Raw genomic sequence first — 57191 nt, forward strand, 5'->3', positions numbered from 1 at the left:
CGGCCGGTTTCATTTCGGAATCGTGGCCGGCTTCAAATCGGAACGGTGGCCGGCTTCAAGTCGGAATACCCGGCCGGAATAAATCGGAATCCGCACGCTCGCTGCGCAGGCGGTCACCGGCGCGCCGATCGGGCCCTTGAAGCCATGTCGAATCGTGATGTGCCCGGCCGCGAGATTTGCAAGGAAGGAGGGAACGGTGAACGGCGACAGCCGACGCAGACCGCTCTTCTCCGCGGTGCGCACGGCGTCCGCGATCGCGGGAAACCCGCCGATCCCGGATGCGATCACGGTGGCGGTGCGCTCCTGCGCAAGCGCCTCGGTCGGCATCCAGCCGGCCTGCGCCACGGCTTCCGCGGCGGCCAGCAGCGCGAACAGGATGAACCGGTCCATCTTCTTCTGGTCCTTGCGCGAGGCCGCCAGGTCGGGATCGAAGCCGCCCTCGGAATCCGCGGCCTTGCCCGGAACCTGTCCTGCGACGCGGGCCGGCAGTGCGGCTGCCCACTCAGGCAGCGCGCTGAGTCCCGAACGCCCCGCGAGGAGCCTCGACCACACCAGTTCGGTGCCACAGCCCAGCGGAGACACTGTCCCCAGGCCCGTCACAACAATTCGACGCATGGTTCTCCTGTCGCGCCCTTCCTGCGAGCCGGCATGGCCGGGACTCGAGACTGCCGGGCGTCGGGGTCTGTTTTATATATGATAAGCATCATCTATTCTTGACCGGTCGCGCGTCAAGGTGGCCGCTCCGTGCTTTTGCGACGGTGAACGCGTCGCACTGTCACCGTAACAAGCCGCAGCCTCACGCCTGGACGCCCGTGATCCGGAAACGCGATGCCGGCCTGCTCCAGATTGATTGCGCGGCTGTGACCGTTCGATCGGCTGCCTCACTCGCACGTCACACTCGGCATGAATTTCGCGCTGTGATTGTGGGATTTCTCACATCGGCCTGGACTGGGTGCCGCTTATCCTCAAGGCGTTGCCGCTTTTCTCCGAAACAGAATATTTGAGGACGATAGATATGAAAAATCCCGTGTTGCACCCCACCTTCAGCTATGACGACAAGCACGGCATCAGGCCTTTTGATCAGGCCAATGGGTCTGTGGATCCATGGACGGGCGTGGGTGGCCTTGCCGGCTTCGCCGGCTTCAGTTTCTTTTTCTTCAATGAGGGTGGAACGGGGAATTTGGCCCCGGGACGTCCGACCACGCAGACCGCCCAGTTTACGTCTCCTCCGGGAAGCGGAGCTCTCATCACCTTGAGATCGGTATCGGGAGCGTTTGTGACCGACGGCGGCGCCCATCTGACGGAACGGCCTCTGGGTCAGTTCGTGACCAACGTCTTTTTCTCAGGCCCGAATACGCTTGCCTGTCAAATCAGGCTGTCGGATTCGAACAGCGACGATCCCATCCAGGTGTGGGTGAACGGGACTCTGCTCTTTTTCAATTGAGCGAGAGCCAGTCGATGTCCCCGCCGTCGCGAATTACGGAATTACGGTGACAGTGCACTCAATTGATGCCTGATACCATTACTTGCATCATACTCATCTCGCCTCACCGGTGTCGTCCTCCCCGACTAGCCCTGCCGCGCGTTCGGCGGTGTCGTCTGGTAAATCCGCCACTTCGTTCCATTCATCAAACCTGCGGAGCATCTGCGTAAAGACCCGATCTTTATTGAGGGTTGTGTGGCTGTAGTGCCCCCTTAAAACGTGCTCGACACGCTTAGTGATCATGTCCGATCCGTCTTGCGGAAGATCGCCGACCTTGATTGCGATGCCAAAGGCAGCATTGACGCACTCGAGATAGAACTCGTCGGGAAATATGTCCTCAATCCCCGCGTCGGTCTTTTTGATGCCTGCGGCTTTGCCCAGCATAAGAACGCGAAAGCGGTTCTGCTGATCTTGGGCGAGCTTATCAAGGTATAGAGTCTTAATCTTTTCCCTTGCCGCGTTGCCTTCTGCATCGGTATCGAGGAGTACCGCGGCGTCCCATTTCTGCCCGATTGCGAAAGCCGCATACATAGGTGTTTTTGATGCGGTTTGTGCCGGCCACGGGAACACTTGATCGGATAGCCCTTTTCCGTCTTTAGAAAGCAGTCCGGATAGCTTTTGCAAAATTAGCGCGTCCGTCCCGCCCTCAACAATGAGGACCTTGCGATTGCCCAACATGCCGCTCAGATCGCCCGTTAAGCCGAGCGAACGCTCAATCACGGCCATAGGCCCGCGCGACGAACTAACAACGCCTTGGGTAATACCAAGATGGTGTTCGCGGTTCTCAACGATCCGCACGCGCTCGGGATTGGCGAGGTCAACCATTGATGCGAGATGGGTGGTGTAAGTACAAATTTTGGCAGTTTTTCTGCCATCCATTTTGTGAGCTTGGTGGGGTCAAGCCATTGGGCGCCATCAGCGCGCATCTCGAAACTAGGTTCGCCGCCATACACGCCCAATCCTAAGGTAATGGCAGTGCGAAAGCCGGGAACGATAAGTGGCCGCGCACATGACTATGAATTGGTAGCGACTGATCAAGCGTCCGCACCGAGCATTTCGGAGTTGCGAGATCAAGCGTATACGCTAGCCGATATGACGCCGCCGCAAACGCGGCGCGAAGCGTGGCAAAGGACTCGAAGCGCGGTGATTGTTCAATATGCACTCTGTCGGTCTCGCGGGATATGTGAGGGCTGCAAGCATCCCGCGCCCTTCATGCGCCGCAACGGCGAACCTTACCTCGAAGTTCACCACATCTGCGCGCTCGGAGCAGGAGGTGCCGATCATCCACTAAACGTGGCGGCTGTTTGCCCGAACTGCCATCAGCGTGTCACCCACGGCAAAGACGCGAACGAGCATAATGCCGCGATTGCGCAGAATGTAAGAGCGGCGGAGGCAGCTCTTGAAAGTCAACTGTAGCGAAAGCGGACTTTTAGGAAGCTGGAAACTTGGGAGTGCGTTCGTGGAGTTACGGTGACAGTGCACTAATATATGCGAGCAAGTGAGAGCTCATACGAGCGTGATCTGTTAATCACTTCATCCCTTCCAGCAGCCTCCGCGCGTCCCCCAACAACGCCCTTATCTGCCTTCGCTCCGCGATCGCATCCCTGGTGAACAGGCCGTGCTTGCGCGCGTTCCGGTTTGCCCTTGGCGCGCCGGATCCCGGTGCGCCGCCGTGCATGCGGCAGCGCGTCTTGCCGTGCACCGCCGGCGCGCGGCACGCGCCACTGGTGCGGGTTTTGGCGCCACAGCGCGGGCTCGCCAGCATCGGGCCGGTCGTGCTGACGTGACCGCTCATGCCGGGGCGTCCTGCTGGGCATCGGCGGCATCATGCCGTCGCCTGGAGCCCGCGGGCCTCAGTGCCCGCGCCGCGGATGCCGGCTTGTTGTCGGAAACGATCACGCTCGCATGCTGGGTGACGTTGCCGACAATGGCGTTGCCGCCGTCCTCCACCTTCACGTTCTGCACGGTGATGGCGGGCTCGCGCTGGCTCCGGTAGCGGTTCAGCGCTTCGATCTGGGCGGGAAACGTGCGGGCGAGCCGGCCCAACGCGTGCGCGGCGCTGTCGTGCTGGGCGAGGTCGTCCGCATGCGCGAGGTGATGGGCGCATCGCATCGCCATCACATGAACCGAAACCATCTGCGCCACGAGCATGGCCTCGACGGAATCCCGTGGGCGAATGCTCTTCACCATCGAGATCATGAAGGCGAGGTTGACCTCGTCGGGGCTGCCGCCGTTCACGCTGGCCTTGACCAATTGCCGCAGGATGCCGTCCATCGCGTCGCGATCGGCGGCCCCCAGCGCGTTCGCCATCAGCTGTTCGCCGAGCTTCGGGTCAGGGTGGTCGATCGCGAATCCGCGCGGCGAGAGCTTTATCCGCGGCGTTGCGGGAGTCTGGGTCTGGCCGGTTGCGGCGGCCGTCGTCGGCACGGTGATTTCAGGTGCTGTCGTCATGTCGATATTTCTCGATATTTCCTGGAACGCGCGCGGCAAGCGCGCAGGCGATCGCTCGCTGCGGGAGCCGGTGCAATTTCAATTGTGGGGGAGGATTTTCGGCCGCAATCGCGACCGGCACGCCCGCTGTTGCGGGCGAGTGGTGCTTACACGATTTCGGAATATTGGAAAAGTATCCCTGATTTGCCCGACGTGTCAAGTTGCCCTGTCGAACGCCGGCCGCCGCCGGCTGCTTTGCATGGGGTTGTTTTCGATATTTTGGCGGCGCGCCCCTGCGGCCAGGGCTATCGCATATGGCAGCGAAGGGCTCGGCGCTTCCACATCGTCATGGCCGGGCTTGTCCCGGCCATGACGCCTTTTTCAGGTGGAAACCAAGACGTGGATGCCCGGCACAAGGCCGGGCATGACGAGTCTATGGAGGGATTGAGCGCATATGCGGCGCGCAGCTGCGGCGGGCAGTTCCGCCACCGTCACCCGCAGTCATGCCGGCAGGGCACGGTGCGATATCCGTGCTAGCGGGTATCGTGTGCCGATTGGATCATTATACTGGCCGGCGCGTTGCGACCGGCGCGGCCTTACAGCCGGCCTGCGGATGAAGGAAACTCGATGAGCGAAACCGAAACCATTGGCTACCCCGATCCCGGCCTCGATCTGTCCGATGGTTTCAAGCCGCACACCTCGCATTGGGGCGTGTTCTCGGCGCGTCTGGGCAAGGCGGGTCTCGAAGTCCGGCCCTATGGCGGCGATCCCGATCCGAACCGCATCATCAACAATTTCCCCGGCGCGCTGCGCCACCAGGCGCGCATCGCGCAGCCTGCGATCCGCCGCGGCTGGCTCGAGCGTGGCCCCGGTCCCGATGATCGTCGCGGCCGTGATGAATTCGTCTCGGTCAGCTGGGAGCAGGCGCTCGATCTGCTCGGCGGCGAGCTCGCGCGGGTCCGCGACACACTCGGCCCGGGCGCGGTGTTCGGCGGTTCCTATGGTTGGTCGAGCGCGGGCCGCTTCCACCACGCGCAGAGCCAGGTGCACCGCTTCCTCAACATCGCACTCGGCGGCTATGTCCGCTCGGTGAACTCCTATTCCTCGGGCGCGTCCTCGGTGCTGCTGCCGCAGATTATCGCGGGCTACGAGGACATCACCAAGCGCAATGTCACCTGGGAGCAGATCGCCTCCGAAACCGACATCGTGCTGGCATTCGGCGGCATGGCGCTGAAGAACTCGATGGTGGCGGGCGGCTCGATCAGCAAGCATGTCGAGCGCGGCGCGATGGAGGCGGCGCAGCGGCGCGGCTGCCAGTTCGTCCTGGTCAGCCCGCTGCGTGACGATCTGCCTGCCGAAGCCGGCGCCGAATGGCTGACGGCGGTGCCCGGCACCGACACCGCGCTGATGCTCGGCATCGTCCACACCCTGGTCGGCGAGGGCCTGCACGATCAGGCCTTCCTCGATCGCTACACCGAGGGCTGGCCGGTGTTCCTGCGCTATCTGACCGGCGAGACCGATGGCCAGGCCAAGAGCGCCGAGTGGGCCGCCGCGATCTGCGGCATCGACGCTGACACGATCAGGACACTCGCGCGCAGGCTTGCCGGGCGGCGCGCGCTGATCACCGTTTCCCACTCATTGCAGCGCGCCGAGCATGGCGAGCAGCCGGTGTGGATGGGCATGGTGCTGGCGGCAGTGCTTGGCCAGATCGGTCTGCCCGGCGGCGGCTACGCCTATTCGCTCGGCGCGATCGGCTATTACGGGCGTCGCGTCAACGCTGTGCCGGGACCGACGCTCGGTCAGGGGCGCAACGGCGTCGCCGACTTCATTCCGGTGGCGCGCATCGCCGACATGCTGCTCAATCCCGGCACCACCTATCGCTACAATGGCGAGACGCGCGTCTATCCGGATATCCGCCTGGTCTATTGGGCGGGCGGCAATCCGTTCCACCATCACCAGGATCTCAACCGCCTGCGCAAGGCATTTGCGCGGCTCGACACGCTGGTGGTGCACGAGCTCGCCTGGACCGCCACCGCGCGCCACGCCGACATCGTGCTGCCCTCGACGATGACGCTCGAGCGCGAGGACATCGGCTATTCCAGCAACGATCCGCTGATGGTCGCGATGCACCGGATCGCCGAGCCGTTCGGCCTCGCCCGCGACGACTATGAGATCTTCGCCGATCTCGCCGAGCGGCTCGGCGCCCGCGAGCCCTTCACCGAGGGACGCACGTCGCGGCAATGGCTGGCGCATCTCTACGAGCCGACCCGCAAGGCGCTCGCCGCGCGCGGGCTTGAAGCGCCGGGCTTCGAGGAATTCTGGGAGCGCGGCAGCCTGGTCGTGCCGCAACATCTCGACGACGGCGGCTCGCTGCGCCGCTTCCGCGAGGACCCGGTCGCGCGGCCGTTGCCGACCCCGAGCGGCCGCATCGAGATTTTCTCGCAGAAGATCGCCGATCATGGCGACGCGGACTGTCCCGGCCATCCGGTCTGGCTCGAGAAGACCGACGCGCCGACGCCTGGCGCACCGTGCTTCCTCGTCGCCAACCAGCCGGTGACGCGCCTGCACAGCCAGCTCGACTTCGGCGGTCACTCGCTAGAGGCCAAGCATCGCGGCCGCGAGGTCGCGCGCATGAACCCGCGCGACGCGAAGGCGCGCGGCATCGCCGACGGCGACATTATCCGCATCTTCAACGCGCGCGGCGCCTGCCTTGCCGCGGCGCATGTCACCGACGGCATCGCGCCAGGCGTGGTCCAGCTGCCGACCGGCGCCTGGTACGACCCGATGGACCCCGAGGAGGAGGCGCCGCTCTGCGTGCACGGCAATCCGAACGTGCTGACGCGTGACATCGGCACGTCGTCTTTCGCGCAGGGCTGCACCGGCCAGCTGACGACCGTCGAGGTCGAGCGTTTTAACGGCAATCTGCCGCCGATCCGCGCCTTCGATCCGGCGTAACGGAGCCTCGCCAGCCGGATCACGAACAAATCATCGCTGGGCGCTGGATGCCGCCCGAGCGTTCGGCTACGGCATCACGGGATCGCCCCCGATTTTGGACCTCCTGAGATGCACCTGAAACCACTGCTTCATCTTGCTGTCACTGCGATCGTCGCGCTCGCTGCATCCGATGCGTTGGCGCAATCGGCCGCCGAACCGGCTTACGGACCGGAGTTGCAGGACTTCGACTATCCCTATCCCGTCGAGCATTATCGCTTCAGCTCGCAGGGGCAGGAGCTCGACATGGCCTATCTCGACGTCAAGCCGGCGACGCCGAACGGCCAGACCGCGGTGCTGCTGCACGGCAAGAATTTCTGTGCCGCGACCTGGGACGGCACCATCAAGGCGCTCAGCGGCGCCGGCTATCGCGTGATCGCGATGGATCAGATCGGCTTCTGCAAATCCTCTAAACCCGAACGTTACCAGTTCACCTTCCAGCAGCTCGCCGGCAACAGCCGCGCGCTGCTCGCCTCACTCGGGATCGCGCATGCGATCATGGTCGGCCACTCGACCGGCGGCATGCTGGCGATGCGCTACGCGCTGATGTATCCGGAGGCCACCGACCAGCTGGTGCTGGTCGATCCGATCGGGCTGGAGGACTGGAAGGCCAAGGGCGTGCCGTGGCTCAGCCTCGACGGCTGGATGCAGCGGGAGACGCGCGTCACCGCAGACAGCATCCGCGCCTATGAGCGCGCCACCTATTATGCCGACACCTGGGATCCGTCCTACGAGACGTGGGTGCAGATGCTGGCCGGCATGTATCGCGGCGCGGGCCGCGCCGCCGTGGCATCGAGCTCGGCGCGGCTCTACGACATGATCGTGACCCAGCCGGTGTTCTACGAGTTCGAGCAGATCAAGCCGCCGACGCTGCTGTTTGTCGGCGACAAGGATACCACCGCGATCGGCAAGGACACCGCGCCGCCCGAGATCCGCAAGACGCTCGGCAATTATCCGGTGCTGGGCAAGCAGGCCGCGAAGCGGATCCCGCATGCGCAGCTGATCGAATTCCCCGACCTCGGCCATTCGCCGCAAATCCAGGCGCCGGGCCGCTTCCACGAGGCGCTGCTCGGCTGGCTGCAACATCCGGAAACCGGCGCGACGCTGGTCAAATAAGGACCGCGAGACAGCTCGATCGGCTGCGCGCCAAAAGATATCTAGCTCGACGCAGCGGCTCGCTTGGCGCGCTGCTGCGCCCGCGCATGCACGGGTGACGACTTCCGTGCGCCGGGGCCCGGATGCACGTGGACGGATTTGGCGGTCAACGGCTCACCGCATTCCGAGCAGACCATCACGGGGTCGAACATCTTGTTGCAGGTCTTGTGTTCGTGCAGCATCGGCCGGCCGCGCGCGTCGACCATGTGGATGTTGCCCCAGTGCACGATCGACATGATGATCGGATAGAGGTCGAGGCCCTTCTGGGTCAGGATGTATTCGTAGCGCTTCGGCGCCTCCTGATAAGGGATCTTTCGCAGCACGCCGAAGCGCACCAGCTTCTTCAACCGGTCGGCGAGCAGATGCCGGGTGATCCCGAGCGACGCCTGGAAGTCATCGAACCTGCGGATGCGCAGGAAGCATTCGCGCAGGATCAACAGACTCCAGCGGTCGCCGATCACGGCCACGGTGCGGGCCAGTGAGCACGGCTCCTCCTCGAGGGTATCCCATTTCATAAGTGTCTCCAGCGGTCTGCAACAGCGCGCGAATAAATTCTAAATCAGAACTGACGTCATTTCAACAGGATGCGAGAAAACAAGCCATTGGATGACAAATATCATATTGACAGTTCTAAAACAGAACTTAAGGTCTCGATCAACCCGGCCGAGCAGACGGCCGCTGCCAATCGAAGGGAAGGACGTTCCATGGCTGCTCCGCTCAAGGTCGAATTCCACTTCGATTTCGGAAGTCCGAACGCCTATCTCGCCGAACTCGCGTTGCCTGGGATCGAAAAGCGTACCGGCGTGAAGTTCGACTACATCCCGGTGCTGCTCGGCGGCGTCTACAAGGCCACCGGCAACATGTCGCCCGGCGAGTCCCTGCGCGGCATCAAGAACAAGCCGGAATACAACGCGCTCGAGACCGAGCGCTTCCTGCGCCGCCACAACATCGCGACGTTCAAGTCGAACCCGTTCTTTCCGGTCAACACGCTGATGCTGATGCGCGGCGTCGTCGCCGCCGATTTCGAGAGGTTGTTCGAACCGTATTTCCGCGCCGCCTATCACCACATGTGGTCCGAGCCCAAGAAGATGGACGATCCGCAGGTATTCCGCGAGGCATTCCTGTCCTCCGGGCTTGATATCGACCGCATCATCGCCCGTGCCCAGCAGGACGAGGTGAAGAAGAAGCTGATCGAGAACACCAGCAATGCGGTGGCGCGCGGCTCGTTCGGCTCGCCGACCTTCTTTGTCGGCGACGAGATTTTCTTCGGCAAGGATCGTTTGCGCGAGGTTGAGGAAGAGATCGTCGCGCAGCTGACCGCGGAGCAGCGCAAGACCGCCTGAGCGGAAAATTCCTCAACACAACAAGCCAAGAAAGATAGGACAGGGAGATTTCAATGCAGGCGCCGACCCAGATTGCTGAAGGAAGTGTGGAAGGGTTGCCGAACCGCATCCATGAGGTGCTGGATCCGCACGTCGCGGCGACGCCGGATCATCTGGCACTGATCGACGACAAGACGCGGCTGACCTATCGCGAGCTTAATGGAGCGGTCGGTCGCGTCGCCGAGGCATTGCGGGCGCTGGGTATCCGCGCCGGCGACCGCATGATGATCGTGAGCGAGAATTCCATTCCGCTGGCCTGCCTGCTGCTGGCAGCGAGCCGGCTCGATGTCTGGTCAATCGTGGTCAATCCGCGGCTGTCGCCGCGTGAGCTGGATCAGATCAGGGATCACAGCGGCGCCCGCCGCGTGTTGCTGACTGCTGACGTGTCGCAGGAAGCCGCCACCCATGCCGTGCGCTATGAGGCCAATGTGCAGGATGTCGGCCCGCTCCGCGTCGCCGTCACCGGCTTGAATATGGCAACGGTGGCCGAGCCGGTCGAGGCCGACGGCGCAAACCAGGTCGCGGTCCTCATCTACACGTCCGGCACCACCGGCACGCCCAAGGGCGTGATGTTGACCCATCGCAACCTCCTCTTCAGCGCCCGCGGCACAGCTAGCTTCCGCAAGATGGCGGCCGATGACATGCAGTATTGCGTGCTGCCGATCTCGCATATCGTCGGCATCTCGCTGCTGACGATGACCTTGATGGTCGGCGCCACCGTGCGCCTGGTGGCGAAGTACGACCCGGCCGCGCTGGTCAAGGCCATGGCCGAGGAAGGCATCACGATCCTCAACGGTGTGCCCGCCACCTATCAACGCCTGCTCGAATATCGCCGCAATGCCGGCCTGCCGAAGCTTGGTCGCGGCCGGTTGCGTGTGATCTCGGTGGCCGGCGCACCGCTCGACCTCGATCTCAAATCCCGGGTCGAGCAGGAACTCGGGCTGCCGCTGCTCAATGGCTACGGCATCACCGAGTGCTCGCCGGGCATCTCCGGCGTCCGGCCCGATAATCCGCGGGCCGACCACGCGGTCGGCGCCGTCATGCCGGGCCTCGAGGCGAAGCTGGTCGGCCGTGATCTGAAGCCGGTTGCATTAGGCGAAGTCGGCGAACTCCATGTTCGCGGCCCTAACGTGATGCGCGGCTATTACCGCGCGCCCGATCTGACCGCCAAGGCGATCGACCCCGACGGCTGGTTCAACACCGGCGACCTGGCCCGCTTCGAGAATGACGTCCTCTACATCGTCGGGCGGACCAAGGAGATGATCATTCGCTCCGGGTTCAACGTCTATCCGGCCGAGATCGAGGCTGTGCTGAGCACGCACGACGCCGTGGTCCAGTGCGCCGTGGTCGGCCGGGCGGTCGAGGGCAATGAGGAGGTCGTCGCCTTTGTGCAACTGATCAAGGGCTCGACCGCCACCGTGCAGGACCTGATGGCCCATGTTGCCCCGCAACTCACCTCGTACAAACGGCCGTCGGAGATTATCCTGATGGATGCGCTGCCCGCGACTTCGACGGGCAAGCTGTTGAAGCACAAGCTGGCGGAGTCGCTGCGCAGCTGAGGCTGAGCCGCCGCCGCAAGCCAGTCCACTCAAACAAGACCGGAGTACACCATGCAGAAGAGAAACAGGACGGTGGCCGTCATTGGTGCCGGTGATTTCATCGGCGGCGAGATCGCCAAGAAGTTCGCCTCCGAAGGCTTCACGGTCTTCGCCGGCCGCCGCAACGGCGAAAAGCTCGCGCCGCTGGTCAAGGAGATCGAGGCCGCCGGCGGCGAAATCCACGCGCGCTCGCTTGATGCACGCAAGGAGGAGGAGATCATCGCCTTCCTCAACGACGCCGACAAGCATGCGCCGCTGGAGGTCTGCATCTTCAACATCGGTGCCAACGTGAACTTTCCGATTCTTGAGACCACCGAGCGCGTATTCCGCAAGGTCTGGGAGATGGCCTGCTACTCCGGCTTCCTCGCGGGGCGCGAGGCGGCGCGGCTGATGACGGCGCGTGGAGAGGGCAACATCTTCTTTACCGGCGCCACCGCTTCGCTGCGCGGGGGTTCCGGCTATGCTGCCTTCGCCAGTGCAAAGTTCGGCCTGCGCGCCGTGGCGCAGGCGATGGCGCGCGAATTGGGCCCGAAGAACATTCATGTCGCGCATCTGATCATCGACTCCGGCGTCGACACCGAATGGGTGCGGCAGCGCCGCATCGAGGCGCTCGGCCCGAACGCGCTGGACGATCCCGATCTCCTGATGCCGCCGGCTTCGGTCGCCACGTCCTATTGGCAGCTCTACCAGCAGCCGAAGAGCGCCTGGACCTTCGAGCTGGAAATCCGGCCCTTCGGCGAGAAGTGGTAGGGAGAACAGCAGATGGAGCTCGCGCTATCCCCTGAAGATGCGGCGTTTCGCGACGAGGTTCGCGCGTTCATCAAGGACAATTATCCGGCGGAGATGCGCGTCGCCAATCCGGAGACGGATCTATCCAAGGAGCAGATGCTGTTGTGGCATCGTATCCTTCACAACAAGGGCTGGATCGCGCCGCTCTGGCCAAAGGAATATGGCGGGCCCGGCTGGTCGATCACCCGCCGCTTCATCTTCGAACAGGAGACGACGCGCGCCGGCACGATGCCGCCGCTGGCGTTCAGCGTCACCATGGTCGGCCCGGTGATCTACACCTTCGGAAACGACGCGCAGAAAAAGAAGTTCTTGCCGCGCATCCTGTCCGGCGAGGACTGGTGGTGCCAGGGCTATTCGGAGCCGGGCTCCGGCTCCGATCTCGCCACCGTCCGCACCAAGGCGGTACGTGACGGGGACCACTACATCGTCAATGGCCACAAGACCTGGACTACGCTGGCGCAGCACGCCGACTGGATCTTCTGCCTGGTCCGTACCGATCCGACCGCCAAGCCGCAATCCGGCATTTCGTTCCTGCTGATCGACATGAAATCGCCGGGCGTGACGGTTCGCCCGATCATCACCATCGACGGCTCCCACGAGGTCAACGACGTCTTCCTAGAAGACGTCCGCGTCCCGGTCGAGAACTTGATCGGCGAGCAGAACAAGGGCTGGACCTACGCCAAGTTCCTGCTCGGCAATGAGCGCACCAGCATGGCTGGCATCGGCCGCTCGACCCGCTACATCGATCGGCTGAAGAAGATCGTAAAGGCCGAAATCCCGGAAGACGATCCGGCGCATCTGGAATTCATCAGGGACATCGCCCGCGTCGAGCTCGATGTGCTGGCGCTGGAGGCGACCGAGCTTCGCGTCGTCGCCCAGATGGCGCGCGGCATTGATCCGGGACCTGCGGCCTCGCTGTTCAAGATCCGCGGTACCGAGATCTTCCAGGATATCACCGAGCTGACCCATCGGGCGATCGGCAACTATGGGCTTGCGATCCGCGAGCATCCGGTCAGCGCCAACCATTTCATGCCGGGCCCGGACTACGGCCACACGGCGTCGGAGAAATATCTCAACTCACGGAAGCTTTCGATCTACGGCGGATCGAACGAGATCCAGCGCAACATCATCGCCAAAGCGGTGCTTGGTCTCTAGCAACGACGCAACGAGAGGATCGGATGGATATCCAGTTCACGGAAGAGCAGGAATTGTTGCGGTCCAGCGTACAGCGGCTGCTGCGCGACCAGTATGATTTCGACGCGCGCCGCAAGATCGTCGCGAGCGAGGACGGTTTTGGCCGCAGGCAATGGGCCGAATTCGCCGAGCTCGGCCTGCTCGCCGCGCCGTTCTCGGAAGCCGCCGGCGGGCTCGGCGGCGGGCCGCTGTCGACCATGATCATCATGCAGGAGTTCGGCCGCCATCTCGTCGTGGAGCCGTTCGTCGAGACGGTCGTGGTGGCCGGCGGCCTGATCGAGCAAGTGGGTTCAGACGCGCAGAAGCAGGCCTACATCGCCGACATCATCGCCGGGACGAAGTTGTGGGCGCTGGCGTGGACCGAAAAAGGCTCGCGCTTCGATCTCGCCACCGTCACCACCACAGCTCGCCGCGAGGGCGACAACTATGTTCTCACCGGCGAGAAGACGGCGGTGATGGCCGCGCCCTGGGCGGATTATCTCATCGTCTCCGCGCGGACCTCGGGCCATCGCCACGATCGCGGCGGCGTCAGCCTGTTCGTGGTCGATCGCCGCGCCGCCAATCTTGACCTGCAAAGCTTCAGGACCATCGATGGCCGCCGGGCGGCCGAGATCAGCCTGCGCGGCGTACGCGGCGAATTGCTCGGCAGGGTAGGCGAGGGCGTTGCCGCGCTGGAGGCCTGCCGCAACCGCGCGATCGGCGCGCTCTGTGCCGAGGCGGTTGGCGCCATCGGCGAGTTGAATGCGGCGACGCTGGAGTATTCCAAGACGCGCAAGCAGTTCGGCGTCACGATCGGGAGCTTCCAGGTGCTGCAGCACCGGATGGTTGACATGTTCATTGCGCATCAGGAGGCGCTGTCCCTGATGCAGCACCTCAGCCTCAGTCTCAACGAGGGTGAAGCCGGCATCTCCCGGCTTGCCTCGGGCGCCAAGTCCAAGATCGGCTATGCCGGCAAGTTCGTTGCCGACCAGGCGGTGCAGCTGCACGGCGGCATGGGCATGACCGACGAGCTCAATGTCGGCCACTACTTCAAGCGGATTTCCTCCATCAACATCCAGTTCGGCGATCCCGCCTATCACGTGCTGCGCTATGCGCAGCTCGACGCGGCCGCATAAAACCAGAGAGGCAAGCATGTCACAGGATGCAGTCATCGTTTCCACCGCGCGCACCGGGGTCGGCAAGGCCTATCGCGGCGCGCTCAACAACACCGACGGGCCGACCCTGGCCGGCCACGTGATGGCCGAAGCCGTGAAGCGCGCCGGCATCGCGCCCGGCGAGGTCGAGGACGTGGTGATGGGCTGCGCCATGCAGCAGGGCACCATGGTGATGAATGTCGCACGCAAGGGCGCGATCCGCGCCGGACTCCCCGTTACCGTTGCCGGCACCACTATCGACCGGCAATGCGCCTCCGGGCTTCAAGCCATCGCGGTCGCGGCGCGGTCGGTGATATCAGACGGCGTCGAGATCGCGATCGGCGGCGGCATCGAGTCGATCAGCCTAGTCCAGAATGAGCACATGAATAGGTTCCACGCTGTCGACGACGAGCTGATGGCGATGAAGCCCGAGATGTACATGTCGATGCTGGAGACGGCGGAAGTCGTCGCCGAGCGCTACGGGATCGGCCGCGACAAGCAGGATGAGTACAGCCTGGAATGCCAGCGCCGCGTCGGCGCGGCGTTGCAGGGCGGCCGCTTCAACGACGAGATCGTACCGATCACGACCAAGATGGCCGTGGTCAACAAGGACACCAAGGAGGTCAGCTTCCAGCAGGTGACTCTGGCCAGGGATGAAGGCCCGCGGCCGGATACCACGGCGGACGGACTTGCCAAGATCAAGCCGGTGTTCGAGGGCAAGACCATCAGCGCCGGCAATGCCAGCCAGCTCTCCGACGGCGCATCGGCCTGCGTGATCATGAGCGATCGGATCGCCGCGCAGAAGGGGTTGAAGCCGCTCGGCATCTTCCGCGGCTTCGTCGCCGCCGGGGTCGAGCCCGACGAGATGGGCGTTGGCCCGGTCGCCGCGATCCCGCGGCTGTTGAAGCGACATAATCTGAAGATCGACGACATCGATCTCTGGGAGCTCAACGAGGCCTACGCGGTGCAGGTGATTTATTGCCGCGACAAGCTCGGCATCGATCCGGACAGACTGAACGTCAATGGCGGCTCGATTGCGATCGGTCATCCCTATGGCATGACCGGGGCGCGCCTTACCGGCCACCTCCTGATCGAAGGGCGGCGACGCAAGGCGAAGTACGGCGTGGTGACCATGTGCATCGGCGGCGGCATGGGCGCGGCGGGCCTGTTTGAAATCATTCACTGATCGGAAACGCGGGAGAGACTTGTGAAGACAGCAATCACTGAACTGTTCGGCATTCGGCATCCGATCATCCAGGGCGGCATGCATTATGTCGGCTTCGCCGAGATGGCGGCTGCGGTGTCCAACGCCGGCGGCCTCGGCATCATCACCGGCCTGACCCAGAGGACGCCGGAACTGCTGGCGAAGGAGATCGCGCGCTGCCGCGACATGACCGACAAGCCGATCGGCGTGAACCTCACCTTCCTGCCGAGCTTCACCGCGCCGCCTTATCCAGAATACATCGCGGCGATCCGCGAGGGCGGCGTCAAGGCGGTGGAGACCGCCGGCCGCAGCCCGGAACAGTATATGCCGGCGCTGAAGGGAGCAGGCATCAAGGTGATCCACAAATGCACCTCGGTGCGCCATTCGCTGAAGGCCGAGAAGATCGGTTGCGACGCGGTCAGCGTCGACGGCTTCGAGTGCGGTGGCCATCCAGGCGAGGATGACATCCCGAACATGATCCTGTTGCCGCGCGCGGCGGACGAGCTGACGATCCCGTTCGTGGCGTCGGGCGGCATGGCGGATGCGCGCAGCCTCGTCGCCGCGCTGTCGATGGGCGCGGCCGGCATGAACATGGGTACGCGTTTCATCGCCACCCAAGAAGCGCCGGTCCATGCCAATGTGAAGCAGGCGCTGCTCGATGCCGACGAGCTCGACACGCGTCTGGTGATGCGGGCGCTGCGCAACACCGAGCGCGTACTGAAGAACAAGGGCGTCGATGAGCTGCTCGGGATCGAGCGCGAGAAGGGCGCCAGGCTGAAGATCGAGGACATCCACGAGCAGGTCGCCGGCGTCTACCCGAAGGTGATGATCGACGGCGAGATGGATGCCGGCGCCTGGAGCTGCGGCATGGTGGTCGGCCTGATCAACGACATTCCGACAGTCAAGGAGCTGATCGACCGCATCATGACCGAGGCCGAGCAGATTATCCGGCAGCGGTTGACCGGCTTCCTCGACGGCAAGTTTGAAACCACAGCGGCCCGTGCGGTCGCCTGACGGGAGAGTGCCATGACCGAGCATGTCAAAGTCGAAACCGCCGCCGACGTCATGACGCTGACCTTGCAACGGCCCGAGAAGAAGAACGCCCTGACCGGCGCCATGTATGACGCTATGTCGAACGCGCTGAAACAGGCCGAGGCGGATCCATCCGTCCGTGTCATCCTGTTCCAGGGCGATGGCGACAGTTTTACCGCGGGCAACGACCTGGCCGACTTCGCGAGCCAGGCGCGCGGCGAGAGCGCGGTCGATAGCCCCGCGCATCGCTTCATCGAGACCATCAGCAAGGTCGGCAAGCCGCTGGTCGCGGCTGTGCAGGGCAATGCGGTCGGCGTCGGCACCACCATGCTGCTGCATTGCGACCTGGTTTATCTGGCCGAGAACGCCCGGCTGATCACGCCCTTCGTCAATCTGGCTTTGGTGCCGGAGGCGGCGTCGAGCTGGCTGCTCCCCTTAAGGATCGGGCATGCGCGCGCCTATGCGATGTTCGCACTCGGCGAGCCGATGGATGCGCAGGGCGCGCTGGCGTCGGGCCTCGCCAATGCCGTGGTGCCGCAGGCCGATCTCCGCAAGCGGGCACACGACGCAGCGACAGCGTTGACCAAGCGGCCGGCGGGTTCGCTCAGCATGACCAAGAAGCTGATGCGCGAGCAGCAGCGGATCGCGGCGCAGATCGCCGAGGAAGGCGTGTTGTTCAGGGAGCGGCTGACGACGCCCGAGGCGCGCGAGGCCTTTGCGGCGTTTGCCGAACGGCGCCAGCCTGATTTCACCAAGCTGTCGGCTTGACGCCGCCGGCGGAATTCACGGACACATCGAGGGAGTGAACAGCATGCGGGTCGTCGGTAGCCATCAATATCCCAGCATGGAATCCGTGATCTACGGCAAGCCGGCGGCCGAGGCGCTGCGCGAGGAGGCCGAGCGGCTAGACGCCAGGCGTGTCTATCTGATCGCCAGCCGGACGCTGAACACCACGACCGACGAGATCGAGAAAATCCGCAATGGGCTCGGCGATCGCCATGCGGCGACCTTCGATGGCGTGCCGCAGCATACGACGCGGGACGTGGTGACGGAGATCGCGCGGCAAGCCAGGGAGGCCAAGGCGGACCTGGTGGTTGCCATCGGCGGCGGCTCAGTGGTCGATGCGGCGAAGATCGTTCTGATGTGCATCGAGCATGAGATCTTCGAGCCGGCGGGGCTCGACGGCTTCGAGACGACACCCGACCGCCGGTTCGGACCGTTCCGCACGCCGAAGGTCCGCATGATCGCGATCCCCAGCACGCTGTCGGGCGGCGAGTACAATTCCGGCGCGCTGGTCACCGACACCAGCCGCAAGCTGAAGCAGATCTTCAACCACCCGATGATGATGCCGCGCAGCATCATCCTCGATCCCGCGATCACGAAATATACGCCGGAGAAGCTTTGGCTCGGTTCCGGCACGCGCGCGATGGATCACGGCATCGAGGCGATCTGCTCCAGCCGGCCCAACGTGCTGGTCGATGCGGTGTGCCAGCAGGGGCTGCGCTATCTGCACGACGGCCTGCTGCGCACCAAGGCCAATCCGGACGACGAGGCGGCGCGGCTGAATTGCCAATTGGGCTCGTGGCTGTCGGCTTTCGGATTGCAGTCGCGGGTGCCGATGGGCGCCAGCCACGCCATCGGCCATGTGCTTGGCGGCACCTGCGACGTCCCGCATTACTTCTGTACGGCGGTGATGATGCCGAGCGTGCTGCGCTACAATCGCCCCGCGACGGAAGCCGCCCAGAGGTCGATTGCCGCCGCGCTCGGTGCGCCAGGACGCGACGCCAGCGAGGTGTTCGCCGGCTTCATCGCGGAGCTCGGCCTGCCGCGGCGGCTGGCCGATGTCGGGGTCGGCGAAGACCGTTTCGAACTGATCGGCAGGAACGCCATGCTGTCGATCTTCACCCGGGCCAACCCGCAGCCGATCCGCGAGCCCGGTGACGTCGTCAAGATCCTGAAGCTGGCCGCCTGAGGCAACAGCACCTGGAGCAGCGACCATGTCCGCCTTGCGCATCTTCTCCTATCTGCCGAACCCACGCGTCTGGAAAGCGATCATCGCGGCCCGGTTCTGCGGCGTCGACGTCGAGGTCAGGGGCGCGTCCGGCAAGGAACTGCGCGACTGGCTGTGGGATTACGATGCCCGTCCGCTGGCGGAGCAGGAGCGTGCCTCGCTGTCATCGTTGGCGCGAACCGGGCGGGTCGGATTGAGCGGCGCGCAGCTCTTCAAGACCGACGCGTTCATGGAGGCGCAGCCGTTCGGCAACGTGCCGGCCGCGTTCGGCGCCGACGGCAAGGTCGGAATCTTTGAATCGAACAGCATCATGCGCGCAGTGGCGCGGCTCGGTGAGAGCAGGTTCCCGCTCTACGGGCGTGATGCCTATGAGGCGTCGAGGATCGACAGTTTTCTCGATGTCAGCCTGGTGTTTGCACGGGACTCGCAGATCTATCTGCTGGCACTGTCGGGCGGCACGGTCGACGCGGCCATCCACGCGCGGGCCAAAGACGCGTTCGCGATCTATGCCTCCGGAATCGAGCAGGCATTGTCCCCGGAGCGCGACACGCTGGTCGGGAACGGTCTCTCGATTGCCGACATTTGCTTTGCCGCCGAGCTCGCGTTGTTCATGAACGAGCACGCGCGGACCGAGCAATTGCGCAAGCAGGGCCTGGAGAAAATCCTGCACCCGGGGGTAAGGGATGAATATCCGCGGACGTTCGCCCACTTTGCCCGGCTGCTCGAGCACCAGCATTTCAGGCTGGATCTTAAGCCGTACGTTGAGAAGTTGCTGTCGAAGGCGGCTGCCGCCTGACTATGAAGATTGTTGGCTTTAACGCGGAGGGTTGATCGCATGACCGCACCTGTTTGCCTGATCTCCGGCGTTGGCCCGGGCACCGGTTCAGCGCTCGCCAGGAGATTCGCCGAGGGCGGCTATCGCGTGGCGCTTCTCGCCAGGAACGAGGAGCGTCTCGCCGCGCTCGAGCAGCAGCTGCCAGGCGCAAAGGCCTATCGGTGCGATGTGTCCGATCCCGCGCAGGTCGAGGCGGTGGCGTCAGCCGTGGAGCGGGATCTCGGCAATCCGGCCGTGGTCGTTTATAACGCCGTCGGCGGTGCGTTCGGTACGTTCCGCGAGATCGATCCGCAGATTCTCAATCGCAACTTCCAGGTCAACACGATGGGGCTGTTGTATCTGGCACGGCGGTTTGCCCCGGCGATGGTCAGCGCGGGCAAGGGCGCTATCGTTGCAACCGGCAATACGTCGGCGTTGCGCGGCAAGGCCGGCTTCGCAGGGTTTGCACCGACCAAGGCGGCACAGCGGATTCTCGCCGAGGCGATGGCGCGCGATCTGGGGCCGCAAGGCGTTCACGTCGCCTATCTCGTGATCGATGCGGTGATCGATCTGGAGTGGACGCGGAAGCGCTGGCCGGATCGGCCGGACGACTTCTTCATCAAGCCGCGGGCGATCGCGGACGAGGTCTGGCACGTCGCTCATCAGGATCGCAGCGCGTGGTCGTTCAACGTCGAGATCAGGCCGTTCGGCGAGGCCTGGTAAGGGCCGCGCGGCGGTCGCAAGATTTGGTCAATTCATAAGGGCTGCAGGGGAGTTTGATGTTGAAGAAGTTTGCCATGTCGATTGCAGTTTTCGCGGCGTTTGCGGTCGCAACGGTCCGCGCCGAAACGCCCGGGGTCTCGGAATCGGAAATCAAGGTCGGCGCGACATTCCCGTTCAGCGGGCCGGCGTCCCCGCTCAGCAATACCGGCAAAGGCCTCATCGCCTATGTCCATTCCGTCAATGACCGCGGCGGCATCAACGGCCGCAAGATCAACCTCATCACCTATGACGATGCCTATACGTCGCCGAAGGCCGTGGAGCAGACCCGGAAGCTGATCGAGAGCGACGAGGTGGCGTTCCTGTTCAGCCCGCTCGGCACACCCGGCATCGGCGCGACCATCAAATATGTGACCGCGAAGAAGGTGCCGCATCTCTTCGTCGTGAGTGGCGCGACCAAGTTTGCGAATTTTGCCGAGTTTCCGCTGACCACCACGGGACTGCCGAGCTACAACACCGAAGGAAAGATCTACGCGAGGTACATCGCGCAGACGGCGCCAGACGCGAAGATCGCGATCCTGTACCAGAACGACGATCTCGGCCGCGATTTCGTGGCCGCGTTCAAGGAAACGCTGAAGGCCGACTTCGAGAACAAGGTGGTGACCTCTCCCTATGAAGTCACCGAGCCCACCATTGAATCCCGCGTGGTGGCGCTGAAAGCATCAGGCGCGCAGGCGTTCCTGATCGCCGGCACGCCGAAATTCGCCGCGCAAGCGATCAAGAAGGCGAGCGAGATCGGCTGGTCGCCGCTCACCATCGTCAATTACGTGTCGAGCTCGGTCTCTGCGACCATCGTGCCGGCTGGAGCGGACAAGGCGGTGGGGGTCGTGGTGGCGACCATCACCAAGGATCCGAACGACAGGAAATGGGCCGACGATCCCGGCATGAAATGGTATCGCGGCCACTTCGAGAAATATCTTCCCGGCGCCGATATCGGCGACAACAACTATCTGTTCGGCACCCAGCAGGGCCAGATCCTGGAGCAGGTACTGAAGCAGTGCGGCGACGACCTGTCGCGCGAGAACATCGTGAAGCAGGCGCGCGACATCAAAGCGCTCGTGCTGCCGACCTTGATGCCGGGCATCACGATCAACACAGGCCCCGACAACAGCATGGCCTATACGCAGCTTCAGCTGCAGCGCTGGACCGGAAGCTCTTGGGAGCAGTTCGGCGGCGTGCTGAGTGCCGACAGGAATTGAGCTGCTACATAGCGCCGGCGCGCTAGAGCATTTTCGGTTCTGATAGAATCAGAACCGAAGCTCTGGATTCTAGTTTTGACGCGTTTTCTTCACGCGAACCGGCGTCCACTTCGCTCGAAAACGCGCTAGTGGAGCCGTCGTGCGATCGGCTTCGCCGGCGCGCTGTGCCAGTCCCACTGCGATGATCGGTCGCCCGACCGGAGGCCGGCCAGGAAGGCCGAGGTCTTGGGCTGAACCCGCGAGCCGTCGATCACCTCGAGCTGGCCGCACCGGTTGAGCGTGTGCAGCTTGCGTCCAGTCCACAGCGGCCCAGGCTTGAGCAGGTGTCGAACGGCCTGCCGGTACGTCGTCGGCGACAGTTCGAGCACTTCCGCAAGGCCGAGCGCCGCGCCGTATCCGTTGGTGCAATCCTGCACCGGCCGCCATAGCCTTCCATTGACGGTCACGAAGTTTCCGGCCGGCCGCGTGGTCGCGCGATCCATCAGGATCGGATTGGCCGCATGCGGTTGCCAGGGGCCGAATAGCTGCTCGGCGTAATAGATCGCCAGCGTGTCGGAATACCCGCCGGTGCCGTCGCGCCAGGCGCCGAACATGTAATGGAGCCCGTCGTGCCGCGTGATCGTCACGTCGGCCAGTTCGAGCCCGGACAACAACGTGCTGTGCCGCTCCCACTTGTCCGGAAAGCGGATGCATTTGTAGATGGGAACGTCCCGATGCGCGGTGCTTTCCGGGATCATCCAGAGTTCGCCGTTGTTCTCGATCAGGAACGGGTAGGATAGATGCCAGGGCTCTTCCAGCACGGGCATCACCGTGCCGATCGGCCCGCTGCCGTCGAACTCGATCGCGGAGATGATGCCCTTGCCGGTCCGGTGGTCGAGGTCCTCGAAGAACACGAAGGTCCTGCCCTGCCATTTCACCGGGAAAGGATCGGCATAGAAATGGTTGCCGGGATCGCCGAGCACATTCCAGGCCGGACCGGACAAGTCACCGCTGCGCCAGACATCCGCATTCTCGGCGTAGCGCCAACCGACATGCCAATGCGGCGCGTAGCAGCAGAGACGATAGATTTCCTTCCCGATTGAAGTTGCCACGCCACGCAGGACGACGGGCGCGGGATTGCGCGTCGCGCTGCCGCTCGCCGGGGCAGCCAATTGCGGCACCAGTCGCGGAGCTCCTGACAGAATCGGCGGCAGCATCGACAGCGTGCGTGCCATGACCGCCTCGAGCCCGCCGCTCAGGCCGGCTGCGATTTCAGCGGAGGGATGGCCGCGGTCCATGACCGTGCCGTCGCGCTCATTGACGATTTCAATCACCGGCAGGTCACCGGCGAGAATGGCCGCCAGTGCGGCGCCTTCTCCCGCGCCGCCGTTGAACCGTGGGCGGAGATACAGCCTGGCGGAGCAGTTCGGATCCCGCTCGGCACTGGTGAAGTCGACAACCACGTCGGGGCTGCCTGCGCGTGGCCGCTCCGGGATCGTCTTCAGCCGGTCGGCGCCGCCGGCCTTGCCCTTGCGCAGGACGATGCGTTCGAGCTCGAACAATGCCTCCAGACCCGTGGGGCGAGGCCCCGGCGTTTTGGTCCAGGCAAATTGAACGGAAATATCCTGATCGTTGACGCGCAGTGACTCACGGCACATCCAGAGCCGCGCCTGCTGACGATCGCAGCGAAACTCGATAATCATGTCCAGCCCAACTTCCTAGTGCGCGTCCGCTCCCACGGCATTGCCGAGAATGCGGACGTATTCCTCTATCATGGCATCCAACGAATAGCGCGACTTCAGGCCCACGGCGCTTTGCCGCAGCTGCTCGCTCAACAAACGGTCTGTCAGGACCTTCGACACGGCGGCCGAAAACTCGGCCTCGTCAGCGGCGTCAACGAACACCGCCGCAGGCTGTCCCTGGTAGGACAGCACCTCGCGCAGCACGGGAAGATCGTTGACGACGCAGGGGATGCCGGCGCTTGCGGCTTCGACCGCGGCGAGGCCGAAGGTTTCGGCCTGCGTGGGGAATACGAAGACGTCGAGGCACGCCAGGAAATCGGCCATCTGGCGCGGTGCAATCTCGCCGATGAAGTGCAGCCGGTCCGCGACATCAAGCTCGTCCGCCAGGGCTCGCAGCCGCCCCTCGTCAGCGCCCTGGCCGGCGAGGGCAAGGTGCCAGGATGGGCCGGCAGCCAGCAGGCGAATTGCCGCATCGAGCCGCTTGTGCGGGTGCAGCCTTGCCGCGCAGCCGAGCAGGGTGAGGTCTGGCGGCAGCTTGAACTGCTGCCGCGCAACGTCCTTCGGCAAGCTGTGCGACTTGTCGTCGAAGCCATGCGGGACGTGCTTCATGCGTGAGCGATAGGGCGCGGGATAGCGGGCATATTCCCGCTCCATGTCCCGCGAGTTCAGCGTGATGCACTGGAAGAAGCCGGTAGAGCCCATGATGATGTCGGCGGCACGCACCGGCATGCTCATCGACAGCGCCGAAGACACCTGGTTGGCGATGACGGGAGCGCGGCTGACCAGGCGCGACACGCCGCCGCCGATCACATTGCCGAAGTGCTGGAAGGTCAGGACAATGTCGGGCCTGACGGTCCTGAGATGACCGGCGAGTGTCCACAGCATGCGTAACAGCGCCACCGGATTTCCCGGACGGCTCGGCGCGCAATAGAACGTATTGGGCGGCTCGTCGAAGGAATCCGATTTGCGGAAGAAGAACAGGTTGGTGACGTCATAGCCACGCGCGGTGAGGCCGGCACCGAGCAGCCGCGATATCTCCTGCGCGCCGGCGTTCTCGGCCTGGGTCTGCACCAGGACAACACGCAGCTTTGGCTTGCTCTCGTTCGGTCGATCGCGCGACGCGGTCGATGCCTCGCGCAATTCTGTGCTTGGCGTGTAATGGAGCACGGATTCCTCGCCCGTCGAAGGAGTGGTTTGGTCTCCCTCATTTTTGGGCACGTACTTATCATGCAGAACGCGCTCGTGCACCGAGTAGCGCGTGGTGAGGTTACTGCTCATTTAGTGCGATCAGACATTGCCAGCAATCGAGAGCCATTGTCTCACACATAGGGTACAGCTGGCTCGTTAACTAATTGGTTACGGCCGCATCAAGAAGGGGTAACCGCGGATTAACCATAGATATTTACGTTGGAGCGGTACTGAGCAGTGCCGTCAGTTGAATTCGAGTCAGAGCCCATGAAGTTCGGTAGCCGCGTAGGCCCGAGACGTTCCGAAGCCACGGAACCCGCAGCGTCGTGGGAAACTGCCGGCGTGCCGACCAGCCAATCTTCCGCAGAAACCACCAAGGGCATGCTTAGCATACCCGGCGTGGTGGCCTTTTTCCGCGAGAACGGTCAACGCATCCTGATGCTCGCCGCAGTCATCTTCGCGGTCGGTATCATCTTGCTGATGTTGATTCCGGCGCGCTACGCGGCGACGGCGCTCGTCGTTCTCGACCCGCGCGAGCAGCGCGTGACCGCCGAACAGGACGTCTTGCCGGGGATCGGACAAGATGCAGCAGCACTGCAGAGCTACGTTGAGATCGCCAAATCCGATGGATTTCTCGGGCCGTTGATCGACCAGCTCAAGGTCGCCGAGGACAGCGACATCGCAGGCGGCAGGACAGACGCCACGCGTCTGCTCGACCGGTTTCGTAACCGGCTCGACATCTCCCGGCGCGGATTGACTTACGTTATCGCCATCAAGTTCACGTCCAACGACCCGCAGCGCGCGGCATATTACGCCAATGCGGTGGCCGAGGCGTTCGTCGCCAGCCAGCGCGGAACCCGCAGCGTGGCAACCGACGAGGCCGCCGACTGGCTGAAGAGCCGGCTCAAGACCTTGAACGACCGGTTGCGGTCATCGGAAGATGCCGTTGCCAAGTTCAAGCTCGAGCACCGGATCGTCAACGCCGGCAAGGAATCGACCACGCAGCAGTTGCGCGTCACCGATCTGACGCAGCAGGTTGCCGCCGCGCGCGCCCGTACCGAGGAGGCCAAGGCGCGCTATGAGCAGTTGCAACGCGACCTGAAGGCGAATGTCGATGGGCCGGTCAAGCAGGATCTCCTGAGTGTGCTGCGCGCCCAGCGGTCCGCGCTCAACGACCAGATCGCGCAGAAGCGCGCGGTTCTCGGCGACCGCCATCCCGACCTCGTGATGTCGCTTGGCCAGTTGAGCGACCTCAACCGGCAGATCGAGATCGAGCGGAAGAAGAACATCGACACCGCGAAGTCGGAATACGAGGCGCAGCGCGACCAGCAGAAGGCGCTCGAAGATCAACTCAAGGCGGTCGAGCAGCAGATCCTGGTCGACGGCCAGGCACTGGTCAAGCTGCAGGAGCTGCAGCGCGATGCCGATGCCAACAAGAATATCTACGAGCAGTTCCTGTCGCGCTACAGGACGACCGACGAGCAGCGCGGCCTGCAGAGTTCGCAGACCAAGGTCGCGTCGCCCGCGACACCACCGGTGCGTTCGACGCTTCCGCCGCTTCCTCTGTTGCTCGCTGCGCTCGCGATCGTCTCGCTGCTGACATCGACGGCGATTGTCGCCGTTCCCGGTCTGAAGCAACTTCCGATCAAGACCATCTCGCCGCTGCGTCGTGCCGAGGCACCCGCGCCGACCGCGCCGCAACCTGCGCTGCCGCCGGGATTGCCGGTGCTGGCCCGCATTCCCAACATGGCGTCGCCGGATGCCGTCAGGAGCGTCTGGCAGACTCCGATTTCCTCAACAGTCGAGCCTGACCTCAGTCCGTATCTTCAACTGTTGATCGAGAACATCGAGCAGCTTCCGGGGGACCACGGCAAGGTAGCGCTCTTGCTGTCGGTCGAGGCGGGTGCAGGCGGCAGCACCGTCGCACGGTCGCTCAACCGGTCCGCCGTGAAGAACGGGATGCTCAGCGTCTTGATCGAGATGGAAGCCAGGCGGACCGAGGCCGCGCCGCCGCAAGGCGCAGGGATCATCAAGGCCGATTTGCCGTCCGTGGTCGAATTGCTGGGCGGCAGCAGCAAAGCGCCGCCTTATCCGCCGGACGATATTCGCGCCGATTTCGGCCTGATCATCGTCGACGCATCGTCGCTTGCCATGCAGCCGGCCGCAGTCGCGCTGGCCGCCCATGCCGATCTGGTGATCCTGGTGGTTCGCGAGGCCGCCAACTCGGCTGCGATCGGCAAGGCGCGGGCTGATCTATCCAGGTTCGGTTCGGTTCCAACCGCGCTCGTCGTCAATCGCGTGGCGGTCAATGCCGCCGTTCGCGGTCCTCAGGGTGAAGCCCTGGGATTGGCAAGCTGAAGTCGGTTTGGCTGCGCAATGCGTTTTCGAGTGAAGCGGGCACCGGTTCCCGTGAAGAAAACGTCTGACCAGAGGCTCTAATCGTTGCTATCCGCAACGCGGACCGCGTAAGCGTCGCGCTTCCAGGACGATAGATGCGACAGCACCAGAATTGACGGGTCGACGCCGGTCCGCCGGCGGCACAGCACATTGAGCGCGATGGTGGCGAGCACCAGTGAAACCGTCGCCGAGATCGCTGCGCCGAGCACGCCGAGCCAAGGGATCAGCACGACAAACCCCACCAGCCGCAACGCCACGTTGGCAGCAACGACCGGAACGTAATCGCGCTCATGCCCCGTCAGCTGCAGGACCGCAGCGGAGGGGCCGCCGGCCGCCTGGAAGGCCGTTCCGATTGCGAGAACGATCAACACCCACTGCTGCGCAGCGAAGTGCGGCCCAAACAGGCCGAGCAGGAAGGGAGCGCCTACCCAGACAATGACGAGCCCGCTGAGCACGCAGAGCGCGGTCACCTCGGCCATCAGCTTCAGCGTATGTTCGAGCTCGCGATGATTTTTGCTGAAATACAGCGAGGGAAGCCGGCGCGCGCCGAACGTGTAGAGCGCGGCCGAGAGCATGGCGAAGATGTTCGCCAGACGCGAGGCGGCGAAATAGACGCCCGCGGTGGCCGGATCCAGCATCCAGTAGACCAGGATGACGTCGAAATACTGGTTCGCCGCTTCGAGAATGGAGGCGAGCCAGAACCGGAATGCGCTCCGGTTCCAGCGTGAGGTCTCGAAGCGTGCCGTGACCGAGCGCAGGTTCGGCAGCACGCGCACGATCGACACGATCTGCACGACCAGCCCGATGGCCATCGCGACGCTCATCGCGGTGAACAATTCGGCGGGGGTGAGTTGCCGGTGACCGAATAGCGCTGCGATCAGGACCAGGACAACGGCGACCCGCCAGAAGAACTCCCGATTGCCTTCGCCCATCAGGATGCTGACCAGGGATCGTGCGATCTGGCTGCCGAGCATCAGGCCGGCATTGACGGCGGTGAATGCCGAGACCGAGAGGATCAGCAGCCACCACTCGCCGCGAATGGTCGCGACCGCCGCGATCGCGGCGATCGAGATCAGCATCCCGATCGCGGAGTTCTTCAGGCTCGACAGCAGCACACCCTTGGTGAGCTCGGCCTGACCGCGCACCTCGTACTCATTGAGGAATCGAACCAGCAGCAGCTCCTGGCCGACCAGGCCCACGACCGAGGCGATCTGGGCGACGGAGAGCAAGGTCGCAAAATCCCCAAACGCGTCGGGGGTCATCGCCCGCGCGGCCAGCGAGAACAACGCGAATGCGAGCCCGCCGCTGCCAACCTTGAGGAGGATGGTCCCGGCAACGCCGCGCGTCACATCGCGCCGTAGCATTTGAAGAACAGAGGCAATCACCAGAGACGTCTCAATATCCAGTCGGGCTGTTGACCGTAGCAATCGGTGAGGTCAGGAGTGTTAACGTTCTCTTGCTAAGATTCCGTTCCTTTCGGCCAGCCTCCGGGTTCCGTGCAATTGCGAATTTGGCCGCTATGTTGCGCTGCTGCTCCATTCTGGAACGCCGCCGTCCGTGCTGTCTCCATACGGCGCAGGTTGGATTGCTCTCCGGCAGCTCGGTCCAATGGCTTGGGTCGCGTCGGTCGACGCAGGTTTGCGCGTCAAGGGCACCCGTCGAGGCTCCACGGCCAGGCGATTGCCCCGCCATTCTGCTGCGGAGGCTCCAAAAGTTCGGTTTCATGACAGTTCTTGGTGCAAGCCATGTGCCGGGACACTGCTGATCGCGGTCCGGGCGCTCTCGTTAACCTCAACGATAGAACGCGTCGCGTTCGTTCTGCCAGGGCAGGCAGGGCAGGCAAGGAAATTGCAGTTCTACGGTCAATTAGCCGTCGGAGCGGACAAAGATGATTGCCGAGGAAAGTATGACCCAGCCGATCGCATCCTGCGAGGCTGACACTATCGAAGCGGACGTCGCCATTGTTGGCGCGGGTTTGGCGGGCTCGCTTGCGAGGGCCGTTCTCTCCCGGGCCGGGTATCGGGTGGTCCTGATCGACAAGCGCTCGATCCCGCCGGATGAATTCCGCGTCGAAAAGATCGCCGGGCGGCAGATCGATATCTTCCGCCGCCTCGGCTTCATCGACGACGTTGAGGCCATCGCCTCGTCCTATGACCGGGTGCTCAACATCAGGGACGGCAAGCTGGTCGATATCGGCGTCGGCCGGTCCTACGGGGTTTCCTATGCCAACCTCGTCAACATGGCCCGCAGCCTGACGCCCGATACGTCACGCTTCTTGCTCGACCAGGTGACCGATGTCAGCTGCAGCGAGGATCGTCAGCAACTGACGCTGGCTTCCGGAAAACGTGTCGTCTCGCGCCTGGTCGTTCTAGCGACCGGCATGGCGAGCGCGCTTGGCTACAATCTCGGAATGCGCCGGCAGATGATCGCCGCGCGCCACTCGGTCACGTTCGGCTTCACGATCGCGCGGCCGGATAACACGCCATTCGGCTTCGACGCGCTGACCTGCTACGGCAAGGAGGCGGCAGACGGCGTCGACTATCTCAGCCTGTTTCCAATGTCGGGCGGCATGCGCGCGAACCTGTTCATGTTCCGCGATCCGACCGATCCGATCATGCGCGAGCTGCGCCGCGACACCAGACGGACGCTGCTTCGCCTGATGCCGGGTCTGGAGCGCTACCTTGGCGATTTCCAGATCGTCGGCCAGGTGCACAACTGGGTCATGGACCTGTCGGTAACCGAGGGCCATCTGCAGCCGGGTGTCGTGCTGATCGGCGATGCCTACCAGACCAACTGCCCGGCGGCCGGAACCGGCGTGAGCCGCCTGCTGGTGGATGTCGAGCGTCTTTGCACCGAATATGTGCCGGGCTGGCTCGAGACCGACAGCATGGGCACGGAGAAGATTGCGCAGTTCTATTCCGATCGCGACAAGCTCGCCGCCGACCGGCATTCACTGCAACTGGCGCGCTTCCGCCAGGCTTTGACCTCCAACACCGATGTCCGCTGGACCATGCAGCGGAAGCTGCACTTCCTGCGCCGCATTATCACGCATCAGGTGGACCGGATTCATCCGGGATGGGTCATGCGCGTTCGTAGCGCGCTTCGGTAAAGGGGCGGTAAGGCTTTTCCCGGCGGTCTTACCGCGTGCCGGTCGAGGTGCGGACCGGCCTGAAGTCGGTCACCCGCTTGGCGGCCTGCTTGATCCAGGGCGCCTGCTTCAGCGCAAACAATGCAAGCGAGCCGGCCGCGCTGCCGGCCTGCGTCACGCTCGACATCGGCGTGGGCTGACCGCCGAACTGCATCTTGTAGGGCTCGTCACCGATAGTGAAATCGAGCACCCGATCGCCGCGCTCGATGCAGTCCTTGGCAACACGTTCGAAGGTCAGCGCGCCGATCGACTGGCTCTTGTATCCCTCGATGTCGAACGCCGTCATGACGACGAGGAGGCTGCCGCGGTGAGCCAGCCCAAGGGCGGTGGCGATGACCTCGCCATCCATCTTCATGGCGTAGAGCCGGGCAAAGGAGCCGATGCCGCGAAGTGCGACGCTCGAGTAGAAATCGAAATATTCCGGACGCTGCAGCAGGTCACCGTCGCCGTGTGCCTGGAAACGCGGACCGCGAAACTTCCTCATCACGTCCATGGCTTCGTCGATGGAAGCGCTGTCGTTGCAGCATGAGAAGGTGAGCGTGCCCTTCTTGTGGATCTGGCGCCATTTCTTTGCCAGCTCCTTCACATAGGACTTGCCCAATGCGTTGATCTGCCATTGCTCGAACGGCGCGGACAGGACCGTCGCATAGGCATTGGTATCCATCAGGCTGCGGTGAGGCGCCCCGAGCAAATTCTCGATCGGCATCCTGGCATCGAGCAGCTTGGGAATGCGCAGCAGGTCGAACGGCCGGACCAGTTTGCGAAGCTTGTCGCAGGCCTGCCGGTCCTGCAGCAGGTCGGCGAATGTCCTAACGGCGCAGACCGGTGACAGGTAGTCGGACACGCGAAGGTCTGCGAATTCGATCGTGCGCATCGGACCGCGCCGCACCCGCAGCAACGGCAGCACGGCCGCCAGCGCCTTGTTGGCGCGGTGACGGACGACGACGACCAGCGGCTTCGCTGCCGCGGCGGGAGCGAGCTTGCGATAGAGGCTGTCGAGCCACAGCGGATGCTGGAAGGCGGTCGCATCCGAGGCTTCAAACAATGTCACGTATTCTTCAGACAGGAAGTCGAATGCGTCGTCGATGCAGACATCGAACGCGTCATCATTCTTATTCATGTGAGACCAAACAAACGAGTTTTTCAAAGCGCCGGTCGAGCCGCCGTGATCTCCTTATAGCAAAGGCTGATGACCTCGGGCACCGGAAGAATACTATTTGTATTAATGTAATGCGTCGACCTTTGCGCAGTGTTGCTGCTCGAACGTCGCCGGGTTGACGGAATCCAGTGTGATGCTGTCGCTGCACCGAGCGATCGGCATCGTTAACAATCCGTTAAGGCCGTCTCCAATAACACTGCGGCGCGACATCGCATGCGGTCTGGACCGGATATTGCAGTTAAGCGCTCGTAAGTACTGGAGCCCTGCCGAAATGTTGACGAACAGCCATAAAGCCTGCGTTTCCGACGCAATTTCTCCTGCGCAGGCCGATCGCGAACGGCTTCGACGTCTCAATTCGGATCTGGCTGCTCCATCTGTCCGGATTTGCAACAGTTTGAGCACTGGGCAACTGGTTTCCTCCGCGCATATGCCAGCCGGATCATCGATGCCGAACGGCATGCGGGAGCGCCGGACCAATACTGTCGGCAGGGCCGCGACTGCCAGCGTTCCCCGGGCAACCATCGGTGGGCTGCGGCTCGCCGTACTTGATCGCGAGCAGACCGCCGACTTCATGGTCGAGGCGGTGTATCCGAACCGGCGGGTCAATCGCCCGCTCTATCTGACTTCCGCCAACGGCGAGGTGCTGTCGCGCTGCTCGACCGAGCCGATGACCGACCGGCTGTTCCGGGCCGCCGACCTGATCAATGCCGACGGGCAACCGCTGGTCATGGTGTCCAGGCTCCGGTCGTCGAAACCGCTTCCCGAGCGCGTCGCGACCACGGATTTGTTTCACGACGTCGCACGCAAGGCGGAGGAGCTCGGGTTGACCTTCTATTTGTTTGGAGCGAACGAGGCCGAGAACAAGGCAGCCATCGCCAATGTGCGCCGGGCGTATCCGGCACTCAAGATCGTCGGCCATTCGCATGGCTATCTGCGCGGCGACGCGCTGCGGGCCAAGGTGGACGAGATCAACGCCCTGGCGCCCGACTTTCTCTGGGTTGCGCTTGGCGTACCCTACGAACAGGCCTTCGTCGACGAATACATGCCGCGGCTCGGCAATGTCGGCGTCATCAAGACCTCGGGCGGACTGTTCAACTTTCTGTCCGGCTCGCGGCCGCGCGCACCGCGATGGATGCAGATCGTCGGCCTCGAATGGGCCTGGCGGCTTTGGCTCGAGCCGCGCCGGCTGTTCTGGCGCTACCTGACGACCAATCCGCACGCTCTCTATCTCTTGTTCAACCCAACCCGATCCTCGTCAACCAAAGACTGAAGCGTACCGAGTGCAATTTGCGCTCCGGTCCGATCCACCGGAGTAGCAGGCTCATCTGATGAGCGGAGTACAACCGAATGGACGGACGCGCGATCGATGGCTCGATCTGGCAGGCGCCCAGTATCGAGGTCGAAAACTTCGCGAGGACCATCGTCAGTTGGTCGATCACGATCAATGTGATCATGTCGATGGGAACCTTCCACGCTGCGTTGCTTCCGACATCGCTGACCCTGCTGCAGCAGGCCGTCGCGCTGCTGATGTGGGGCGTACTGATCTACGCCAGCCTGTTCATCCGTCCTTGTCTGCGGCTCGCCTTCAATCTCGACGCGCTCGTGATCGTCGCATTCTACGCCTTCGCCACGATCTCGGTGTTCTGGACCAATCTGAGCGTCGCAGCCCTCATGAAGGCCGCGGCGCTCGCGATCACGACGCTCGGCGCGTTCTGCATGATCACCCGCCTTGACATCGACGACATCGTGAAATCGACCACCCGCGGTCTCTTCGTGCTGATCGCGGGCTCGGCGTTCTGTGCGGTGGTCTTCCCGGACATCGGCGTCGACCAGACCTGGATGCATATGGGGCAGTGGCAGGGCGTCTTCGAGTCGAAGCAAACCCTGGGCTTCGCCGGGGCCTATCTCATGTTCTTTGCCTGTTATCGGAAGATAACCGGACAGGGATGGCTTCCGTTCCTCGCGACGGTCGTGCTGGCCTCGACCTGCGTTATCCTCTCGGAGTCGCGCGGCGCCGGCGCCTTGGCGCTGGTCGCCTGCGCGCTGGTCCTGACTTCGCTATGGTCCGTCAGGTGCATGCAGGTCTACGCCATCCTGCCATGTGTCATGTGCGTCGCGGCCGTGTTGCTGATCCTGTATTTCTACACGACCGGATATGACTCCATCCATGTCTTCGACACGACGATCGACTTCACGGAGAGAACCTTCATCTGGCAGTACGCCATCAGCCATTTCGATGATGCGCCGCTGTTCGGAGTTGGCATCAACGGGTTCTGGACCAATCCGGCGATCTACGACTATTTCAACCAGAACCACGGCTGGGTGCTCGATAATTACCACAATGGTTATATCGCCATTCTCGTCGAGACCGGATTCCTGGGCTATTTCCTGTTCACGGCAAGCGTCTTCCTGTTTTCCTACAAGATGCTCTGCCTGATCGCGGCGCGGGCAATCGACCGCCTGCATTGTGCGCTGATCATCGGGTTTGTCTTCCTCAACTGCCAGACCAATTTTACCGAGACGGTCTTCCTTCGCTCGACGATGTTCACGTCGGTGCTGTTGATCGCCTTCTTCCTTGCCATTTGCCGGCCGCTGCCGTCGTCGCGCGCGCAGCCGCGTGAGTTGGAGCAGCCATGATGCCGTTCCGATTGCCTCTGCGAGGAGCTTTAAGCGTGCTGCGCGCGGCGGCGCTTTCTGCTTTGCTGATCTCGCTCGTGAGTGGGGCCGGGCAGGCGGCATCTCCAGGCGTCGCGACATTGGGGCGCGGCATCAATATTCTTGGCTATGACGGCATCTGGGATGGTCACCAGAACGCACCCTTCCGCCTGGAAAACCTCGCCGTCATCCGCAAGGCCGGCTTCTCGCACGTCCGGATCAACTTCTTCGGCTTCAGGCATATGGATTCCGGCAACATGGATGAAGCCGTTTTGCGGCGCCTCGATGCCGTGATCGAGCAGGTCCTGGCGACCAGACTCGTTCCGATCCTCGATGAGCACGACACCGATATCTGCCAGCGCGACGTGCCGGAATGCACCGCGAAGCTCAAGGCGTTCTGGCGTCAGATCGCGTCGCGCTACGCGGGAAAATACCCGGCGCTGGTGTTCGAGATCCTGAACGAGCCCGGCGGGAATATGACCTCGGCCGAGTGGAACGCGCTGCTCGGTGAATGCCTTGCCATCGTCAGGAGCACGAATCCGAAGCGCAATGTCGTGGTCGCCATCCTGAACACCGAGGAGCTGCCGGTCGACCAGCTGGCGCTGCCGACCGACGACAGAAACCTCATTGTCACGTTCCACTATTACCTGCCGCTGCAATTCACCCATCAAGGCGCGCCATGGTCGGCGATTTTCTCCAGGATTGGGCCGTTGAGCTGGGGCTCCGCGGAAGACGAGGCGAGGGCCTCGGCCGATTTCGACAAGGTCAGGTCCTGGTCGGAGAAAGAGAAGCGACCGATCTACCTTGGCGAGTTCGGCGTTTACGAGCGCGCTCCGGCGGAGAGCCGGGCGAAGTATCTGTCGTTCGTGGCGCGAAGCGCGGAGCGATATGGCTGGGCGTGGGCCTATTGGCAGTTCGACCACGATTTCGCGGCATTCGACGGCGCCCGGCAACGCTGGAAGGCGGATATCCTCCGCGCGATCATTCCTCCGCTTCGCTAAGCCCTTGCCGATTGGGCGCGGCGTCCAGTTCAGAACCCGCCGGCTTGCTTGATGACGCGATTGTCGCGCGCCACGAGGACGCCGCCCTTATAGACGGAACGCCCGGAGGGCCGTGCGACCACCGCCTCCTGGATATGCACGGCGTTCAAGGTCACGAAATCCGCCTTCGCGCCAACTTGCAGGCCGTAGTCCTCAAGCCGCAGCGCCTTGGCGCCGGCCGCGGTGACCATGTCGAATGCGATCGCGAGCTCGTCATCGGTGTAGAAGCCCGAGCGATATCCGATCATCATCGCGCGGCCCAGCATGTCGCCATCGCCATAAGGCCACCAGGAGTCGCGGATGTTGTCGTTGCCGCTGAACACGGTGACGCCGGCGTTCCTGAGCGCGGCAACGGGCGGGAACGGCCGGCTGCCCGGCGCATTCGTCATGATCGCCACGCCCGAGCGCGCCAGAATATCGACGGTCTTCCTCAGCGCGTCGGCGGGAATGTCGCCGAGCCCGTAGGCGTGGCTGACCGTGACGCGACCCTCCATGCCGAGCGCGCGTGTCCGCGCCGCGATCTGCTCGACCTCGAAGGCGCCGAGCATGCCGCCATCATGGAGATGGATGTCGACATCGACGCCGTGCTTCTGTGCAACGCCGAAGACAACGTTGAGATGCCCTTCGACATCCCGATCGAAACTTGCGGGATCGAGCCCGCCGACGGCATTGGCGCCGAGCTTGATGGCTTCGTCGAGCAATTGCGGCGTGCCGGGGCTGCTGAGGATCCCGCTCTGCGGAAACGCCACGAGCTGGATATCGATCAGGTGCCGGTATTCGTCCCGCACCTTGAGGATGGTCTCGAGCGACTGCAATCCCACCGAGCCGTCGACCATGACGTGGCTCCGCATCTGCGTCGTGCCATGCCCGATGCAGAGGTCGAGCTGGTTCCGCGCCCGCACGTCCATCGGAGCGGCGGCAGCGAGGTTCTCGGCCTGAAACGCAACCCGCTCGTGGACGTCGAATCCGTTGGTGCAGGGACGGTGCGGTCGCCAGGTGTCGCCGTAGAAGCTGGTGTCGAGATGGATGTGGCCTTCGACGAAGCCGGGCACGACAAGCGCGTTGCCGAGATCGACGATCTCGACCCCGGCCGGGCGCTCGCCCGTCGCTTCGATCGCAATGATGCGGCCGCCGCGAACCAGCATATCGCGGCTTTTGCCGTCGCCGAACCCGGCATTGACGAAGAGCTTGTCGGCCGGCATCAATCTGTCCTTCTTGTCGTTTGTGTCACATGCAGATCGCGCTATGTGCCATGCCTTGCCTAACACAGTCCGACGAATAATACTCCCCAGGCACAGCTAGACAAGGAACCGTGAGCATTGCCGAAGATTGCGAGCAGGGAATTCGATGTCAGGCGCGCAGCCTTTGCCGCGACCATCGGCAACATGCTGGAGTTCTACGACTTCATCACCTACAGCTTCTTTGCGACCGAGATCGGGCGCACTTTCTTTCCCGCGCATAGCGAATACGGCAGCCTGATGCTGTCGCTCGCGACCTTCGGTGCCGGTTTTCTGACGCGGCCGATCGGCGGCATCGTGCTTGGCATCTTCTCCGACCGCGTCGGCCGGCGGCCGGCGATGCTGCTGAGTTTCGCGCTGATGGGGGGCGCGATCCTGACCATCGCGCTGACGCCATCCTATGCCGCCATCGGCATTGTGGCTCCGATCATCGTGATCCTGGCGCGGATGGTGCAGGGATTCGCGCTCGGCGGCGAGGTCGGGCCGACGACAGCCTATCTGATCGAGATCGCTGCGCCCAGGAATCGCGCGCTGGTGGTGGCATGGCAGCCGGCCAGCCAGGAGATTGCGGCGACGGTCGGCGCCCTTGTCGGTGTCATCCTGAGCAGCACGATGGCGCCCGACATGCTGCAGGCTTACGGATGGCGCGTCGCGTTCCTGCTCGGGGCCGTCTGCCTGCCGTTCGGCATATGGATGCGCCGCACGCTACCGGAAACGGTCTCGCATGGCGAGCACGTTGCTGGGCAGGTCGAACGCTCCAGCCATGTCGCGCTGGCGCGCCGCCATCTCCGCGTGATCGTGCTGGCGCTGATGATCCTGGCCAGCGGCACGATCTCGACCTACGTGACGCAATACATGACGACCTACGCCAAGAACACGCTGCATGTATCGTCGTCTCTCGCATTCACCGTATCGCTGGTCGGCAACGGACTGCAGATCATCGGCGCGGTGCTGGGCGGCTGGCTCGCCGACCGCCTCGGCCGCAAGCCGATCATGATCTGGCCGCAGCTCGTCGTGCTCGTGCTGACCTATCCGGCCTTCCTGTGGATCGTCGATGACCCCGGCGCATGGTCGCTGTTGTTCGGCTTCGGCATCCTGTCGTTCATTGGATCGCTGCCGTTCACGGCATTCTATGCCGCCTTCACCGAAGCGCTGCCGCAGACCATTCGCGGCGGCGTGTTTGCCACGATCTACGCGGTCGCAATCGCGACGTTCGGCGGCACCGCGCAACTCGTGGTCACGTGGCTGCTCCACGTGTCGGGAGATCCGCTGGCTCCGTCCTGGTACCTGCTGCTCGCGGCCGCGGTCGGCATCGTGGCGATGAGCCTGATGCCCGAGACCGCGCCGGTGAAGGTCGGCGAGAAGTAGAGCGTTCTCGAGCGAAGTGATACGGGTTCGCGTGAAGAAACGCGTCAAAACAAAATTCTAGAGCCCCGTTCCGATTCAATCGGAACGGAAAAGGCTCCAGGCGCCGGCCCGCACTCAATCCATGTCGCGAAAGGCGTGACCGTTGGCCTCGATCTCCTTCACGAGCTGCGGCGGCAGATTGGCCTGCGCCGAGGTGCCGTCGAACACCCAGTCCTTGGCGTCGGCAAGGTCGGGAAGGCCGGCGCCCTTGCGCACATAAAGGCCGACCGACGCCTTCTTCGCGTTGATGTAGAGATCGTAGTCCTGCATTGCGCGCCTCCTCTCCGTTGCACGTTTAGCGGAAGTCCCGGCAAGGCCGGAGACTTTCTGGAAGAGTGAACGCCGATAAGGCTAGGCCGGTTTCTTCGCCTCCGGCGCAAGCACCACCGACGCTTCGCTCGTCAGCATCAGGAAGGTGATGGTCTCCTGGAAATACAGCTGGACCGATGTCACCGAGTGACTGAGATAGCCGATCGATAGGTCCTGGCCGATCGAGAGCTGGAAATCGCCGCCCCGGGTGGTGAGCAGAACGCCACCCTCGATCGCGGGCGCCCAGATGATCTTGCCGTCGACCAGCCGCTGGATGTGCTGCAGCACAGGGTAGCCGTCATCGGTCGCGCCGCCGATCGCGGTATAGGGTTCGGTGCCGAGCAGGAGCGTATAGGGACCGTTGACGCCGGCGAGCCGCAACTGGCTGACCGCCTGTGCGACTACCGCGGGGTAATTCTTGACGCTCGACGGCAGCGTCAGCACCGGGTTGCTGGTGCCCTGACGGATGCCCTGAATGCCGGCGGCGGTGTAGCCATCGAACACCGCACGATCCTCCGCGAAGGCGATCTTGCGCGCGGCGTCCTTCAGCGGATCCCAGTCGGAATCATTCGAGCCGCGTTCGACATCGTCGATCGCCTGGCGCGAAAGCTCGAACGGCACGCGCAGCTCGACCAGAGCGCGGACATCGCGTTGCGTCGCTTCGACCCCGTCGCCGGGCGTCGCAATTTTCTTGAGATGGCCGGTGCCGACGGCGGAGAAGTCCGTTCCCTTCGGGCCATCGACGTCGACGACACGGCGCGCCGCCAGATGGCGCTTCAACGTGCGCGAGGCTTCCTCTTCGATCTGGGCCCATGCCGCGTCCGAAATAGGGGCGAGTCCCCGATGAAGATTATTCATGTCCAGCCTCTCCTTTCAGTGAACCGATACCGAGCGAGCTATCGGATGGCGGCATTCTCGGTGCGGGTGTGTCGTCAGCCGCTGCGTCATCCAGAGACGGTTCAGCAGGTGAGGCTGCAGGCGCCTCGCTCGCGACCGCCTCCAGGAAGGTCGCCGACGGGATGAAGAACAGCATGCCGGTCACGGCGCGGCTGAAGTCGAGCAGGCGATCGTAGTTGCCCGGCGGCTTGCCGACGAACATGTTCTCCAGCATCTGCTCGATCCGGTACGGGGACTTGGCATAGCCGATGAAATAGGTGCCGAACTCACCTTTGCTGATGTTGCCGAACGGCATGTTGTCGCGGACGATATCGAGCTCCTCGCCGTTCTCCACGATCGTCGTCAGGGCGTTGTGCGCGTAGCTCGGCTTCACCGCATCGTCGAGCTCGATATCGGACAGCTTGGTCCGGCCGATGATCTTTTCCTGCATCTCGACCGGTAGCTCGTTCCACCTCTTCAGGTCGTGCAGGTATTTCTGTACGATCACATAGCTACCGCCGGCGAAGGCTGCGTCCTCGTCGCCGATGATGGTGGCGTCGGTTGCCGCCTGGTCCTCCGGGTTCTCCGTGCCGTCGACAAAGCCGAGCAGGTCGCGCTCGTCGAAATATTTGAAGCCGTGCACCTCGTCGGACGAGGCGACGGCATCGCCGAGGCGCGTCATGATCTGTGTCGCGAACTCGAAGCACAGGTCCATCGGCACCGCGCGGATGTGAAACAGCAGATCGCCCGGCGTCGCGACCGCGTGGTGGACGCCGTGGATTTCGCGGAACGGATGCAGGCCTTGCGGCTTCGGCGCGCCGAACAGCCGGTCCCATGCGTCGGAGCCGATGCCCATGACGCAGGACAGCCGGCCTTCGAGATCGCGGAAGCCCACGGCGCGCACCAGCGCAGCCAGGTCGGCGCAGAGTGAACGCACCACCGCATCATATTCCGGATTGGGCTTGATCATGACCGCAAGGAAGATGGCCGCGCGCGTCAGCTTCGCAGCGACCGGTTGCGGAACAGCTGATGGCACGCATCTCTCCTTACTAAGCGGCACTTCCACGAGGACAAGAAGGCAGGTGCTGGACGCCGGATCAACGTCCAGGCAGGGCACAGGAGCATGTCACCGGAACCTTTACAAGGGCTCGAATGGCTCACGCTCGTGCAGAGGTATCTGTGTCAATCGACGGGCTTTCCGGACTTCTCCTCCTCCAGGGTCACCGCAATGGCGGCATTGGCCGAGAGCCGCACCTTGGAGCCTTCGACACCCGCAACGAAGCCGAGCTCGATAAAGTGGTGATTGCCTTTGTGGAAGCCGTCGCTCTCACTTTTCTTGAGCTTGATGCGGTTTCCTTCGATGCGATCGACGGTGCCGATATGGACGCCATCGGCGCCGATGACTTCCATGTTGTCCCTGATGTTCTGCTGCGTCATGGCGCTCTCCCTGGTTGAAGGTCAGCTTGCATATGATGCGGCCAGACGACGCGGCGATGACAGTGCGCCGTCGGCAATCCGGGCTTGTCTCACACCGGTTCGAATTCGTCCGCCGCGGCGTTCTCCGGTTTCTTGCCGTTGAAGGTGAGGCCGGCCTTGGTGGCGGAGAGCTTCACCTGCGAGCCGTCGCGCACGTCGCCGGCCAGAATCATCTCCGCGAGCGGATCCTGCACGCTGCGCTGGATCACCCGCTTCAACGGGCGGGCGCCATAGGCTGGATCCCAGCCTTTCTCCGCCAGCCAGTCGCGCGCCTTCGGGTCGAGCTCCAGCTCGATCTTGCGATCCTCGAGCAGCTTGCGCAGGCGCGAAAACTGGATCTCGACGATGCGGCCCATATCGCTCTTCTGCAACCGGTGGAACAGGATGATCTCGTCGATCCGGTTGAGGAACTCCGGGCGGAAGTGCGCCCGCACCATGTTCATCACCTGCTCGCGCACCGCGCCCGTGCTCTGGCCCTCCGGCTGGTTGACGAGATATTCCGCGCCGATGTTCGAGGTCATGATGATCAGCGTGTTGCGGAAATCGACGGTGCGGCCCTGGCCGTCGGTGAGACGTCCGTCGTCGAGCACCTGCAGCAGCACGTTGAAGACGTCGGGGTGCGCCTTCTCGATCTCGTCGAACAGCACGACCTGGTAGGGCCGCCGCCGCACCGCTTCCGTCAGCGCGCCGCCCTCGTCATAACCGACATAGCCGGGCGGCGCGCCGATCAGCCGCGAGACCGAGTGCTTCTCCATGTATTCGGACATGTCGAGGCGGATCATCGCGGTCTCGTCGTCGAACAGATATTCGGCGAGCGCCTTTGCCAATTCGGTCTTGCCGACGCCGGTAGGGCCCAAGAACATGAAGGAGCCGATCGGCCGGTTCGGGTCTTGCAGGCCGGCGCGAGCGCGCCGAACCGCGGTCGACACCGCGCGGACCGCTTCTGCCTGGCCGACGACGCGCTTGCCGAGCATCTCCTCCATGCGCAGCAGCTTGTCCTTCTCGCCTTCCAGCATCTTGTCGACCGGGACGCCGGTCCAGCGCGACACCACCTGCGCGATATTGTCGGCGGTTACCGTCTCGCTGGCGGACGAGGTCTCGCTGGCCTCGACCGCAGCGAGCTTCTTCTCGAGTTCCGGAATGCGGCCATAGGCGAGCTCGCCTGCCTTCTGGAATTCACCCCTGCGCTGCGCATTGGCAAGCTCGGTGCGCAACTGCTCGAGCTCGCCCTTCATTTTTTGAGCATCGGAGAGCTTGCTCTTTTCCGACCGCCATTTCGAGGTCATGTCGGCTGACTTCTTTTCCAGATCTGCAAGATCCTTCTCGAGCGTCTGCAGGCGGCTCTTGGAGCCGAGATCGGTCTCCTTCCTGAGCGCCTCCTGCTCGATCTTGAGGCGGATGACCTCGCGGTCGAGCGAGTCGAGCTCCTCCGGCTTGGAATCGACCTGCATCTTCAGCCGAGCCGCCGCCTCGTCCATCAGGTCGATGGCCTTGTCGGGCAGGAAACGGTCGGTGATGTAGCGGTTCGACAGCGTGGCGGCGGCGACCAGCGCTGAATCCGCGATGCGTACGCCGTGATGCTGCTCGTATTTGTCCTTCAGGCCGCGCAGGATCGAGATGGTGTCCTCGACCGTCGGCTCGGAGACGAACACCGGCTGGAAACGCCGGGCCAGCGCCGCATCTTTCTCGACATGCTTGCGGTATTCGTCGAGCGTGGTGGCGCCGATGCAATGCAGCTCGCCCCGGGCGAGCGCAGGCTTCAGCAGGTTCGACGCGTCCATCGCGCCGTCGCCCTTGCCGGCGCCGATCAGCGTGTGCATCTCGTCGATGAACAGGATGATGCCGCCTTCGGCGGACGTTACCTCCTGCAGCACTGCCTTGAGCCGTTCCTCGAACTCGCCGCGATACTTTGCACCCGCGATCAGCGCGCCGAGATCGAGCGCAAGCAGCGCCTTGTCCTGCAGGCTCTCCGGCACGTCGCCATTGACGATGCGCAGCGCGAGGCCCTCGACGATCGCAGTCTTGCCGACGCCGGGCTCGCCGATCAGGACGGGATTGTTCTTTGTCCGCCGCGACAGAACTTGAATCGTGCGTCGGATCTCCTCGTCGCGGCCGATCACCGGGTCGAGCTTACCGTCGCGCGCGGCCTGGGTGAGGTCGCGGGCGTACTTCTTCAGCGCGTCATAGGCATTCTCGGCGGACGCGCTGTCCGCGGTGCGGCCCTTGCGCAGTGCGTTGATCGCCGCATTCAGGTTCTGCGGATTGACGCCGCCCTTGGCCAGCAGCTTGCCGGCCTCGCCGTCCTTGTCGGCCGCGAGGGCCTGCAGCAGGCGTTCGACCGAGACAAAGCTGTCGCCGGCCTTGTCGGCAGCCTGCTCCGCCGCGGCGAAGGCGCGTGCGGTCTCGGGCGCCAGATAGATTTGTCCGGAGCCGGCACCGCTGACCTTCGGCACCTTCGCCAGCGCGTCTTCGGTCGCCTTGAGGATCGCGCGCGAGTTGCCGCCGGCCCGGTCGATCAGACCGGCCGCGAGGCCTTCGGGGTCATCGAGCAGCACCTTCAATATGTGGAGTGTCGAGAACTGTTGATGTCCCTCGCGCATCGCGAGCGATTGTGCCGACTGAATGAAGCCGCGAACGCGATCAGTATATTTTTCTATGTTCATCGTGGCACCTCAAGGCAACACAGGGCGTCCAGATCCAGTATGCCACGCATTGCCGCCGGCGACAGATGGCGGAACGATGACACCCATCATGCGGCAGCCCAGTGCAATTGCGCCGACGGAAACCGCAGGCCTGACGCTGCCGCACCTCGCATCGTGTGGTCCTTTCAGAGGAGTGTCAATCGTGGAGCGCGCCCGTTGGCATGCTGCATTTGAGCTCTTGCGACGGCTGATGTTCGTCTCTGGCACTCATCGGATGGCTCTGCTACGGACACGCGCAAGCCGGGCGCTCGCACGCCTCACGCCGATAGCGGCCCGGCCGATCGCGGTGCTTTGCGAAGCGAGCGTCGCGATGAGCACGGATCGTTACGATCGGACGAAAGCCAAAGTCATATTCGCACTTTCGGAAACGGTGATCTCGCACGCTGCGTAGCTCACCCGATGATGCAGGCGAGCGTCGCGCGTTGTTCCACTGAATCGCGCAGCGCCGCATCACTGCGGCCCTGAACCGTCGATGAATAGCTGGGTGAGTGCGTTTCCGGTTGCGTCGATGCGTTTCAGGCTGGTGTAAGGTCAAGGCGCTAGCGATGAAGTGTGTCGGTGCGTTGCCGATACGCGGAACTTTTGTTCCGGTTCTCATGTTGAACGTGCTTATCGAAGAGGCTCCCAATGACAACTCGTCTCCTATCGACCGTGTCGTGTGCAGCAATTGTCACGGCATCGTTCTATGCGACTGCCGTGTCAGCAATCGCGCAGGATGCGGCATGCGCGCCGGTCTCTGCCGTCGAGACCGCGCCGCCGCCGCTGCCGACCTACGATCAGCCGCCGGTGCCAGGGCCCGGCTACATGTGGTCGCCGGGCAATTGGTCGTGGGATGAGGATCGCGGCGATTACTATTGGGTGCCGGGCACCTGGGTGCAGCCGCCGCGGGTCGGGCTGCTGTGGACTCCCGGTTACTGGGGCGCATTCGGCGGCGGCTTCATTTTCCACCAGGGCTATTGGGGTGATCGCGTCGGCTTCTACGGCGGTATCAATTACGGTTTCGGCTATGGCGGATCCGGCTATGAAGGCGGCCACTGGGATCACGGCAATTTCTTCTACAATCGCACTGTGAACAATCTGCAGGGCGCGCGGATCACCAACGTCTACGAGAAGAACGTCACGATCAATCAGACCACCGTCAACAACGTCAGCTACAATGGCGGCCGCGGCGGCATCGAGGTGCGGCCGACTCCCGCCGAACGTACGGTCGCGAAGGAGCAGCATTTCGCGGCGACGCCGTTGCAACGCAAGCAGGTCGAGACTGCAAGCCAGGATCCGAGCCTGTTCAAGCGGACCAACAACGGCGTACCCACCGTCGCCGCAACGGCGCGTCCCGGCGAACTGAAGGGACCGGGCGTGGTTCGCGCGCGGCCGGCGGGCGAGGCGCTGCCTGCCACCGCCGCGCGGCCGGCGGCCGGGGAGCCAGCGCGTCCGGGGGCTGCAACTGCACCGGCGCCGGCTGACTCCCATGCACTGCCTGTCCCGGGGAAGGAGGGTCCGGCGATGCATCCATCCGCTCAGGAGAACAAGCCCGCGGCCGAGCAGAAGCGCGCAGCTCCAGCTCCCGAGACGAAGGTCGAGCCGCGACCCGCTGCACCGGCGCCTGCCGGATCGCATGCGCTTCCGGTCCCCGAGAAGGGGATTGCGGCGCATCCACCCGCTCAGGAGAACAAGCCCGCGGCCGAGCAGAAGCGCGCAGCGCCTGCCGCCGAGCCGAAGGTCGAGCCGCGGCCCGCCGAGCCGGCCGCAAAGCCCGTCGCACGGCCGGAGCAGGCAGCAAGGCCCGAACCGCGGCCGGAGCCTGCGGCAAGGCCGGAAGCGCACCCGGAGACGATGGCGCGCCCTGAGGCGCATCCGCAGCCGGCGGCGCGGCCGGAGCCGCACGTCCAGGCGGCGCCGCACGCTCAGGCGCCGCACGTTCAGACGCCGCCGCATGGTGCGCCTGCGGCAGGTCATCCTGCGGAGGAGAAGCGCCAGGAGCAACACTGAGGTAAGATCGCGCTCCGCCGGCTCATTCCGGCGGAGCGCGCTATCTCTTTCGCCCATGCGCAAGCGATCATCACTGGAGGTCAGTTATTGGCACAGAGTCACGGTGGCGACGGACAGCTTGACGATGGAAAGCCCCGCCTGAGCGAGGACGACATGCAGCGAGCTCTGCTCGGTCCGAGGGGCGTGCCGGGCAAACCGGATACCGCCAAGATGACGCCGCAGCAGAAAAAGAACATGCCGAACTATCTCGACCCCGGACATACCTCATAAGCGACGATGACGTGAACACATGCTGCGTCGCCCGTTCCTGGGCAGCGCGTCTGCGCACTTGCAAATCGTCTGCTTTTGCGTCCTCATGATTGCAGGTGCACTCACGGTGTTGCGGAGCAGGTTGTGAGAAATCCGTACGAGGTTCTTGGCGTTACCCCGACGGCGTCCTCAGTCGATATCCAGAAGGCATATCGAAAGCTGGCAAAGAAGCTGCATCCGGATCTCAATCCAGGTGACAAGGCGGCCGAAGAAAAATTCAAGGAAGTCGCTGCTGCGAACGATCTGCTCTCTGATGCCGAGAAGCGCAAGCGCTTCGATGCCGGCGAGATCGACGCGAGCGGTGCCGAGCGGCCGCAGCATCGTTATTATCGAGATTTCGCCACCGCCGACGAGGGGCATCCCTATGCCGACAGTTCGGGCTATGCCGACTATATGGACCAGGACGACGCGTTCGCCGAGCTGCTCCGGCGCAGCGAGCAGGCGCGTGCGAACCGGCGCGGCCGCGACCTACACTACAGCCTTGCCATCGACTTCGCGGAATCGATCACCGGTGCGAGCAAGCGCCTGACGCTTCCCGACGGCGGCACGCTCGACGTGACGATCCCGCCGGGCCTCGTCGACGGCCAGATCATTCGCCTGCGCGGCAAGGGCATGCCCGGCAGCGGCAAAGGTGGTCCTGGCGATGCGCTGATCGAGGTCGAGGTTCGCCCCGATCCGCGCTTCACCCGTGAGGGCGACGACATCACGCTGGAACTGCCGATCTCGCTATCCGAGGCGGTACTCGGCGGAAAGGTCCGCGTTCCGACGCCGACGGGCGCCGTGACCATGACGGTTCCGAAGGGCTCGAACACCGGCACGACGATGCGGTTGCGCGGCAAGGGCGCGCCCAGCGTCGGCGGCGGTCACGGCGATGAGTTCGTCAAGCTCAAGGTGGTCCTGCCCAAGGGATCCGATCCCGCGCTCGAGGCGTTTGTGTCGAACTGGGATCGCAAGGCATTCAATCCGCGTGAGGATGGTGCATCATGAACAAGCAGCAGTTCCTCATCGATGCGGGTCTAGAGGTGCAGACCCTGGAGTTCTGGATCGAGCAGCAATGGCTCGTTCCGGACGAGACCGCTCACGAGGTCAGTTTCTCCGACACCGACGTGGCGCGCGCGCATCTGATCCGGGACCTGAAGGCTGACTTCGGCGTCAACGACGAGGGCATCGATGTCATCCTCCATCTGGTCGATCAGCTTCACGGCTTGCGCCGCGCGTTCGAGCAATTGCACAAGGATATTGCGTCACCATCGCGCTAGCAGCCTTGCTCACGCGCCGAACGACGCACTCAGCCTGGGAGACGATCATGATGGACAAGCCGACGCCGCTGGCCCATGGCGAGATCGACGTTCTCATCCTGCAGGCGCTGGTGCGCAAGCTGATCGCAAAGGGCGTGCTGACGCCGGACGACGTCCGCGCGATGCTGTTCGAGGCTGCGAAAAACCTGGACCTTGTCGGCAGCGAGCTGACGACGGAAGCCGCCAACATCATCGTGCAGGAAGATCTGGCGCCCGCATTCCTCGGCGGCTGATTTCGTCAGGTCTGGCCGCTGCGGTTGGAGACCAGCCGGATTTGCGTGATCTGGTCGGCATTGCCGGCGAGATAGGACTGCGCATCGCGCACCAGCCGCTCGATTGCCGCGGCGTCATAGCTCGGATGACGGGTGTTCAGATGCAGATCGGTCTCGATCTGCATTACATTGGTCGTGGCCTCAGCGCCGATCTCGATCGAGAACGACACCAGCGAAACGTGCGGGCTCTTGAACGCCATCTCATCATCTCCATTCATCCCGCGCGGGCGCGGGCTCACCGCGTCTGGCCCGTGGGCGACGTTACCCTAGGCTGCTGAATCTTCCGTGGCAGCCTGCGCATGTTGCATGGCAGCTGCTGGCCGCCCCCGGTCAAGCTCCTCGATCATGCCGCGGGCGATCTCGCGCTCGCCCATGATCACGATGTCGGCCCCCAGGCCTTTCAGATGATCGACCTCCGCGTCCGAATGCGCGCGCGCGATGATCTGGATATCGGCATTGGCGGCGCGCGCCTGCTCGACGATTTGCCCGGCCTCGAACGCTTCGGGAATCGCGATGACCAGCGATCGCGCGCCGGCCGGGTTGGTCGCGCGCAGCACGCTGGCGCGCGCGGCGTTGCCCATCAGGGCCTCGATGCCGCACTGCTTGAGTTTGGCGACCATGTCGTCCGACGCCTCGACCGCGAGAAACGGTGCGTTGCGCTGATGCAGAGCATCGCCCACGATGCTGCCGACCCGGCCGTAGCCGACCAGGATGGTGTGATCCTGCAATTCGGTGACCGGGATCGGCTCGGCGGTTGTTGCAGTTGGCGAGGAGGCCTGCGGCTTCTCGAGTCGCGATGTCAGCCAGTCGACGACCGCGAACACCAGCGGGTTGAGCATGATCGAGAAGATCGCGCCGGCCAGGATCAGGTCGCGGCCGGCCTTCGGCAGCAGATCGAGCGCAACGCCGAGCTCCGCCAGGATGAAGGAGAATTCGCCGATCTGGGCAAGGCTCGCCGAGATCATCAGGGCGGTCGCCATCGGATGACGGAACAGCACGACGATCAGAAGCGCAGCAAGCGACTTGCCGACCACGATGACGAACAGCGTCGCGACGAAAGGCCAGGGCTCACGAACTATGCTGAGCGGGTCGAACAGCATGCCGACCGAGACGAAGAACAGCACCGCGAATGCGTCGCGCAGCGGCAGGGTTTCCTGGGCGGCGCGCTGGCTGAGCGGCGATTCCCGCAGCATCATCCCGGCGAAGAAGGCGCCGAGCGCCAGCGAAACCCCGAACAGCTTGGTCGCGCCGAACGCGATGCAGAGCGCGATCGCGAGCACGGCGAGCCGGAACAGCTCGCGCGATCCGGTATGCGCGATGTAGTGCAGAGCCCATGGGATCAGCCGGCGTCCGACCACCAGCATCAGCGCGATGAATACGGCGATCTTGATCAGCGTCAGCACCAGCACGCCGGTCAGCCCGAGGCCGAAACGGGCGGCGAGCGGGTCGGCGGTGAGGGCTGCGCCATCGCCGCCCTGGAAACTCGCCACCGCCGGAAACAGCACCAGTGCGAGCACCATCGCGAGATCTTCGACGATCAGCCAGCCGACCGCGATCTTGCCGCGTTCGGTATCCATCAGCCGGCGCTCCTGCAGCGCGCGCAACAGCACGACGGTACTCGCAACGGATAGGGCAAGGCCGAACACCAGGCCCGCGCCGACGGTCCAGCCCATCAATAGCGCGAGGCCGAGGCCCATCAGCGTCGCGACCGCAATCTGCGCAATTGCACCGGGCACCGCAATCGCTCGCACCGACAGCAGATCGTTCAGCGAGAAATGCAGGCCGACGCCGAACATCAGGAGAATGATACCGAGCTCAGCGAGCTCGGTGGCCAGCGCCTGATCGGCGACGAAGCCGGGCGTGAAGGGACCTACGGCAACGCCTGCGAGCAGATAACCGACCAGCGGCGGAACCCGAAAGCGCTGGGCGATGGTTCCGAAAACGAAAGCGAGTCCGAGGCCCGCGACGATGGTCGCGATCAGAGGTGTGTCATGCGGCATTTCGCGTTGTCGCACGGCATCATTGGCGATGCACCGCGACCAATTGAGGCGGGGTGTCACACGGCGGAACTCTGATCTATTGCTCATGGCCTGAGCATATGATCTCATGCCGGGATGGATCCGCGGCTTCCCAAGACCGATCTGGTCATCTTCGACTGCGACGGTGTTCTCGTCGACAGCGAGGAGTTGAGCTGCCGCTGTCTCGCCGAGGCGATGATTCAGGCCGGCATCGAGATGAGCACCGAGCAGGCGCTCGAACTTTTCCTCGGGCGCAGCACCACGGCTTTGGTCGAGTACTGCCGGGGCGTGGGAAAGCCGTTGTCCGCGACTTTTCTGCCTGAATTGGCGCACCAGGTGCGCGAGACCTTCCGCTCGCAGCTCAAGCCGATTGCGGGCATTGCTGCCGTGCTCGCGGAATTGCGCCTGCCATATTGTGTCGCTTCGTCGAGCGATCTTGAGCGAGTGAAGTTCTCGCTGGAGCTGACGGGTCTTGCGACCAGCTTCGGGCAGCGGCTCTACACCTCGCAGATGGTCAAGCACGGCAAGCCGGCGCCGGATCTGTTTTTACATGCGGCAAGCGCGATGGGGGCCGAACCGCGCCGCACGCTTGTGATCGAGGATAGCGTCAGCGGGGTGACGGCCGCGAAGGCCGCCGGCATGAAAGTGTGGGGATTTGTCGGCGGCGCCCACTATCGGTTGGCAGATGGCAGTGCTCTGCTGCGGCAGGCCGGGGCGGATCGAATCTTCGCCTCGATGACGGATTTCTGGATGGAAGGCTGACGCAAGACGATGGCTGCGCCCGACAACGAAAAGTCTCGCCTCGACGATGCGGCGCGCGCCGGCTGGCTCTATTTCATCGCGGGCCATACCCAGGACGAAATTGCAAAAATGCTGCAGGTGTCGCGCGCCTCGGCGCAGCGCCTGGTGTCGCTGTGTCTTGCGGAGCGGCTGATCACGTTTCGTCTCGAACACCCCATTGCGGCCTGCATGGAGCTGGCATCGCGGCTGAAGGCGCGGTTCGATCTGGTGCATTGCGACGTCGTGCCATCAGATCCGGCGGCGCCGCTGTCGAATGCAGGGATCGCCGAGCGCAGCGCCAATCTGCTGGAGATGACGCTGCGCTCGGAAACCCCCGTCATCGTAGCGCTCGGCACCGGCCGCGCGGTGCGCGCCGCAGTCGAGCGGGTCTCGCCGATCGAGCGGCCCGATCACCAGATCGTCTCGCTGGTCGGCAACATCTCCGCCGACGGCTCGGCGAGTTTCTACGACACGGTGGGGCGGCTCGCCGACCGCACCGGTGCGCGCCATTACCCGATGCCGCTGCCGTTCCTGATGTCGAGCGAGGACGAGCGCAACCGCATGGTTCGCATCGACCCGATCGCGCGGGTGAGGGCGGTCGCCGCCAAGGCCGATCTGCGGCTGATCGGCATCGGCCAGATGGATCAGAAGGCCCAGGTCCATGTCGACGGCTTTGTCACCCGCGAGGAGCTCCTGGAGATGATACGGCTCGGCGCGGTCGGCGAGGTGACCGGCTGGGCCTATGACGCCAAGGGCCGTTTGATCAAAGGCGGCACCAACAAGCGCCTGACCAGCATCCCGCCGCAGATCCCCGCGGAATCAACCACGATCGCGGCGGCTGTCGGCGTCGCCAAGGTGCCGTCGATCAAGGCCGCGCTGGCGGGCCGGGTGATCAACGGCCTCATCACCGATGAGGCCACCGCACGCGCAGTTCTGGATCGCTAGTCGCTCTCTTCGCTTTCGCAAAAACCTTCATTCCAGGCTGCGGTGGAACCGCAATGCGTGGGACGGGGCGCACCGCGCGCTTGACAAACTTTAACGACAGGATGAACATACGCTCAACACGTGGGCATATGCTCAACGTGACATAAGGGAGGTCACCTTGAAAAACGTCCTTTGCGCCGTTGCGGGCGCGGCTGCTGTTTTGATCTCTGCCCCCTCGATCGCCCAGACCACGCTGACGGTGGCGACCGTCAACAATGGCGACATGATCCGCATGCAGGGGCTTACCAGCGAATTCACCGCGAAGAATCCCGACATATCAGTCAAATGGGTGACGCTCGAGGAGAACGTGCTGCGCCAGCGCGTGACCACCGACATCGCCACCAAGGGCGGCCAGTTCGACGTGCTCACCATCGGCACCTATGAGGTGCCGATCTGGGCCAAGAAGAGCTGGCTGGTGCCGCTCGACAAGCTCGGCGCCGATTACGACGTCAATGACCTGCTGCCGAAGATCAAGGACGCGGTGTCGGTCGACGGCAAGCTCTACGCCGCGCCGTTCTACGGCGAGAGCTCGATGGTGATGTACCGCACCGACCTGTTCGACAAGGCCGGCCTGAAGATGCCGGAAAGCCCGACCTGGGACTTCGTGGTCGACGCCGCCAAGAAGCTGACCGACAAGTCGGGCGGCGTCTACGGCATCTGCCTGCGCGGCAAGGCCGGTTGGGGCGAGAACATGGCGTTCCTGACCGCAATGGCGAATTCGTTTGGCGCGCGCTGGTTCGACGAGAAGTGGGAGCCGCAGTTCAATTCGCCGGAATGGAAGAAGACGCTCACGACCTATGTCGACGTGATGAAGCAGGCCGGCCCTCCCGGCGCCAGCTCCAACGGCTTCAACGAGAACCTCGCGCTGTTCAATGCCGGCAAATGCGCGATGTGGATCGATGCCACGGTGGCGGCATCGTTCGTGAGCAATCCGAAGGAATCCACGGTCGCCGACAAGGTCGGCTTTGCGCTGGCGCCGAACACCGGGCTCGGCAAGAATGCCAACTGGCTGTGGGCATGGAGTCTCGCGGTCCCTGCCGGCTCGAAGAAGGTCGAGGCGGCCGAGAAGTTCATCGCCTGGGCGACCAGCAAGGACTACACCAAGCTCGTCGCCGCGAAGGAAGGCTGGGCCAACGTGCCGCCCGGCACGCGCTCCTCGCTGTACAAGAACCCCGACTATCTGAAGGTTGCTCCCTTTGCCAAGCTGACGCTGGCCTCGATCGACGCCGCCGATCCGAACAAGCCGACGGTGAAGCCTGTGCCCTATGTCGGCGTTCAATACGCGGCGATCCCTGAATTCCAGGGCATCGGCACCCAGGTGGGTCAGCAGTTCTCGGCCGCGCTGTCCGGCTCGACAACAGTCGATGCCGCGCTCACCGCCGCGCAATCCGTGACCGAGCGCGAAATGAAGCGCGCGGGCTACATCAAATAAACCACGCGCGACCCAATAGCCAAGGCGTGCCAAACGCCTTGGCCTCCCGACCAGCTTAGACCTCCCGAGCTGGGCCACTCGCGACCATCCTGTCCCGCAGCGGGATGGTCGCTCCTTTCCGAGAGAAGGAGGCGGGGATGGCGACCCAGCAGACCCAACTGCTCGCACGCACACTGCTCTCGCCCGCCGTGGCGCTGCTGTTCATCTGGATGATCGTGCCGCTGGCGCTCACGATCTACTTCGCGACCCTGCATTACAATCTGCTCGACCCCGGCTCCGAGCAGTTCGTGGGCCTGGAGAACTTCCGCTACTTCCTGACCGATCCGGCCTTCCTTGCCTCGCTGCAGAACACCCTGGTGCTGGTCGGCTCGGTGCTCGCGATCACGATCGTCCTCGGCGTGCCGCTGGCGCTTCTGCTCGACCAGCAGGTGGTCGGGCTCTCCATCGTCCGGCTGATGGTGATCGCGCCGTTCTTCGTGATGCCGACGGTGAGCGCGCTGGTCTGGAAGAACCTCCTGATGCATCCGGTGTCGGGCCTGTTCGCCTGGATCGCGCATTTGTTCGGGCTGCCGGCGATCGACTGGTTCAACGATGCGCCGCTGTTCTCGGTGATCCTGATCATCTCCTGGCAGTGGCTGCCGTTCGCGACCCTGATCCTGCTGACCGCGCTGCAATCGCTCGACGAGGAGCAGAAGGAGGCGGCCGAGATGGATGGGGCGAGCGCGATCTCGACCTTCATCTACATCACGCTGCCGCATCTGGCACGTCCGATCACGGTGGTGATCCTGATCGAGACCATCTTCCTGCTCACGGTATTCGCGGAGATCTTCGTCACCACCGGCGGCGGCCCCGGTCTGCAGACCACCAACATCGCCTTCCTGATCTATTCGCAGGCGCTGATCCAATATGACGTCGGCAGCGCCTCGGCGGGCGGCCTGGTCGCAGTGGTGCTCGCCAACATCGTCGCCTTCTTCCTCGTTCGTATCGTCGGCCGAAATCTGGAGGCGTAACGTCATGGCGCGGAAGGTCACGACACGAAACAAGGTTATCTCGACAGCCGCGGCCTGGCTGGTCGGATTCCTGATCTTCTTTCCGATCCTCTGGATGGTGCTGGCGAGCTTCAAGACCGAGCTTGAGGCCTTCGCCATCCCGCCGTCGTTCCTGTTCTTCCACTGGACGACGGAGAACTACGTCACCGTGCAGGAGCGCAGCGACTACATCCACCACGCGCTCAACTCGATCATCATCGCCGGCGGGTCGACGCTGATCGCGATGCTGATCGCGATCCCTGCCGCATGGTCGATGGCGTTCTCGCCGACCAAGCGGACCAAGGACGTCCTGCTCTGGATGCTGTCCACCAAGATGATGCCGCCGGTCGGCGTGCTGGTGCCGATCTATCTGATCTTCCGGACCTTCGGCCTGCTCGACACCCGCAGCGGCCTGGTCTTCATCCTGTGCCTTGGTAACCTGCCGATCGTGATCTGGATGCTGTTCACCTATTTCAAGGAGATCCCGAAGGACATTCTCGAGGCGGCGCGGATGGACGGCGCCACGATCGGGCGCGAGCTGATCTACGTGTTGACGCCGATGGCGGTGCCGGGGCTCGCCTCGACCCTGCTGCTCAATCTGATCCTGGCGTGGAACGAGGCGTTCTGGACCCTCAACCTGTCGACGCTCGACGCCGCGCCGCTCACCGTGTTCATCGCTTCCTATTCCAGCCCCGAAGGATTGTTCTGGGCGAAATTGTCGGCGGCGTCGACGCTCGCGATCGCGCCCATCCTCGTGCTCGGCTGGTTCAGTCAGCGGCAGCTCGTCCGCGGACTGACCTTCGGCGCGGTCAAGTAGCAGAAAGGCTTGTGCCATGGGTCAGATTACGTTGCAGGGTGTGCAAAAATCGTTCGGGCCGGTCCACATCATCAAGGGCGCCGACCTCGACATCGCCGACGGCTCCTTCGTCGTCTTCGTCGGTCCGTCCGGCTGCGGCAAGACCACGCTGCTGCGGCTGATCGCGGGGCTCGAGGACGTCAGCGGCGGCGCCATCCTGATCGACGGACGCAACGTGGTCGACGTGCCGCCGGCCAAGCGCGGGCTGTCGATGGTGTTCCAGTCCTACGCGCTCTATCCGCACATGAGCGTGCGCGGCAACATCGCGTTCGGCCTGAAGATGGCCGGGCTGCCGAAGGACGAGATCAACCGCAAGGTCGAGGCCGCTGCGACGACCCTCAACCTCACGCCGTATCTCGACCGCAAGCCGCGCGAGCTCTCCGGCGGCCAGCGCCAGCGCGTTGCGATTGGGCGCGCCATCGTGCGCGAGCCGAAGGCGTTCCTGTTCGACGAGCCGCTGTCCAATCTCGACGCCGCGCTGCGCGTGCAGATGCGGATCGAGGTGACGCGATTGCAGAAGCAGCTCGGCACCACGGCGATCTACGTCACCCACGACCAGGTCGAGGCCATGACCATGGCCGACAAGATCGTGGTGCTGAACGGCGGCAAGATCGAGCAATATGGCTCGCCGCTCGAACTCTACGAGAAGCCGGCAAACCTGTTCGTCGCCGGCTTCATCGGCTCGCCGAAGATGAATTTCGTCACCGGCGATCTCGCCAAACAGCAGGGCGCTGCGACCATCGGCGTGCGGCCCGAGCATTTGAAGGTCGAGCGCGACGGGCAGGGCAGCTGGCACGGCACCGTCGCGGTCGCCGAGCATCTCGGCAGTGACACCTTCCTCTACGTCGACGCCGGGGCGCTGGGAATGCTGACCGCACGCTATGTCGGCGAGCTGGACCTACATCCCGGCGATCGGGTGTCGCTGATCCCGGAACCGGCGCGCATCCATCGTTTCGACGACAGCGGAAAATCGATCCACGCGTAGAGCACGATCCGGAAAAGTGTGAAGCGGTTTTCCGAACGGATCATGCGCAAACAAGAAGCAAGCACGCGAACGACCTCCACAATTGATCTCGCTCTGGCCGGGGCGGCATGCCCGCGAAAATGCGGGCTCTAGGCAAAGGAAGAAGAAAATGTATCTCGAAAAATTCAGGCTCGGCGGCAAGACCGCCATCATCACCGGCGCCGGTCAGGGCATCGGTCTCGCCTGCGCGGAGGCGCTGGCGGAAGCCGGCGCCAAGGTTATCATCGGCGATCGAGACGCCAAGGTTGCCAACGATGCACAGGCAGCGTTGAAGGCCAAGGGCTTTGACGCCGATATCGCGCTGATGGACGTGACGGATTCGAAGCGCGTCTCCGCAGTCGCCGACGATCTGGTCCGCAAATACGGCAAGGTCGACATCCTCGTCAACAATGCCGGCATCGCGCGCAGCGAGACGCCGGCCGAGACCGTGACCGACGAGCACTGGCTCAATGTCGTCGACGTCAATCTGAACGGCACCTTCTGGTGCTGCCGCGCCTTCGGCAATCATATGCTGAAGGCGAAGTCCGGCACCATCGTCAATGTCGGATCGATGTCCGGCTTCATCGTCAACAAGCCGCAGGAACAGTGCTTCTACAACGCTTCCAAGGCCGCGGTGCATCATCTTACCAAATCGCTCGCGGCTGAATGGGGCGCGCGTGGGGTCCGCGTCAACGCCGTGGCGCCGACCTATATCGAGACTCCGCTGAATGCCTTCGTGAAGAACAGCCCCAAAATGTACGACGCCTGGATCGGCGGAACCCCGATGGCGCGGATGGGGCAGGTCGACGAGATCGCCTCCGTGGTGCTGTTCCTGGCCTCCGAGGCCGCGAGCCTGATGACCGGAAGCATCGTTTTGGTCGATGGCGGCTACACTTGCTGGTAAGGTTGCGCCGGGAGATCATGCTCAAACAGAGATAGAGCGGCGATGCGGCAAGCCTATATCGGGGTGGACGTCGGAAGCACCAGTGCCCGGGCGGGGGTATTCGACGAGACAGGAGCGCTGCTGGGTTCGGCCCGGCATCCGATCCGGGTCTGGCATGAGCCCGGTGACATCGTCGAGCAATCGTCCGATGACATCTGGGCGGCCTGCGTCGCCTCCGTCCGCAATGCGATGCGGGAGGCTGCGGTCGCGGCGGAGCAGGTCAAGGGCATCGGCTTTGACGCGACCTGCTCGCTGGTGGTGCTCGACAGAGCAGGCCGGCCGCTCACCGTCAGCCCGTCCGGCGATCGCGCGCGCAACGTCGTGGTCTGGATGGATCACCGCGCAATGGACGAAACCGAATTCGTCAACGCGACCGGCGACCGGGTGCTGCGTTATGTCGGCGGCGCCATCTCGCCGGAGATGGAGATCCCGAAGATCCTCTGGCTGAAGCGGCATCTGCCCGCGACCTTCGATGCTGCCGGGCACTTCTTCGATCTGGCCGACTATCTCTCGTTCCGCGCCTCCGGGTCGCTGGCGCGCTCGACCTGCACGGTCACTTGCAAATGGACCTATGTCGCGGGCGAGGGCGGCTGGAGCGAATCCTTTCTCAAGCGGGTCGGGTTAGAGGCCCTCGCAGCCGACCGCTTTGCCCGGATCGGCACCGAGATCGTGCCGCCCGGCTCGCCGCTTGGCCGCGGGCTGTCGGAGGACGCCGCGCGCGATCTCGACCTGCTGCCGGGAACCGCGGTCGGCGCCTCGCTGATCGATGCCCATGCCGGCGGCGTCGGTGCGATCGGAGGCCGTGATGGCTCCGGCGCCGAGGTCGATGTCTGCAAGCGGCTCGCGTACATCATGGGAACGTCGGCCTGCATCATGGCGACAACCGTCGATCCCTGTTTCGTGCCCGGCGTCTGGGGCCCGTATTTTTCGGGCATGGTGCCGGGCTTCTGGCTCAACGAGGGCGGCCAATCTGCGGCTGGTGCCGCGATCGATCACCTGCTCAGGTCGCATCCGGCGCATGCCGAGGTACAGGCCGCTGCGAAGGGCGGCGGCGTCGATGTCATCGAGTACCTCGAAAAGCGCATCCTGGCGCGCAGCGGCAACGCCGGCGCGTCCGCGCTGCTCGCGCGCAACGTTCACGTCCTGCCGGAATTCCTCGGCAACCGCTCGCCCTATGCCGATCCCGGCTCGCGCGCGGTGATCGCGGGGCTCGATCTCGACACCGACGTGTCGGCGCTGGAGCGGCTGTTCGTCGCCGGCCTGTGCGGGCTTGCCTATGGCCTTGCCGACGTCATCGAGGCCCTGCAGGCTCACGGCGCCAGTGGCAAGACCATCGTGATCGGCGGCGGCGCGAGCCGCAGCCCATTGGTCCGCCAGATCATGGCCGATACCACGGGCTATGCGGTGGCGCTGCCGCAGACGCAGGAGCCGGTGCTGCTGGGCGCTGCGATGCTGGGCGCGGTCGCCAGCGGCGCGCACAACTCGATCAATGCGGCGATGGCCGGCATGTCGGCGCTCGGGCGGTTGAGCGAGCCGACCAGGCCCGAACTCGCCGACTTCCACCGCCGCAAGCGCGGTGTGCACAAGATGCTGCGGGAGCTCGACCGCGGCACGCGCGAGGCGATGAAGCAGGCGCCCGGCGAGGCGTTATCGAGTTAAGGTGTCTGCACCATGCTGCTGAGTTGCGGAGATGCGCTGATCGACTTCCTGCCGTCAAGGGCAGCGGATGGACGCGAGGCCATGACGCCCGCAGTCGGCGGCTCCTGCC

The 57191-nt window shown here is 63.9% G+C and carries 51 protein-coding genes and 1 pseudogene (1 of these 52 running past the window's edge); 35 read left to right on the top strand and 17 right to left on the bottom strand.

Features of this window, described 5'->3' with window-relative positions; genetic code table 11:
* Nucleotides 1-60: 60 nt before the first annotated feature.
* Nucleotides 61-615: pseudogene (locus ABIB78_RS34475) on the bottom strand (beta-ketoacyl synthase N-terminal-like domain-containing protein); the annotation flags it as partial.
* A 400-nt stretch (nucleotides 616-1015) separates the two neighbouring features.
* Between ABIB78_RS34475 and ABIB78_RS34480 the strand changes: the two are divergent.
* Complete coding sequence (locus tag ABIB78_RS34480) at nucleotides 1016-1444, top strand: hypothetical protein (RefSeq protein ID WP_429032996.1); 429 nt, start codon at nucleotides 1016-1018, stop codon at nucleotides 1442-1444.
* A 93-nt stretch (nucleotides 1445-1537) separates the two neighbouring features.
* Here the strand turns inward: ABIB78_RS34480 and ABIB78_RS34485 are convergent, their stop codons facing one another.
* The gene (locus ABIB78_RS34485; protein WP_429032997.1) at nucleotides 1538-2362 is read right to left on the bottom strand and encodes a hypothetical protein; all 825 of its coding nucleotides are present in this window, start codon (nucleotides 2360-2362) and stop codon (nucleotides 1538-1540) included.
* Between the two features lie 213 nt (nucleotides 2363-2575).
* Between ABIB78_RS34485 and ABIB78_RS34490 the strand changes: the two genes are divergently transcribed.
* Entirely contained in the window at nucleotides 2576-2899 is a 324-nt protein-coding gene (locus tag ABIB78_RS34490; RefSeq protein WP_429032999.1) for an HNH endonuclease, read from the top strand.
* Nucleotides 2900-3011: 112 nt separating this feature from the next.
* Here ABIB78_RS34490 and ABIB78_RS34495 read toward each other — a convergent pair whose 3' ends face one another.
* A complete protein-coding gene (locus tag ABIB78_RS34495; protein WP_429033000.1) occupies nucleotides 3012-3278 on the bottom strand; it encodes an HGGxSTG domain-containing protein in 267 nt (88 codons plus the stop codon).
* Nucleotides 3275-3934 (bottom strand): hypothetical protein, encoded by a 660-nt coding sequence (locus ABIB78_RS34500; RefSeq protein WP_429033134.1) that lies wholly within the window; start codon nucleotides 3932-3934, stop codon nucleotides 3275-3277. The genes ABIB78_RS34495 and ABIB78_RS34500 overlap by 4 nt, the downstream gene beginning before the upstream one ends.
* 606 nt (nucleotides 3935-4540) lie before the next feature.
* On the opposite strand from ABIB78_RS34500, the gene ABIB78_RS34505 reads away from it, so the two are divergent.
* Together ABIB78_RS34505 and ABIB78_RS34510 are read left to right on the top strand one after the other, a co-directional pair.
* Nucleotides 4541-6868 carry a molybdopterin guanine dinucleotide-containing S/N-oxide reductase gene (locus ABIB78_RS34505; protein ID WP_429033002.1) on the top strand — a complete coding sequence of 776 codons (2328 nt, stop codon included), beginning with the start codon at nucleotides 4541-4543 and terminating at the stop codon, nucleotides 6866-6868.
* A gap of 108 nt (nucleotides 6869-6976) precedes the next feature.
* The gene (locus ABIB78_RS34510) at nucleotides 6977-8020 is read left to right on the top strand and encodes an alpha/beta fold hydrolase (RefSeq protein WP_429033005.1); all 1044 of its coding nucleotides are present in this window, start codon (nucleotides 6977-6979) and stop codon (nucleotides 8018-8020) included.
* 41 nt (nucleotides 8021-8061) lie between these two features.
* Here ABIB78_RS34510 and ABIB78_RS34515 read toward each other — a convergent pair whose 3' ends face one another.
* On the bottom strand, nucleotides 8062-8574 hold the full coding sequence (locus tag ABIB78_RS34515; protein ID WP_429033007.1) for a winged helix-turn-helix transcriptional regulator: 513 nt from the start codon (nucleotides 8572-8574) through the stop codon (nucleotides 8062-8064).
* A gap of 189 nt (nucleotides 8575-8763) precedes the next feature.
* Here ABIB78_RS34515 and ABIB78_RS34520 point away from each other — a divergent pair, with 189 nt between their 5' ends.
* The 12 genes from ABIB78_RS34520 (at nucleotide 8764) to ABIB78_RS34575 (ending at nucleotide 21195) form a co-directional block, all read left to right on the top strand.
* A complete protein-coding gene (locus ABIB78_RS34520; protein ID WP_429033009.1) occupies nucleotides 8764-9402 on the top strand; it encodes a 2-hydroxychromene-2-carboxylate isomerase in 639 nt (212 codons plus the stop codon).
* Between the two features lie 53 nt (nucleotides 9403-9455).
* Nucleotides 9456-11000, top strand: a complete 1545-nt coding sequence (locus ABIB78_RS34525) for a class I adenylate-forming enzyme family protein (RefSeq protein WP_429033011.1) — start codon at nucleotides 9456-9458, stop codon at nucleotides 10998-11000.
* A 51-nt stretch (nucleotides 11001-11051) separates the two neighbouring features.
* Nucleotides 11052-11789 (top strand): SDR family oxidoreductase, encoded by a 738-nt coding sequence (locus tag ABIB78_RS34530; protein WP_429033012.1) that lies wholly within the window; start codon nucleotides 11052-11054, stop codon nucleotides 11787-11789.
* A gap of 12 nt (nucleotides 11790-11801) precedes the next feature.
* Nucleotides 11802-12983, top strand: a complete 1182-nt coding sequence (locus tag ABIB78_RS34535) for an acyl-CoA dehydrogenase family protein (RefSeq protein ID WP_429033014.1) — start codon at nucleotides 11802-11804, stop codon at nucleotides 12981-12983.
* Nucleotides 12984-13006: 23 nt separating this feature from the next.
* Entirely contained in the window at nucleotides 13007-14137 is a 1131-nt protein-coding gene (locus tag ABIB78_RS34540) for an acyl-CoA dehydrogenase family protein (protein ID WP_429033016.1), read from the top strand.
* 16 nt (nucleotides 14138-14153) lie between these two features.
* Nucleotides 14154-15341 (top strand): acetyl-CoA C-acyltransferase, encoded by a 1188-nt coding sequence (locus ABIB78_RS34545; protein ID WP_429033018.1) that lies wholly within the window; start codon nucleotides 14154-14156, stop codon nucleotides 15339-15341.
* Nucleotides 15342-15362: 21 nt separating this feature from the next.
* Nucleotides 15363-16373, top strand: a complete 1011-nt coding sequence (locus tag ABIB78_RS34550) for an NAD(P)H-dependent flavin oxidoreductase (protein WP_429033019.1) — start codon at nucleotides 15363-15365, stop codon at nucleotides 16371-16373.
* Nucleotides 16374-16385: 12 nt separating this feature from the next.
* Complete coding sequence (locus tag ABIB78_RS34555; RefSeq protein WP_429033022.1) at nucleotides 16386-17159, top strand: enoyl-CoA hydratase-related protein; 774 nt, start codon at nucleotides 16386-16388, stop codon at nucleotides 17157-17159.
* A gap of 43 nt (nucleotides 17160-17202) precedes the next feature.
* Nucleotides 17203-18363, top strand: coding sequence for an iron-containing alcohol dehydrogenase (locus ABIB78_RS34560; RefSeq protein WP_429033024.1), 1161 nt, complete (start codon nucleotides 17203-17205; stop codon nucleotides 18361-18363).
* Nucleotides 18364-18388: 25 nt separating this feature from the next.
* Nucleotides 18389-19198 (top strand): glutathione S-transferase family protein, encoded by an 810-nt coding sequence (locus ABIB78_RS34565; RefSeq protein WP_429033027.1) that lies wholly within the window; start codon nucleotides 18389-18391, stop codon nucleotides 19196-19198.
* A gap of 39 nt (nucleotides 19199-19237) precedes the next feature.
* Nucleotides 19238-19939 (top strand): SDR family NAD(P)-dependent oxidoreductase, encoded by a 702-nt coding sequence (locus ABIB78_RS34570; protein ID WP_429033030.1) that lies wholly within the window; start codon nucleotides 19238-19240, stop codon nucleotides 19937-19939.
* A 74-nt stretch (nucleotides 19940-20013) separates the two neighbouring features.
* Nucleotides 20014-21195 carry an ABC transporter substrate-binding protein gene (locus ABIB78_RS34575; protein WP_429033033.1) on the top strand — a complete coding sequence of 394 codons (1182 nt, stop codon included), beginning with the start codon at nucleotides 20014-20016 and terminating at the stop codon, nucleotides 21193-21195.
* A gap of 125 nt (nucleotides 21196-21320) precedes the next feature.
* Here the strand turns inward: ABIB78_RS34575 and ABIB78_RS34580 are convergent, their stop codons facing one another.
* Complete coding sequence (locus tag ABIB78_RS34580; RefSeq protein WP_429033036.1) at nucleotides 21321-22877, bottom strand: glucosamine inositolphosphorylceramide transferase family protein; 1557 nt, start codon at nucleotides 22875-22877, stop codon at nucleotides 21321-21323.
* Between the two features lie 15 nt (nucleotides 22878-22892).
* Complete coding sequence (locus tag ABIB78_RS34585) at nucleotides 22893-24083, bottom strand: glycosyltransferase family 4 protein (protein WP_429033037.1); 1191 nt, start codon at nucleotides 24081-24083, stop codon at nucleotides 22893-22895.
* A 288-nt stretch (nucleotides 24084-24371) separates the two neighbouring features.
* Here ABIB78_RS34585 and ABIB78_RS34590 point away from each other — a divergent pair, with 288 nt between their 5' ends.
* Entirely contained in the window at nucleotides 24372-26462 is a 2091-nt protein-coding gene (locus ABIB78_RS34590) for a GumC family protein (RefSeq protein ID WP_429033039.1), read from the top strand.
* A gap of 77 nt (nucleotides 26463-26539) precedes the next feature.
* Here the strand turns inward: ABIB78_RS34590 and ABIB78_RS34595 are convergent, their stop codons facing one another.
* Complete coding sequence (locus ABIB78_RS34595) at nucleotides 26540-27865, bottom strand: lipopolysaccharide biosynthesis protein (protein ID WP_429033040.1); 1326 nt, start codon at nucleotides 27863-27865, stop codon at nucleotides 26540-26542.
* 524 nt (nucleotides 27866-28389) lie between these two features.
* Between ABIB78_RS34595 and ABIB78_RS34600 the strand changes: the two genes are divergently transcribed.
* Entirely contained in the window at nucleotides 28390-29610 is a 1221-nt protein-coding gene (locus tag ABIB78_RS34600; RefSeq protein WP_429033042.1) for an FAD-dependent oxidoreductase, read from the top strand.
* A gap of 28 nt (nucleotides 29611-29638) precedes the next feature.
* On the opposite strand, the gene ABIB78_RS34605 is transcribed toward ABIB78_RS34600, so the two are convergent.
* Complete coding sequence (locus ABIB78_RS34605) at nucleotides 29639-30769, bottom strand: GNAT family N-acetyltransferase (protein WP_429033044.1); 1131 nt, start codon at nucleotides 30767-30769, stop codon at nucleotides 29639-29641.
* 496 nt (nucleotides 30770-31265) lie between these two features.
* On the opposite strand from ABIB78_RS34605, the gene ABIB78_RS34610 reads away from it, so the two are divergent.
* The 3 genes from ABIB78_RS34610 (at nucleotide 31266) to ABIB78_RS34620 (ending at nucleotide 34464) form a co-directional block, all read left to right on the top strand.
* Entirely contained in the window at nucleotides 31266-32078 is an 813-nt protein-coding gene (locus ABIB78_RS34610; protein WP_429033136.1) for a WecB/TagA/CpsF family glycosyltransferase, read from the top strand.
* A gap of 77 nt (nucleotides 32079-32155) precedes the next feature.
* Nucleotides 32156-33445, top strand: coding sequence for an O-antigen ligase family protein (locus ABIB78_RS34615; RefSeq protein WP_429033047.1), 1290 nt, complete (start codon nucleotides 32156-32158; stop codon nucleotides 33443-33445).
* The gene (locus ABIB78_RS34620) at nucleotides 33445-34464 is read left to right on the top strand and encodes a glycoside hydrolase family 5 protein (protein WP_429033049.1); all 1020 of its coding nucleotides are present in this window, start codon (nucleotides 33445-33447) and stop codon (nucleotides 34462-34464) included. The genes ABIB78_RS34615 and ABIB78_RS34620 overlap by 1 nt, the downstream gene beginning before the upstream one ends.
* A gap of 29 nt (nucleotides 34465-34493) precedes the next feature.
* On the opposite strand, the gene ABIB78_RS34625 is transcribed toward ABIB78_RS34620, so the two are convergent.
* A complete protein-coding gene (locus tag ABIB78_RS34625; protein ID WP_429033051.1) occupies nucleotides 34494-35705 on the bottom strand; it encodes an amidohydrolase family protein in 1212 nt (403 codons plus the stop codon).
* A gap of 117 nt (nucleotides 35706-35822) precedes the next feature.
* Here ABIB78_RS34625 and ABIB78_RS34630 point away from each other — a divergent pair, with 117 nt between their 5' ends.
* A complete protein-coding gene (locus tag ABIB78_RS34630; protein WP_429033052.1) occupies nucleotides 35823-37109 on the top strand; it encodes an MFS transporter in 1287 nt (428 codons plus the stop codon).
* A 114-nt stretch (nucleotides 37110-37223) separates the two neighbouring features.
* On the opposite strand, the gene ABIB78_RS34635 is transcribed toward ABIB78_RS34630, so the two are convergent.
* The 5 genes from ABIB78_RS34635 to clpB form a co-directional block, all read right to left on the bottom strand.
* Complete coding sequence (locus ABIB78_RS34635) at nucleotides 37224-37418, bottom strand: hypothetical protein (RefSeq protein WP_429033055.1); 195 nt, start codon at nucleotides 37416-37418, stop codon at nucleotides 37224-37226.
* An 81-nt stretch (nucleotides 37419-37499) separates the two neighbouring features.
* On the bottom strand, nucleotides 37500-38315 hold the full coding sequence (locus ABIB78_RS34640; RefSeq protein ID WP_429033057.1) for a family 1 encapsulin nanocompartment shell protein: 816 nt from the start codon (nucleotides 38313-38315) through the stop codon (nucleotides 37500-37502).
* Entirely contained in the window at nucleotides 38308-39369 is a 1062-nt protein-coding gene (locus ABIB78_RS34645) for a Dyp-type peroxidase (protein WP_429033060.1), read from the bottom strand. The genes ABIB78_RS34640 and ABIB78_RS34645 overlap by 8 nt, the downstream gene beginning before the upstream one ends.
* A 146-nt stretch (nucleotides 39370-39515) precedes the next feature.
* Nucleotides 39516-39770, bottom strand: a complete 255-nt coding sequence (locus ABIB78_RS34650) for a DUF2171 domain-containing protein (RefSeq protein WP_429033063.1) — start codon at nucleotides 39768-39770, stop codon at nucleotides 39516-39518.
* Between the two features lie 89 nt (nucleotides 39771-39859).
* Nucleotides 39860-42472, bottom strand: coding sequence for an ATP-dependent chaperone ClpB (clpB, locus tag ABIB78_RS34655; protein WP_429033066.1), 2613 nt, complete (start codon nucleotides 42470-42472; stop codon nucleotides 39860-39862).
* 666 nt (nucleotides 42473-43138) lie between these two features.
* On the opposite strand from clpB, the gene ABIB78_RS34660 reads away from it, so the two are divergent.
* The 4 genes from ABIB78_RS34660 to ABIB78_RS34675 all read left to right on the top strand — a co-directional run bounded on the left by ABIB78_RS34660 (nucleotide 43139) and on the right by ABIB78_RS34675 (nucleotide 46340).
* Complete coding sequence (locus ABIB78_RS34660; RefSeq protein WP_429033069.1) at nucleotides 43139-44500, top strand: hypothetical protein; 1362 nt, start codon at nucleotides 43139-43141, stop codon at nucleotides 44498-44500.
* Between the two features lie 393 nt (nucleotides 44501-44893).
* A complete protein-coding gene (locus tag ABIB78_RS34665; RefSeq protein WP_429033071.1) occupies nucleotides 44894-45796 on the top strand; it encodes a DnaJ C-terminal domain-containing protein in 903 nt (300 codons plus the stop codon).
* Nucleotides 45793-46068, top strand: coding sequence for a chaperone modulator CbpM (locus ABIB78_RS34670; protein WP_429033072.1), 276 nt, complete (start codon nucleotides 45793-45795; stop codon nucleotides 46066-46068). Before ABIB78_RS34665 ends, ABIB78_RS34670 begins: the two co-directional genes overlap by 4 nt.
* Nucleotides 46069-46115: 47 nt before the next feature.
* A complete protein-coding gene (locus ABIB78_RS34675) occupies nucleotides 46116-46340 on the top strand; it encodes a hypothetical protein (RefSeq protein ID WP_429033075.1) in 225 nt (74 codons plus the stop codon).
* A 5-nt stretch (nucleotides 46341-46345) separates the two neighbouring features.
* Here ABIB78_RS34675 and ABIB78_RS34680 read toward each other — a convergent pair whose 3' ends face one another.
* Entirely contained in the window at nucleotides 46346-46579 is a 234-nt protein-coding gene (locus ABIB78_RS34680) for a hypothetical protein (RefSeq protein WP_429033078.1), read from the bottom strand.
* 66 nt (nucleotides 46580-46645) lie between these two features.
* Complete coding sequence (ybaL, locus tag ABIB78_RS34685; protein WP_429033081.1) at nucleotides 46646-48379, bottom strand: YbaL family putative K(+) efflux transporter; 1734 nt, start codon at nucleotides 48377-48379, stop codon at nucleotides 46646-46648.
* A 114-nt stretch (nucleotides 48380-48493) separates the two neighbouring features.
* On the opposite strand from ybaL, the gene ABIB78_RS34690 reads away from it, so the two are divergent.
* The 9 genes from ABIB78_RS34690 to ABIB78_RS34730 form a co-directional block, all read left to right on the top strand.
* Complete coding sequence (locus tag ABIB78_RS34690) at nucleotides 48494-49159, top strand: HAD family hydrolase (protein WP_429033083.1); 666 nt, start codon at nucleotides 48494-48496, stop codon at nucleotides 49157-49159.
* A gap of 9 nt (nucleotides 49160-49168) precedes the next feature.
* Nucleotides 49169-50122, top strand: a complete 954-nt coding sequence (locus ABIB78_RS34695) for a sugar-binding transcriptional regulator (RefSeq protein WP_429033086.1) — start codon at nucleotides 49169-49171, stop codon at nucleotides 50120-50122.
* 157 nt (nucleotides 50123-50279) lie between these two features.
* Complete coding sequence (locus ABIB78_RS34700) at nucleotides 50280-51593, top strand: ABC transporter substrate-binding protein (RefSeq protein WP_429033089.1); 1314 nt, start codon at nucleotides 50280-50282, stop codon at nucleotides 51591-51593.
* 137 nt (nucleotides 51594-51730) lie between these two features.
* Nucleotides 51731-52603, top strand: a complete 873-nt coding sequence (locus ABIB78_RS34705) for a carbohydrate ABC transporter permease (protein ID WP_429033092.1) — start codon at nucleotides 51731-51733, stop codon at nucleotides 52601-52603.
* Nucleotides 52604-52607: 4 nt separating this feature from the next.
* The gene (locus ABIB78_RS34710; protein WP_429033094.1) at nucleotides 52608-53438 is read left to right on the top strand and encodes a carbohydrate ABC transporter permease; all 831 of its coding nucleotides are present in this window, start codon (nucleotides 52608-52610) and stop codon (nucleotides 53436-53438) included.
* A 16-nt stretch (nucleotides 53439-53454) separates the two neighbouring features.
* Nucleotides 53455-54462 (top strand): ABC transporter ATP-binding protein, encoded by a 1008-nt coding sequence (locus ABIB78_RS34715; protein ID WP_429033096.1) that lies wholly within the window; start codon nucleotides 53455-53457, stop codon nucleotides 54460-54462.
* 148 nt (nucleotides 54463-54610) lie between these two features.
* Nucleotides 54611-55384, top strand: a complete 774-nt coding sequence (locus tag ABIB78_RS34720) for an SDR family NAD(P)-dependent oxidoreductase (RefSeq protein ID WP_429033099.1) — start codon at nucleotides 54611-54613, stop codon at nucleotides 55382-55384.
* A 42-nt stretch (nucleotides 55385-55426) separates the two neighbouring features.
* Nucleotides 55427-57082: an FGGY-family carbohydrate kinase gene (locus ABIB78_RS34725; protein ID WP_429033102.1), complete on the top strand. Its 1656-nt coding sequence runs from the start codon at nucleotides 55427-55429 to the stop codon at nucleotides 57080-57082.
* Nucleotides 57083-57094: 12 nt separating this feature from the next.
* A protein-coding gene (locus ABIB78_RS34730; protein ID WP_429033105.1) for a carbohydrate kinase family protein crosses the window boundary here: on the top strand, nucleotides 57095-57191 show its 5' end (the start). 842 nt of this gene lie beyond the right edge of the window; the window shows 97 of its 939 coding nt (coding positions 1-97); the start codon lies at nucleotides 57095-57097; its stop codon lies off the right edge, out of view.

The sequence above is a fragment of the Bradyrhizobium sp. I1.14.4 genome, from assembly GCF_050435825.1.
Classification (GTDB): Bacteria; Pseudomonadota; Alphaproteobacteria; order Rhizobiales; family Xanthobacteraceae; genus Bradyrhizobium.

Bases quoted from the DNA above. Each gene is read 5' to 3' on its own strand.
- ABIB78_RS34480 (WP_429032996.1), top strand. From the start codon at position 1,016: ATGAAAAATCCCGTGTTGCACCCCACCTTCAGCTATGACGACAAGCAC.
- ABIB78_RS34485 (WP_429032997.1), bottom strand. From the start codon at position 2,362: ATGGATGGCAGAAAAACTGCCAAAATTTGTACTTACACCACCCATCTC.
- ABIB78_RS34490 (WP_429032999.1), top strand. From the start codon at position 2,576: ATGACGCCGCCGCAAACGCGGCGCGAAGCGTGGCAAAGGACTCGAAGC.
- ABIB78_RS34495 (WP_429033000.1), bottom strand. From the start codon at position 3,278: ATGAGCGGTCACGTCAGCACGACCGGCCCGATGCTGGCGAGCCCGCGC.
- ABIB78_RS34500 (WP_429033134.1), bottom strand. From the start codon at position 3,934: ATGACGACAGCACCTGAAATCACCGTGCCGACGACGGCCGCCGCAACC.
- ABIB78_RS34505 (WP_429033002.1), top strand. From the start codon at position 4,541: ATGAGCGAAACCGAAACCATTGGCTACCCCGATCCCGGCCTCGATCTG.
- ABIB78_RS34510 (WP_429033005.1), top strand. From the start codon at position 6,977: ATGCACCTGAAACCACTGCTTCATCTTGCTGTCACTGCGATCGTCGCG.
- ABIB78_RS34515 (WP_429033007.1), bottom strand. From the start codon at position 8,574: ATGAAATGGGATACCCTCGAGGAGGAGCCGTGCTCACTGGCCCGCACC.
- ABIB78_RS34520 (WP_429033009.1), top strand. From the start codon at position 8,764: ATGGCTGCTCCGCTCAAGGTCGAATTCCACTTCGATTTCGGAAGTCCG.
- ABIB78_RS34525 (WP_429033011.1), top strand. From the start codon at position 9,456: ATGCAGGCGCCGACCCAGATTGCTGAAGGAAGTGTGGAAGGGTTGCCG.
- ABIB78_RS34530 (WP_429033012.1), top strand. From the start codon at position 11,052: ATGCAGAAGAGAAACAGGACGGTGGCCGTCATTGGTGCCGGTGATTTC.
- ABIB78_RS34535 (WP_429033014.1), top strand. From the start codon at position 11,802: ATGGAGCTCGCGCTATCCCCTGAAGATGCGGCGTTTCGCGACGAGGTT.
- ABIB78_RS34540 (WP_429033016.1), top strand. From the start codon at position 13,007: ATGGATATCCAGTTCACGGAAGAGCAGGAATTGTTGCGGTCCAGCGTA.
- ABIB78_RS34545 (WP_429033018.1), top strand. From the start codon at position 14,154: ATGTCACAGGATGCAGTCATCGTTTCCACCGCGCGCACCGGGGTCGGC.
- ABIB78_RS34555 (WP_429033022.1), top strand. From the start codon at position 16,386: ATGACCGAGCATGTCAAAGTCGAAACCGCCGCCGACGTCATGACGCTG.
- ABIB78_RS34560 (WP_429033024.1), top strand. From the start codon at position 17,203: ATGCGGGTCGTCGGTAGCCATCAATATCCCAGCATGGAATCCGTGATC.
- ABIB78_RS34565 (WP_429033027.1), top strand. From the start codon at position 18,389: ATGTCCGCCTTGCGCATCTTCTCCTATCTGCCGAACCCACGCGTCTGG.
- ABIB78_RS34570 (WP_429033030.1), top strand. From the start codon at position 19,238: ATGACCGCACCTGTTTGCCTGATCTCCGGCGTTGGCCCGGGCACCGGT.
- ABIB78_RS34575 (WP_429033033.1), top strand. From the start codon at position 20,014: ATGTCGATTGCAGTTTTCGCGGCGTTTGCGGTCGCAACGGTCCGCGCC.
- ABIB78_RS34580 (WP_429033036.1), bottom strand. From the start codon at position 22,877: ATGATTATCGAGTTTCGCTGCGATCGTCAGCAGGCGCGGCTCTGGATG.
- ABIB78_RS34590 (WP_429033039.1), top strand. From the start codon at position 24,372: ATGAAGTTCGGTAGCCGCGTAGGCCCGAGACGTTCCGAAGCCACGGAA.
- ABIB78_RS34595 (WP_429033040.1), bottom strand. From the start codon at position 27,865: ATGCTACGGCGCGATGTGACGCGCGGCGTTGCCGGGACCATCCTCCTC.
- ABIB78_RS34600 (WP_429033042.1), top strand. From the start codon at position 28,390: ATGATTGCCGAGGAAAGTATGACCCAGCCGATCGCATCCTGCGAGGCT.
- ABIB78_RS34605 (WP_429033044.1), bottom strand. From the start codon at position 30,769: ATGAATAAGAATGATGACGCGTTCGATGTCTGCATCGACGACGCATTC.
- ABIB78_RS34610 (WP_429033136.1), top strand. From the start codon at position 31,266: ATGCGGGAGCGCCGGACCAATACTGTCGGCAGGGCCGCGACTGCCAGC.
- ABIB78_RS34615 (WP_429033047.1), top strand. From the start codon at position 32,156: ATGGACGGACGCGCGATCGATGGCTCGATCTGGCAGGCGCCCAGTATC.
- ABIB78_RS34620 (WP_429033049.1), top strand. From the start codon at position 33,445: ATGCCGTTCCGATTGCCTCTGCGAGGAGCTTTAAGCGTGCTGCGCGCG.
- ABIB78_RS34625 (WP_429033051.1), bottom strand. From the start codon at position 35,705: ATGCCGGCCGACAAGCTCTTCGTCAATGCCGGGTTCGGCGACGGCAAA.
- ABIB78_RS34635 (WP_429033055.1), bottom strand. From the start codon at position 37,418: ATGCAGGACTACGATCTCTACATCAACGCGAAGAAGGCGTCGGTCGGC.
- ABIB78_RS34640 (WP_429033057.1), bottom strand. From the start codon at position 38,315: ATGAATAATCTTCATCGGGGACTCGCCCCTATTTCGGACGCGGCATGG.
- ABIB78_RS34650 (WP_429033063.1), bottom strand. From the start codon at position 39,770: ATGACGCAGCAGAACATCAGGGACAACATGGAAGTCATCGGCGCCGAT.
- clpB (WP_429033066.1), bottom strand. From the start codon at position 42,472: ATGAACATAGAAAAATATACTGATCGCGTTCGCGGCTTCATTCAGTCG.
- ABIB78_RS34660 (WP_429033069.1), top strand. From the start codon at position 43,139: ATGACAACTCGTCTCCTATCGACCGTGTCGTGTGCAGCAATTGTCACG.
- ABIB78_RS34670 (WP_429033072.1), top strand. From the start codon at position 45,793: ATGAACAAGCAGCAGTTCCTCATCGATGCGGGTCTAGAGGTGCAGACC.
- ABIB78_RS34675 (WP_429033075.1), top strand. From the start codon at position 46,116: ATGATGGACAAGCCGACGCCGCTGGCCCATGGCGAGATCGACGTTCTC.
- ABIB78_RS34680 (WP_429033078.1), bottom strand. From the start codon at position 46,579: ATGGCGTTCAAGAGCCCGCACGTTTCGCTGGTGTCGTTCTCGATCGAG.
- ybaL (WP_429033081.1), bottom strand. From the start codon at position 48,379: ATGCCGCATGACACACCTCTGATCGCGACCATCGTCGCGGGCCTCGGA.
- ABIB78_RS34690 (WP_429033083.1), top strand. From the start codon at position 48,494: ATGGATCCGCGGCTTCCCAAGACCGATCTGGTCATCTTCGACTGCGAC.
- ABIB78_RS34695 (WP_429033086.1), top strand. From the start codon at position 49,169: ATGGCTGCGCCCGACAACGAAAAGTCTCGCCTCGACGATGCGGCGCGC.
- ABIB78_RS34705 (WP_429033092.1), top strand. From the start codon at position 51,731: ATGGCGACCCAGCAGACCCAACTGCTCGCACGCACACTGCTCTCGCCC.
- ABIB78_RS34710 (WP_429033094.1), top strand. From the start codon at position 52,608: ATGGCGCGGAAGGTCACGACACGAAACAAGGTTATCTCGACAGCCGCG.
- ABIB78_RS34715 (WP_429033096.1), top strand. From the start codon at position 53,455: ATGGGTCAGATTACGTTGCAGGGTGTGCAAAAATCGTTCGGGCCGGTC.
- ABIB78_RS34720 (WP_429033099.1), top strand. From the start codon at position 54,611: ATGTATCTCGAAAAATTCAGGCTCGGCGGCAAGACCGCCATCATCACC.
- ABIB78_RS34725 (WP_429033102.1), top strand. From the start codon at position 55,427: ATGCGGCAAGCCTATATCGGGGTGGACGTCGGAAGCACCAGTGCCCGG.